The sequence below is a fragment of the Marinomonas foliarum genome (genome assembly GCF_003337275.1).
Taxonomy (GTDB): domain Bacteria; phylum Pseudomonadota; class Gammaproteobacteria; order Pseudomonadales; family Marinomonadaceae; genus Marinomonas; species Marinomonas foliarum.
In genome coordinates this window covers 1-57,671 of sequence record NZ_QPJQ01000030.1, presented here as the reverse complement: position 1 = coordinate 57,671, position 57,671 = coordinate 1, and the positions used below count along the sequence as shown (strand labels likewise).

54 protein-coding genes and 1 riboswitch (1 of these 55 running past the window's edge) are annotated in these 57,671 nt (G+C 44.8%); of the genes, 36 read left to right on the top strand and 18 right to left on the bottom strand.

Translation table 11 applies throughout. The annotated features are described in order from the left end of the window. The 4 genes from cysW to DFP77_RS14660 all read right to left on the bottom strand — a co-directional run. A protein-coding gene (gene cysW, locus DFP77_RS14675) for a sulfate ABC transporter permease subunit CysW (RefSeq protein ID WP_114412964.1) crosses the window boundary here: on the bottom strand, window positions 1–819 show its 5' portion. The gene continues 63 nt to the left of window position 1, outside the view; 819 of the gene's 882 nt are visible here — the first part of the coding sequence; its start codon is at window positions 817–819; its stop codon lies off the left edge, out of view. A 9-nt stretch (window positions 820–828) separates the two neighbouring features. Continuing rightward, window positions 829–1,689: a sulfate/thiosulfate ABC transporter permease CysT gene (gene cysT, locus DFP77_RS14670; protein WP_114412963.1), complete on the bottom strand. Its 861-nt coding sequence runs from the start codon at window positions 1,687–1,689 to the stop codon at window positions 829–831. A gap of 116 nt (window positions 1,690–1,805) precedes the next feature. Then, window positions 1,806–2,819, bottom strand: a complete 1,014-nt coding sequence (gene cysP / locus DFP77_RS14665) for a thiosulfate ABC transporter substrate-binding protein CysP (protein WP_114412962.1) — start codon at window positions 2,817–2,819, stop codon at window positions 1,806–1,808. A gap of 135 nt (window positions 2,820–2,954) precedes the next feature. Continuing rightward, window positions 2,955–3,926, bottom strand: a complete 972-nt coding sequence (locus DFP77_RS14660) for a LysR family transcriptional regulator (RefSeq protein ID WP_220235543.1) — start codon at window positions 3,924–3,926, stop codon at window positions 2,955–2,957. A gap of 85 nt (window positions 3,927–4,011) precedes the next feature. Between DFP77_RS14660 and DFP77_RS14655 the strand changes: the two genes are divergently transcribed. Continuing rightward, complete coding sequence (locus tag DFP77_RS14655) at window positions 4,012–4,767, top strand: SDR family NAD(P)-dependent oxidoreductase (RefSeq protein ID WP_114412959.1); 756 nt, start codon at window positions 4,012–4,014, stop codon at window positions 4,765–4,767. Here the strand turns inward: DFP77_RS14655 and DFP77_RS14650 are convergent, their stop codons facing one another. Continuing rightward, window positions 4,768–5,079, bottom strand: a complete 312-nt coding sequence (locus DFP77_RS14650; protein WP_114412958.1) for a cupin domain-containing protein — start codon at window positions 5,077–5,079, stop codon at window positions 4,768–4,770. 282 nt (window positions 5,080–5,361) lie between these two features. Here DFP77_RS14650 and DFP77_RS14645 point away from each other — a divergent pair, with 282 nt between their 5' ends. Continuing rightward, the gene (locus tag DFP77_RS14645) at window positions 5,362–6,861 is read left to right on the top strand and encodes a methyl-accepting chemotaxis protein (RefSeq protein WP_114412957.1); all 1,500 of its coding nucleotides are present in this window, start codon (window positions 5,362–5,364) and stop codon (window positions 6,859–6,861) included. Between the two features lie 80 nt (window positions 6,862–6,941). Here the strand turns inward: DFP77_RS14645 and nadS are convergent, their stop codons facing one another. Beyond that, window positions 6,942–7,226, bottom strand: a complete 285-nt coding sequence (gene nadS, locus DFP77_RS14640) for a NadS family protein (protein WP_114412956.1) — start codon at window positions 7,224–7,226, stop codon at window positions 6,942–6,944. A 1-nt stretch (window position 7,227) separates the two neighbouring features. After that, window positions 7,228–7,560, bottom strand: a complete 333-nt coding sequence (locus tag DFP77_RS14635) for a type II toxin-antitoxin system RelE/ParE family toxin (RefSeq protein WP_114412955.1) — start codon at window positions 7,558–7,560, stop codon at window positions 7,228–7,230. A gap of 165 nt (window positions 7,561–7,725) precedes the next feature. Between DFP77_RS14635 and DFP77_RS14630 the strand changes: the two genes are divergently transcribed. The 4 genes from DFP77_RS14630 to DFP77_RS14615 all read left to right on the top strand — a co-directional run bounded on the left by DFP77_RS14630 (window position 7,726) and on the right by DFP77_RS14615 (window position 11,233). Beyond that, window positions 7,726–8,793, top strand: coding sequence for an RES domain-containing protein (locus DFP77_RS14630; RefSeq protein WP_181858566.1), 1,068 nt, complete (start codon window positions 7,726–7,728; stop codon window positions 8,791–8,793). Between the two features lie 127 nt (window positions 8,794–8,920). Further along, window positions 8,921–9,151: a Trp family transcriptional regulator gene (locus tag DFP77_RS14625; RefSeq protein WP_110574998.1), complete on the top strand. Its 231-nt coding sequence runs from the start codon at window positions 8,921–8,923 to the stop codon at window positions 9,149–9,151. Further along, on the top strand, window positions 9,148–10,563 hold the full coding sequence (locus DFP77_RS14620; protein ID WP_114412952.1) for an anthranilate synthase component I family protein: 1,416 nt from the start codon (window positions 9,148–9,150) through the stop codon (window positions 10,561–10,563). The genes DFP77_RS14625 and DFP77_RS14620 overlap by 4 nt, the downstream gene beginning before the upstream one ends. Window positions 10,564–10,570: 7 nt before the next feature. Further along, window positions 10,571–11,233: an anthranilate synthase component II gene (locus DFP77_RS14615; protein WP_114412950.1), complete on the top strand. Its 663-nt coding sequence runs from the start codon at window positions 10,571–10,573 to the stop codon at window positions 11,231–11,233. 44 nt (window positions 11,234–11,277) lie between these two features. Here DFP77_RS14615 and DFP77_RS14610 read toward each other — a convergent pair whose 3' ends face one another. Beyond that, entirely contained in the window at window positions 11,278–12,039 is a 762-nt protein-coding gene (locus tag DFP77_RS14610; protein ID WP_181858565.1) for an ElyC/SanA/YdcF family protein, read from the bottom strand. 183 nt (window positions 12,040–12,222) lie between these two features. On the opposite strand from DFP77_RS14610, the gene DFP77_RS14605 reads away from it, so the two are divergent. Further along, complete coding sequence (locus DFP77_RS14605) at window positions 12,223–12,852, top strand: LysE family translocator (RefSeq protein ID WP_114412949.1); 630 nt, start codon at window positions 12,223–12,225, stop codon at window positions 12,850–12,852. Between the two features lie 73 nt (window positions 12,853–12,925). Next, window positions 12,926–13,936, top strand: a complete 1,011-nt coding sequence (locus DFP77_RS14600; protein ID WP_258861177.1) for a phosphotransferase — start codon at window positions 12,926–12,928, stop codon at window positions 13,934–13,936. On the opposite strand, the gene hrpB is transcribed toward DFP77_RS14600, so the two are convergent. Both hrpB and DFP77_RS14590 read right to left on the bottom strand, forming a co-directional pair. Then, complete coding sequence (gene hrpB / locus DFP77_RS14595) at window positions 13,922–16,450, bottom strand: ATP-dependent helicase HrpB (protein ID WP_114412948.1); 2,529 nt, start codon at window positions 16,448–16,450, stop codon at window positions 13,922–13,924. The genes DFP77_RS14600 and hrpB overlap by 15 nt on opposite strands. Before the next feature lie 47 nt (window positions 16,451–16,497). Further along, complete coding sequence (locus DFP77_RS14590) at window positions 16,498–16,794, bottom strand: 2Fe-2S iron-sulfur cluster-binding protein (protein WP_114412947.1); 297 nt, start codon at window positions 16,792–16,794, stop codon at window positions 16,498–16,500. A gap of 122 nt (window positions 16,795–16,916) precedes the next feature. Here DFP77_RS14590 and DFP77_RS14585 point away from each other — a divergent pair, with 122 nt between their 5' ends. The 10 genes from DFP77_RS14585 to DFP77_RS14540 all read left to right on the top strand — a co-directional run bounded on the left by DFP77_RS14585 (window position 16,917) and on the right by DFP77_RS14540 (window position 27,304). Beyond that, complete coding sequence (locus tag DFP77_RS14585) at window positions 16,917–17,651, top strand: response regulator (protein WP_114412946.1); 735 nt, start codon at window positions 16,917–16,919, stop codon at window positions 17,649–17,651. Then, window positions 17,652–20,180: a PAS-domain containing protein gene (locus tag DFP77_RS14580; RefSeq protein WP_114412945.1), complete on the top strand. Its 2,529-nt coding sequence runs from the start codon at window positions 17,652–17,654 to the stop codon at window positions 20,178–20,180. A 154-nt stretch (window positions 20,181–20,334) separates the two neighbouring features. Beyond that, the gene (locus tag DFP77_RS14575) at window positions 20,335–21,366 is read left to right on the top strand and encodes a sugar ABC transporter substrate-binding protein (RefSeq protein ID WP_114412944.1); all 1,032 of its coding nucleotides are present in this window, start codon (window positions 20,335–20,337) and stop codon (window positions 21,364–21,366) included. Between the two features lie 132 nt (window positions 21,367–21,498). Beyond that, window positions 21,499–22,581 (top strand): ABC transporter permease, encoded by a 1,083-nt coding sequence (locus DFP77_RS14570; RefSeq protein WP_114412943.1) that lies wholly within the window; start codon window positions 21,499–21,501, stop codon window positions 22,579–22,581. Beyond that, window positions 22,581–23,378: an ATP-binding cassette domain-containing protein gene (locus DFP77_RS14565; protein WP_114412942.1), complete on the top strand. Its 798-nt coding sequence runs from the start codon at window positions 22,581–22,583 to the stop codon at window positions 23,376–23,378. The genes DFP77_RS14570 and DFP77_RS14565 overlap by 1 nt, the downstream gene beginning before the upstream one ends. Window positions 23,379–23,445: 67 nt before the next feature. Then, window positions 23,446–24,438: a substrate-binding domain-containing protein gene (locus DFP77_RS14560; protein WP_114412941.1), complete on the top strand. Its 993-nt coding sequence runs from the start codon at window positions 23,446–23,448 to the stop codon at window positions 24,436–24,438. Between the two features lie 79 nt (window positions 24,439–24,517). Further along, window positions 24,518–25,405: an AEC family transporter gene (locus DFP77_RS14555; protein ID WP_114412940.1), complete on the top strand. Its 888-nt coding sequence runs from the start codon at window positions 24,518–24,520 to the stop codon at window positions 25,403–25,405. Between the two features lie 21 nt (window positions 25,406–25,426). Beyond that, entirely contained in the window at window positions 25,427–25,993 is a 567-nt protein-coding gene (locus DFP77_RS14550) for a mechanosensitive ion channel domain-containing protein (RefSeq protein ID WP_114412939.1), read from the top strand. A gap of 88 nt (window positions 25,994–26,081) precedes the next feature. Next, on the top strand, window positions 26,082–26,357 hold the full coding sequence (locus DFP77_RS14545) for a hypothetical protein (protein WP_114412938.1): 276 nt from the start codon (window positions 26,082–26,084) through the stop codon (window positions 26,355–26,357). 116 nt (window positions 26,358–26,473) lie between these two features. Then, entirely contained in the window at window positions 26,474–27,304 is an 831-nt protein-coding gene (locus DFP77_RS14540; protein ID WP_114412937.1) for an ion transporter, read from the top strand. A gap of 11 nt (window positions 27,305–27,315) precedes the next feature. On the opposite strand, the gene DFP77_RS14535 is transcribed toward DFP77_RS14540, so the two are convergent. Beyond that, entirely contained in the window at window positions 27,316–28,212 is an 897-nt protein-coding gene (locus DFP77_RS14535; protein ID WP_114412936.1) for an EamA family transporter, read from the bottom strand. A gap of 292 nt (window positions 28,213–28,504) precedes the next feature. On the opposite strand from DFP77_RS14535, the gene DFP77_RS14530 reads away from it, so the two are divergent. From DFP77_RS14530 to DFP77_RS14510, 5 genes are all read left to right on the top strand, one after another. Then, window positions 28,505–29,176, top strand: coding sequence for a response regulator transcription factor (locus DFP77_RS14530; protein WP_114412935.1), 672 nt, complete (start codon window positions 28,505–28,507; stop codon window positions 29,174–29,176). After that, window positions 29,169–30,599, top strand: a complete 1,431-nt coding sequence (locus tag DFP77_RS14525; protein WP_114412934.1) for a sensor histidine kinase — start codon at window positions 29,169–29,171, stop codon at window positions 30,597–30,599. The genes DFP77_RS14530 and DFP77_RS14525 overlap by 8 nt, the downstream gene beginning before the upstream one ends. Beyond that, window positions 30,589–31,692, top strand: a complete 1,104-nt coding sequence (locus DFP77_RS14520) for an ABC transporter substrate-binding protein (RefSeq protein WP_114412933.1) — start codon at window positions 30,589–30,591, stop codon at window positions 31,690–31,692. Before DFP77_RS14525 ends, DFP77_RS14520 begins: the two co-directional genes overlap by 11 nt. Window positions 31,693–31,797: 105 nt before the next feature. Further along, window positions 31,798–32,736 carry a TAXI family TRAP transporter solute-binding subunit gene (locus tag DFP77_RS14515; RefSeq protein WP_114412932.1) on the top strand — a complete coding sequence of 313 codons (939 nt, stop codon included), beginning with the start codon at window positions 31,798–31,800 and terminating at the stop codon, window positions 32,734–32,736. Between the two features lie 10 nt (window positions 32,737–32,746). Further along, complete coding sequence (locus DFP77_RS14510) at window positions 32,747–34,699, top strand: TRAP transporter permease (RefSeq protein ID WP_114412931.1); 1,953 nt, start codon at window positions 32,747–32,749, stop codon at window positions 34,697–34,699. Between the two features lie 92 nt (window positions 34,700–34,791). Here DFP77_RS14510 and DFP77_RS19560 read toward each other — a convergent pair whose 3' ends face one another. From DFP77_RS19560 to DFP77_RS14500, 3 genes are read right to left on the bottom strand one after another with little or no spacing between them, the layout of a single operon-like run. Next, window positions 34,792–34,929, bottom strand: coding sequence for a hypothetical protein (locus DFP77_RS19560; RefSeq protein WP_181858564.1), 138 nt, complete (start codon window positions 34,927–34,929; stop codon window positions 34,792–34,794). Next, the gene (gene cydB / locus DFP77_RS14505) at window positions 34,929–35,942 is read right to left on the bottom strand and encodes a cytochrome d ubiquinol oxidase subunit II (RefSeq protein WP_239543957.1); all 1,014 of its coding nucleotides are present in this window, start codon (window positions 35,940–35,942) and stop codon (window positions 34,929–34,931) included. Before cydB ends, DFP77_RS19560 begins: the two co-directional genes overlap by 1 nt. Continuing rightward, entirely contained in the window at window positions 35,939–37,378 is a 1,440-nt protein-coding gene (locus DFP77_RS14500) for a cytochrome ubiquinol oxidase subunit I (protein WP_114412929.1), read from the bottom strand. Before DFP77_RS14500 ends, cydB begins: the two co-directional genes overlap by 4 nt. A gap of 351 nt (window positions 37,379–37,729) precedes the next feature. Between DFP77_RS14500 and DFP77_RS14495 the strand changes: the two genes are divergently transcribed. Further along, on the top strand, window positions 37,730–39,646 hold the full coding sequence (locus tag DFP77_RS14495; RefSeq protein WP_258861176.1) for a sensor histidine kinase: 1,917 nt from the start codon (window positions 37,730–37,732) through the stop codon (window positions 39,644–39,646). Next, window positions 39,633–40,997, top strand: a complete 1,365-nt coding sequence (locus DFP77_RS14490) for a sigma-54-dependent transcriptional regulator (protein ID WP_114412927.1) — start codon at window positions 39,633–39,635, stop codon at window positions 40,995–40,997. The genes DFP77_RS14495 and DFP77_RS14490 overlap by 14 nt, the downstream gene beginning before the upstream one ends. Window positions 40,998–41,021: 24 nt before the next feature. Here the strand turns inward: DFP77_RS14490 and DFP77_RS14485 are convergent, their stop codons facing one another. Further along, window positions 41,022–41,921 (bottom strand): LysR family transcriptional regulator, encoded by a 900-nt coding sequence (locus DFP77_RS14485; RefSeq protein ID WP_114412926.1) that lies wholly within the window; start codon window positions 41,919–41,921, stop codon window positions 41,022–41,024. Window positions 41,922–42,028: 107 nt separating this feature from the next. Here DFP77_RS14485 and DFP77_RS14480 point away from each other — a divergent pair, with 107 nt between their 5' ends. Beyond that, window positions 42,029–43,432 carry a M20 family metallopeptidase gene (locus tag DFP77_RS14480; protein ID WP_114412925.1) on the top strand — a complete coding sequence of 468 codons (1,404 nt, stop codon included), beginning with the start codon at window positions 42,029–42,031 and terminating at the stop codon, window positions 43,430–43,432. A gap of 119 nt (window positions 43,433–43,551) precedes the next feature. Here DFP77_RS14480 and DFP77_RS14475 read toward each other — a convergent pair whose 3' ends face one another. Further along, a complete protein-coding gene (locus tag DFP77_RS14475; RefSeq protein WP_114412924.1) occupies window positions 43,552–44,847 on the bottom strand; it encodes an MFS transporter in 1,296 nt (431 codons plus the stop codon). 265 nt (window positions 44,848–45,112) lie between these two features. Then, window positions 45,113–46,453, bottom strand: a complete 1,341-nt coding sequence (gene xseA, locus DFP77_RS14470) for an exodeoxyribonuclease VII large subunit (protein WP_114412923.1) — start codon at window positions 46,451–46,453, stop codon at window positions 45,113–45,115. 93 nt (window positions 46,454–46,546) lie between these two features. On the opposite strand from xseA, the gene guaB reads away from it, so the two are divergent. From guaB to thiE, 9 genes are all read left to right on the top strand, one after another. Further along, window positions 46,547–48,013 carry an IMP dehydrogenase gene (guaB, locus tag DFP77_RS14465; protein ID WP_114412922.1) on the top strand — a complete coding sequence of 489 codons (1,467 nt, stop codon included), beginning with the start codon at window positions 46,547–46,549 and terminating at the stop codon, window positions 48,011–48,013. 128 nt (window positions 48,014–48,141) lie between these two features. Then, window positions 48,142–49,719 (top strand): glutamine-hydrolyzing GMP synthase, encoded by a 1,578-nt coding sequence (guaA, locus tag DFP77_RS14460; protein ID WP_114412921.1) that lies wholly within the window; start codon window positions 48,142–48,144, stop codon window positions 49,717–49,719. Between the two features lie 117 nt (window positions 49,720–49,836). After that, a riboswitch (TPP riboswitch) is annotated at window positions 49,837–49,935 on the top strand. A gap of 100 nt (window positions 49,936–50,035) precedes the next feature. Continuing rightward, complete coding sequence (thiD, locus tag DFP77_RS14455; protein ID WP_114412920.1) at window positions 50,036–50,893, top strand: bifunctional hydroxymethylpyrimidine kinase/phosphomethylpyrimidine kinase; 858 nt, start codon at window positions 50,036–50,038, stop codon at window positions 50,891–50,893. After that, complete coding sequence (locus tag DFP77_RS14450; protein WP_258861175.1) at window positions 50,847–51,659, top strand: ABC transporter ATP-binding protein; 813 nt, start codon at window positions 50,847–50,849, stop codon at window positions 51,657–51,659. Before thiD ends, DFP77_RS14450 begins: the two co-directional genes overlap by 47 nt. Then, window positions 51,652–52,452 carry an ABC transporter permease gene (locus DFP77_RS14445; protein ID WP_114412918.1) on the top strand — a complete coding sequence of 267 codons (801 nt, stop codon included), beginning with the start codon at window positions 51,652–51,654 and terminating at the stop codon, window positions 52,450–52,452. The genes DFP77_RS14450 and DFP77_RS14445 overlap by 8 nt, the downstream gene beginning before the upstream one ends. A 21-nt stretch (window positions 52,453–52,473) precedes the next feature. Beyond that, window positions 52,474–53,424 (top strand): ABC transporter substrate-binding protein, encoded by a 951-nt coding sequence (locus DFP77_RS14440; protein WP_114412917.1) that lies wholly within the window; start codon window positions 52,474–52,476, stop codon window positions 53,422–53,424. 34 nt (window positions 53,425–53,458) lie between these two features. Beyond that, the gene (gene tenA, locus DFP77_RS14435) at window positions 53,459–54,121 is read left to right on the top strand and encodes a thiaminase II (protein WP_114412916.1); all 663 of its coding nucleotides are present in this window, start codon (window positions 53,459–53,461) and stop codon (window positions 54,119–54,121) included. Window positions 54,122–54,140: 19 nt separating this feature from the next. Beyond that, on the top strand, window positions 54,141–54,938 hold the full coding sequence (gene thiM / locus DFP77_RS14430; RefSeq protein WP_114412915.1) for a hydroxyethylthiazole kinase: 798 nt from the start codon (window positions 54,141–54,143) through the stop codon (window positions 54,936–54,938). 19 nt (window positions 54,939–54,957) lie between these two features. Then, window positions 54,958–55,572 carry a thiamine phosphate synthase gene (thiE, locus tag DFP77_RS14425; protein WP_114412914.1) on the top strand — a complete coding sequence of 205 codons (615 nt, stop codon included), beginning with the start codon at window positions 54,958–54,960 and terminating at the stop codon, window positions 55,570–55,572. Between the two features lie 136 nt (window positions 55,573–55,708). Here thiE and DFP77_RS14420 read toward each other — a convergent pair whose 3' ends face one another. Beyond that, the gene (locus tag DFP77_RS14420) at window positions 55,709–56,614 is read right to left on the bottom strand and encodes a LysR family transcriptional regulator (RefSeq protein WP_114412913.1); all 906 of its coding nucleotides are present in this window, start codon (window positions 56,612–56,614) and stop codon (window positions 55,709–55,711) included. Between the two features lie 119 nt (window positions 56,615–56,733). Between DFP77_RS14420 and DFP77_RS14415 the strand changes: the two genes are divergently transcribed. After that, window positions 56,734–57,663, top strand: a complete 930-nt coding sequence (locus DFP77_RS14415) for an aldo/keto reductase (protein WP_114412912.1) — start codon at window positions 56,734–56,736, stop codon at window positions 57,661–57,663. Window positions 57,664–57,671 lie beyond the last annotated feature (8 nt).

Genomic DNA, 57,671 nt, shown 5'->3' with positions numbered 1-57,671 from the left:
GATGAAGGCTTTCAACAACAAGGTAAGTAGGGCAATCATTGCCAAAAGCGAGGCGCTGGCGAAGGCTGCCGCTGCTTGGTAATCCTCATATTGTGCTTGTACTAATAATGGCAAGGTATTGGTTTCGCCTCGAATGTTGCCAGACACCACAGACACTGCACCGAACTCTCCCACGGCGCGCGCATTGGTTAGGATAACGCCATAAATCAGCGCCCATTTGATATTTGGTAGAGTCACACGGCGGAACAGCTGCCAGCCAGAAGCGCCCAGAATCACCGCCGCTTCTTCGTCTTCTCGTCCTTGTTGTTGCATCAAGGGGATCAATTCACGTGCCACAAACGGACAAGTTACAAACACGGTTACCATGACAATACCCGGCCAAGCGAACATCAATTGGATGTCTTGATCATACAACCAAGAGCCAATCCAGCCGTTATTGCCGTACAGCAATAAGTACAATAAACCAGCGACCACAGGGGAAACTGCGAAGGGAATGTCCATCAGGGTCATCAAAAGTTTGCGACCTGGGAATTCAAAACGCGTCACAGCCCATGCGAGCATAACGCCGAAGACCAAGTTGATTGGCACTGTTAACGCCGCAACGACTAGAGTTAAACCAATCGCGTGCAAGGTGTCGGCTTCAATCAAACTGTTGAAGTAGTGCGCAGCCCCTTCCATAAACGCCTGCTGGAAAATGGCAATCAGTGGCACAACTAACAAAATCGCGGTCAAAAACAGCGTGAGACCAATGAGTAACCATTTCACCAATGGGCTGTCGCCGACTCTAAGTTGGTTCGATGAGTGTTTAGACGATGACATATAAGCTTCCTAACTGCGTCCGTGAAGACGACGTAAATAACGCGCCTGCCAAATGTTAATGGCGAACAAGAGGATCAGCGACGCCATCAGTACAACCGAGGCAATGGCGCTGGCGGCAGGGAAATCGAACTCTTGTAAGCTAACGAATATCATTAAGGACGTAATCTCGCTGACGTAAGGCATGTTGCCCGCGATAAAGATCACCGCGCCAAATTCGCCTAAGCTACGAGTGAATGACAAGGCAATTCCCGTCATCAATGCTGGCCACAAGGCGGGGAAAATAACCCGACGAAATACAGACCAATCGGACGCGCCTAAGGTCATTCCTGCTTCTTCCTCTTCTGGTGACAGTTCTTCCAATACTGGCTGAACGGTTCTTACCACAAAAGGAATACTGGTAAATGCCATGGCAAGCACAATACCCCAAGGTGTGTAAGCGACTTTTAGCCCTAGGCTTTCGAGGATTTCACCATACCAACCATTTTGCGCATATAAGGTGGCTAAAGTGATACCGGCAACCGCGGTTGGCAAGGCAAAAGGCAAATCCACCAAGGCGTCTAGAATACGGCGTCCGGGGAAGTCGTATCGAACTAACACCCATGCGAGCAATAAACCAAAAAAACCGTTAAAAATCGAAGCAAGTAAAGCTGCCCACAGCGTCACCTTGTAACTGGCAACAACGCGTTCGTCGCTAATCACTTGCCAATATCTGTCCCAGCCCATATCGACCGATTGCATAACCAGCCCGCTCATTGGGAGTAATAGAATCAAGCTGATAAACAGTAGAGACGTGCCCAAACTCAAACTGAGTCCGGGCAAGACGCGTTTATGGCGAGGCCGAGTCTCGGTCGCGCTTAGATGTGTTGCCATGTATTTGCCTATTAGGGTCTTAATGAAAGCAGTTCAATAATAAAGACGCTAGTCGCTTTAGAGACAGAAAAGCCGGAGACGCAAGCGTATCCGGCTAGTTGTTATCTATTTAGATATTAGCGGCGCTGAAGTTGGTCTAGTTTACCACCATTTGCGAATAATTCTTTAGTCGCTTGTGGCCAGCCGCCAGCAATATTTTCGACGGTTAACAAATTCACTTCAGGAAACTTGTCGGCAAATTCTTTTTTCACTACGTCGTTGTGTACGCGGTAGTTGAAACCCGCCAATAGACGCTGAGATTCTTCGCTGTACAAGTAGCTTAGGTATTCATGAGACACTTCTTCTGTGCCGTTTTTCTTCGCATTTTTTTCCACTACAGCGACTGGGAATTCCGCCAAGATAGATGTCTTTGGTACAACCACTTCGTACTTGTCTGCACCGTATTGGTTACGAATATTGTTTACTTCTGATTCGAAGGTGATCAACACATCGCCAATGCCACGCTCAACAAAAGTCGTTGTCGCGCCACGGCCACCAGTATCAAACACAGACACGTTTTTTAGGAAAGTACCTAGGAAATCATCCACTTTCGCTTCGTTGTCTTTACCGAAGGTATTTTGTGCATAACCGTAAGCCGCTAGGAAAGTGTAACGACCGTTGCCAGAGGTTTTAGGGTTTGGGAACACCAATGCCACATCATTACCAGCTAGATCGCCCCAGCTTTTGATATTTTTCGGATTGCCTTTACGAACTAGGAAGGCAATCGTTGAATAATAAGGCGAGCTGGCATTTGGGAATTCATTTTTCCAATCTGCTGGGATCATTTTGCCTTTGTCATGCAAAACTTGAACGTCAGTGACTTGGTTAAAAGTAACGACGTCTGCTGACAAGCCATTCATGATGGCGTTGGCTTGTTTTGAAGAACCCGCATGAGACTGTTTAATCTCAATGGTTTTGCCCGTTTTCTCTAACCAATGTTTTTCAAACGTTGGGTTGTAAGTCGCGAACAACTCACGAGCAATGTCGTAAGACGTGTTCAGAATCGTTTGATCTGCAGCCGACGCTTGAACGGCGCCGCTCAACAACAATGTACCAATAATAGATTTTAAAAAGCGTGGCTTAGATTTCATAGTGACCTCATCTGGGAAGCTTAATATTTCATTAAGTGAGAGGTTACTTAAAAGATTTAGTTATTACAACGGCTATAAATAAACTTTTTTGGAATATGCATAAGGCGTTTTTTGCAAAAGATATTTTTCAATTATTTAATTCTTTAAAAAATGTTTCGTTTCAATGACTGATTGCAGCCAATCCATAAATACAGTTAGGCGTTTGGTTGTTTGTCTACGTGATGAGTAGAGTAAAGACACCGGCATTGGCTCGGCTTCAAATTGAGGTAGGACAGAGATGAGTAGGCCTTTCTTGATGAGGTTTTCTGCGCCAATAGCGGGGAGTTGGGCAATGCCAAGCCCTGCTAAACAAGCATCTAAATAAGCATCTGTGCCATTAACCGCTAGGCTGCTTGGCATGGGTTGTTGTTTTACTGTGTCGCCTTCCATGTATTCAAATTGGGCGTCGAAATTACCGAGCATATGAGAATATCCAATCAGTTTATGATTGGCTAATTCTGCAAGACTCTGTGGAATACCATATTTTTTAAAATAGCTTGGCGATACGCAGTTTACGCTTCGGTACAGCGTTAATGGGCGAGCGATAAGGCTACTATCTTCAAGATCACCCACCCGAATGACGCAATCAATGCCTTCTTTAATCATATCTACTCGATAATCTGCGCTGCTGATCTTTAAGCGTATGTTCGGGTATTTTTCGAGAAAGTCGGCCAAATGCGGAATGACAACCGTAGTGGCAAAGCGGCTTGGCATGTCGACTCTGAGTACACCGCGAACATCATCAGGGTTGCGTTGGAACTGGCTTCCTAGGGCATCTAGTTCGGCGAGCAGTGTTTGGCACTGTGGCAAGTAGGTCTCACCGTCTTGCGTTAAGGTGATGCTGCGCGTACTGCGATGAAAAAGCCGCGTGCCTAATTCACTTTCAAGTCCTTGTATGGCACTGGATATGCTTGATTTTGGTAAGCCAAGAGCGTCTGCTGCCTTGGTGAAGCTACCGAATTGAGCAACCAATGCAAAGCGCTGCATGGCTTCAAACTTGTCCATCTCTTCTACCTTTGTTCGTTTAATACGAACAATGTTATCACTTTTATCATGTATATCGATCACAATAAGTTATCTACTCTGTTCAACGTGCCCAGAGCCGATATGGTTTAAGGCTTAAAAATTCTTACAGAATAGATTGGAGTAAGTGATGAATAAATTAGCAATTATTACTGGTGCTAGCCGTGGTTTAGGAAAAAACAGTGCTTTAGCGTTAGCTGACAAAGGCATAGATGTTATTTTCACTTATCACAATAATCTTCAAGCGGCACAAGATGTGATTGAAGAGATTAAACAAAAAGGCCAAAAAGCTTTTGCTCTTCAATTGGATACACGCGATTTTGATGCCGTTCCTGAGTTCGTTAACCAGCTTCAAAATTTATTGATCAATGAGTTTGCACGAAGCGATTTCGATTATTTGTTAAATAACGCTGGCACAGGTTTGCGTGCAAGTGTTGAAGAAACCACTTATGAAGAGCTAGAAAATATGCTGGCGATCCATGTAAAGGGGCCTTTCTTTTTAACGCAGGCATTATTACCACATATTAAAGACGGCGGTCATATTCTCAATATTTCTTCTGGTTTGGCACGGTTTAGTATGCCAGGTTCAAGTGCCTACGCGATGGCCAAAGGTGCTGTAGAAGTCATGACACGTTATATGGCTAAAGAGTTCGCAAACCGACAAATCCGCGTAAATACCTTGGCACCAGGCGCTATCGCTACAGACTTTGGCGGTGGTAATGTGCGTGACAACCAACAAGTGAATAAAATGGTGGCATCTGTTACCGCCTTGGGGCGGGTTGGAGAGGCGGACGATATTGGTAAAGCCGTTGCCATGTTACTGAGTGAAGACAGCGGCTGGATTACGGGACAGCGTATTGAAGCGTCTGGCGGTATGTTTCTATAACTACACACTGCCTTCTTTTTCAATCACTAAAATGCGCGCCTCACCAACGGGGTGCGCAACATGTTCCGTGCCAATCGCCGCGTAGAAAATATCGCCGACAGACATCAATTGAACAAGCTCTTTTCCATCGACTCGATAGTGCATATTCACCTCGCCGTCTAACACCACAAACACTTCTTCACCATCATTGATGTGCCATTTATAAGGTTGATCCGTCCAATGTAAACGCGTCGTCACGCCATTCATATTGGCAATGTCCAACGCGCTCCAAGCATGATCCGCAGTGAAATCTTTGGCTTTGATAAATGTCATGAACAGACCTCTGTAAAAAAATAAAATGATGAAGGTGCCAAGGTACAATTGACTAGATTGCTCGCCAAGTGAGAAAGAAATAAAACGTCATTTTGACGGTAATACAGGTGTTTTGATCGTATAATGATAAGCCTATGGACTACATCAATTTACGATTTTTTTGATCCAAATTGCCACTTAATACGTAAAATTAAATAAAGTATTTTGTAAAAAAATGCTGATGATTTTTATCACTCAATCACTTCCGTTTCGTTCAATCGAACACCAATAGAAAGGCTAATAATGTCAACCTCCCCAGAAAAAGCGTTTAAAAATGATGTATTTATTTACCGGTTTTTATTACTGCAGATCTTAATCTTGCTAGTGAGCGGTATGGTGGGAGAAGAGTTGCTCTCGTTTACCTTAATCAGTGCGGGTGTGTTATTTATTGCGATACAGGCGTCTTACAGCCTGTTCAAAGGCAGCACTGTATTTTCTGTGCTTGCTGGTATTTTGATGATGCTGTTCTCATCGGCGCTCATCCAGAGTCAGCTGGGCATGATTGAAATGCACTTTCATATTTTCGCGTCCATCGTTGTATTTCTAATCTATCAGGATTGGAAACCCATCATTGCCGCCTTATTAACTACCGCGGTATATCACGTTGGTTTTATGTATCTTCAAATGCAAGGCGCACAGATTGGCGATATGCCCATCATGGCGTTTGAGGGGCACCATACAATGTGGATAATGATCGTGCATTGTATTTTTGCGATCTGTCAGTCCGGTCTGTTGATCTACATGGCGTCGTTGATGAAGGGTGAATCCAGCTCAAACCTAAACATCGCCAATGCGATTGAAAAAGTCTCAAAAGACAACGATCTATCCATACGACTTGCCAATCCTAAGTCGAATGCAGAACAGTCTTTTAATCTGTTATTGGATAAATTGGCGAGCATCTTCACCGATTATCAAAATATTGCTAACAAACTGGTTTCCAGCAGTCAGCAAATTCACACCATTAGCGAAGAAGTGACTGGTCGTGTAGTGCATGGCAATACGTTGGCTAAAAGTGCGTCTGAATTGACCTTTGATGTTTCTCAATCTATGCAATCTATTACTCAGCGCAGCGGCGAATCGGCAAACTTAGTAACGGATTTGGAAAAGGGGATTTTGAGTGACAGCCATCAAACATTGGAAGTGATGGAAGACATGCAACTCTTGTCTAAAAATACATTAACGGCATCGGAATCTCTTAACTCCCTTACTGCTGACGTGGAGTCGATAACGAAGTTGCTCAGTTCAATCAGAAGCATTTCTGAACAGACCAACTTACTGGCGCTAAACGCCGCTATCGAAGCGGCTCGAGCTGGCGAAACGGGGCGCGGTTTTGCCGTCGTTGCTGACGAAGTCAGAACATTGGCACAAAGATCCAGTGAATCTACCGATGAAATCGAAAAAGTGCTCGCTAACTTGAATACCAGTGTGAAACTGACTGTCAGCTCAATGGAATCGAGCAAACAGAGAACATCGATCAGCGTAGAACACGCACAGTCTATCTCGAACGCCCTTGTCGAAAGATCAAAAGCCGTAGGTAATGTCGCAATAGCCAGTAAAACTATTGCGGCAGAATCCATAGAGCAAGAAAAAGTGATCACCTTGATCAACAGCAAAATCAATGAAAATGAACAATCCATTAAAATGCTGTCGAATTTAATGGCTCACCTTCAGCAGAACAGTGAAGAGATCGCATCTATTTCTAAAACTTACGAGGCTAGCGCCTATTTGTTTAAAACCCAGTAATGCCAGAATAGTTGTAAGTGTCATAAATACAAAATAGCACCGCCAGACGGTGTTTTTTTGTGAAAAACGCGAGAGCAACTTTAATGGACTGACAGCTCTTGATAAAAATTTGGATTGTCTTGAATGGTTGCCAGCACTTTGGCCGCCAAACCTGTTGGGTTACGGCGTCGGCTTTCCCAGCTTTTAATCGTATCTATGCTGGTGCCAAGGGCTTTGGCAAATTCCGCCTGAGAGACTTGAAGGCTATCGCGAATAGACTTGACATCAGCGATCTCAAAGCGAGTAATACGAGAGGCTGTTTTACGGCCTTGGTGGATTTCTACCGCTTCTTCTAGAGAAGATTTTAATTCATCAAAAATACTCATGTTAAACCTCGCTCTTCAACAGTTTTGTTAGTTTTTTCAATTCAGCTTTTTCTGCATTGGTAAGCCTATCTTTCGTACTTTTAGGATAAGCCATGATTAAGTAGATAATTTCTTTCGTTGCCAAGAAATATATAACTCTTGCGCTACTGCTTTTGCCTTGATTTCCTATGGCCATTCTGGCTTTGCGGAGACCGCCTGTGTCTTGAATCAAATCGCCTTTTTTAGGCTGCGCGATTAACTCATATTGTAGCTGTCTTAATTCATCGTCAGTAGCGATGGCTTTTATTTGCTTAGTGAATAAATGAGTTTCGATAAACTCAATCGCATGATCCATAGACAACAAATCCTTTTGTTATTGTTTGGTGTACATTGTACTCTTTTTTGTTTGTCCATCAAGTACGAAATTTAAGATAGGATAAACTTGAGATTAAGGTAGTCAGAATGTTACATAATTGAAATTCAGATGCTGATTATAAATTTTTGGAAGGGTTACTTATTTATGGATAATTTGAGTCGCACAAAATCATTGGATGATTTTGTAAAAGAAGTTAAATCTGAGAATAGGTTTTTCCGTTCAGAGAAAACGATTGCTTTCTTAGAGTGGCTTCATAATGCCATTGATTTTTATGATAAAGTTTCGGTTGTACTGCCAAATGATCCATTCTATAGGGCAAGGAAAGGTAGTGAAGAATCCTGCTATATTGCTGAGTATGAGGAAGAGGATGGAAATCTTATTAAGTATGTAAATATTGGGGGAATTTATCCTAGGGGGATGGCAAAAGACTACTTCCCTAAATCTGGGATGATTGGCTCAGGAGGGAGAGCTAATCCAGAAGGAGTCCCATTCTTGTATGTTGCTACGACACCTTATGTTGCTGTTTCTGAAGTTCGTGCATTTTTAGATGAGAATGTGTCAGTAGCACAATTGCATTCAGCCGAGAAGCTTAGAATAGTTGATTTGTCAGATTTAAAGAGGTTCACCTTTGGTCGATACTGGAAAGAAAGTGCGGATGCGATGTCTGATGAAGAAGTCGCTCAATCTGTTTTTGGGGATGTAAGTGACGCATTTTCTAGACCCATTCCTGAAAATAGAAAGACTCTGGATTATCTTGCGACACAAATTATTGCTGAGTTCCTCCATTCCAAAGGCTTTGATGGAATTGGTTATCGCTCTCAATTTGAATCAATCGTATATGAAAAGGAACGTGATGAAGGAAATAGCGAGTTTACCGCCTCGCGAACAGGTGGTTATAACATAGTATTTTTTGATAAAAATAAGTTTTCAGCCAAAAGTTCTGAGATTTATACAATTAAGAAAAAAGTAAACTTTATAGAACGTTCTCCTGAGTCCCGAATAAATTTGAGTGTTAGAAGCTCTGTTGATGTAGTGGCCATACGGCAACAGTTTGGAATGGCTGAGGATATTTTTGCTCACTATCTCGGAGTAGATCTTGGTGAACTGAAAGATTGGGAAAAAGGTGCAAGCCAACCAAGGGGAGCTCATTTTCAAATTTTAAAAATGCTTTCTGCGCATCCCGAGTTAATAATGCCAATTCTTAAAGAATAGATAATAATTCACAAAAATAGCACCACCAGTTGGTGCTTTTTTGTGTCTGTTCCTCTTGCTTCTCTCCTTCATAACTTATACTGTACTAGTACGCGAATACATAACTGTTTATCAAATAGAAGTGCCTATGAAAGATTTGGTCCAGTTTTTAACCGAAGCCGGTGATGATGTGGTGTTGGAAAAGCGCTTAAAAGCCTTGCTAACACCAAAAGAAATCAACGAGATGCAACACAGACTACAAATTTTATCTCTGTTGGAGCAAGGCGTGCCGCAGAGAGACATTGCGAAACAATTGGGTGTGGGTATTGCCACTGTGACCCGTGGTTCCCGAGCATTGAAGGAATTAAAAGAGATATGAGTTCATATAATAAAAAGCCGGAGCGTATCACTCTGCCGCGTAAGCCTAAGTACGTCACTATCAGTTCTGCCTGCGATTTTTTTGATCTGTTCAAGAAGGTCGAGAAGCGTTTTGATAACTGTTTTATGTTGGAATCCCTTGGTGAAGAGAGCTTCATTTCCCGCCATTCGATTATCGGTTTTGATCCTGAAAAATTGATTTGGGCCGAAGGCAAGCAGCTGTTTATCCAAGAACGTGACGGCAGCACGGAATCTTACGAATCCGATAATCCATATTACTTACTGCGCGATATCGTGCCGCAGAACATTTTGTCGCGCGGTTTTGCTGGTGGTTTAACGGGTTATATCGGTTACGACAGCATGAATTACTTTGAGCCAACCTTGGATCTTCAGTCGAGCGAGATGTTTGATGCGTTTCGTTTTGGTTTGTACAAAGATGGCTTGATTCTGGATAAGATGACAGGCGAGGTTTTTTACTTTTATTACGACGATAATTCCACTGGAAATCGTGTGGAATTAGTGAACAGCATGATGGCGGAACCAACGCCAGAAAACGGTCCATTTGTGGTGACGCCAGCGGGCGAGTCCATGAGCAAAACCGATCACGCGGATGCTGTTGCTAAGGTGAAGCAAGACATCATCGAAGGTAAGATTTTCCAGTGCGAAGTGGGCTTCAAAAAATGGTTCGATATGGAAGGCGACACTATCAATTTGTACGAGCAATTGCGTGAAGTGAATCCATCGCCGCAAATGTATTACATCAAGTTTGGTGAGCAAAAAGTTATCGGTGCCAGCCCAGAATTGTTATTCCGTGTGCGCCAAGGCGAAATGGAAACCTTCCCATTAGCAGGCACGGCGAAGCGTGGTAAAGACGCTGCTGAAGATACAGCGTTTGCGCGTGCTTTGTTGAATGATCCGAAAGAAATCGCCGAACACAATATGATTGTCGATCTGCATCGTAACGACATTGGCCGTGTGGCGCGCTTCGGTACAGTGAAAGTTCGTAGCTTGATGGACATTAAACGTTTCAGTCACGTTCAGCACATTTCCAGTGAGATTGTCGGCATTATGGCGGAAGATCACGATATGTTCTCAGCCTTGGCGAGTAACTTCCCCGCAGGAACCTTGACGGGCGCACCAAAAATCGAAGCCATGAAGATCATCGATGATTTGGAAAACGACGGTCGTGGTCCTTACGGCGGTGCGGTGGGTCAGTTCTCTTTCAATGGCGACTGTATGTTTGCGATTCCAATTCGTACTGTGTTTGCCAAGGGCAACAAAGCTTATGTGCAAACCTGTGGCGGCAATGTGTATGACTCCAATGCCGAAGACGAATACGAAGAAATCCAACGTAAATTTGCTGGCACTAAACGCGTGTTAGACAGCTTTGCACCAAAAGCGAATCAGGAGTAAGGGAAGCATGAAAGTTTATATTATCGACAACTACGATTCCTTCACTTACAACCTGTATCAGTTTATTGGTGAAGTGTTAGAAACCGAAAAAAGCCGTGGCGAGATTGACACTTTTGAGGTGATTGTCAAACGTAACGATGAAGTCACGTTGGATGACATTCGTGCCGCTGCGCCAGATCGCATCATCATTTCTCCAGGACCAGGCTCTCCAGACGACAAGGCGTATTTCGGTGTGTGTGCCGACGTCATTCTAGAGTTCGGTAAAACCATTCCACTAATGGGCGTGTGCTTGGGAATGCAGGGAATTTGTCATGTATTTGGCGGCAAAGTAGTGAAAGCGCCATTGCCAATGCATGGTAAAACCAGCCCGATTACGCACAACGGCGAAGGTATTTTCCATGACATTCCAGATCAATTAGAAGTCATGCGTTATCACTCGCTCATCGCCGAAGCAGAAAGCTTCCCTGACGTATTGGAAGTCACCGCCTCGGTAGGTGATTTAAAAGAAGCCGACTTCAACGACATTGCTACGATTCACCAAGGCGGCAAATTTGAACTGATGGGCGTTCGTCATAAAGAATACCCGATCCAAGGCATTCAGTTTCATCCAGAGTCCTTCGCAACCGAAGGCGGAAAAGACCTAATCAGAAACTTCTTGTTTCAGGCTTGATGAGTTAAAAATTTAGTACCTTTGAAGTAATAGAAAAGCAGTGCTCAGAAATGGGTGCTGTTTTTTTGATTTTTAATCCACTGCCAGCCACGCCCAAGCCATTCGTAAAAGGCGCGTTGGCTTTTGTAGGCTCCGGTGGCGTCGATTTGCCAGTCGCTTTTTTCAGATCCTAAATACAGAGCCGGTGCGGGAATAATGTTGATTCCTGCTTTTTCGAAGAAGATAGACGCACGTTTTAGATGTGACGCTTCGGTGACTAGCGCGGCTCGTTTTCCTTCTAAATACGGTTTCATCGTGTTGGCTTCCTCTTCTGTGTCTTTTGCAAGAGGGAAGGCTTTAATTCGGTTGGGTTGTACGCCTAATTCTATGGCGGCTCGGCGCATGACTTCTGCGTGCGGTTCGGTCATTTCATCCGAATAGCCAGACACAAATAATTGCGCGTTTGGGTTGGCCTTTAAAATGCGCAAACCTTCCTCAAGTCTGAACAGTGCGCTGTTGCCTAGAGCCATGATTGTCGGTGTATTGCTTAAATCTTTGTGTCCACTGCCAAGAACGATCACTGCGTCTACCGGTTGCTGAATATCAAACACAGGATAGTCGTGTTCTACCGTTGCAATCAGTGTATTGGCAACTGGGTTCCAGCTGGTTAATCCCAACATTAATATGCCGCAAAAGAGGAAAAATTTAGCGACTTTAGGCCATTTCTTCATCAGTAAAAATGCGAGACACATAGCCACTAAAGTTAGAGGAATTGGCATGAGCATCATGCCTATGATTTTCTTGAGGTAAAAAAGAACAATGCCCATGGAGCTATCTCTTTAATTATGTCGTTTTAGAATACAGAGAGCATAAAGTAGTAGGTAGTCATCTTAAAGTGAAAGTGCTCATAGAATTTAGTTTTTAAGGTTCGTTATTTGAATGGTTTTAAGTATTGATCTTTACTACTGGCTATGGATTGATAGAGGTCTATTTAATAAGGAGAAAGCTCTATGTTGATTGAAGTTTGGCTCGCTTTTGTTGTCGCGTCTATTACCATGTTGGTCATTCCTGGCCCAACGATTTTGGCTGTGATTGCGAATTCAGTAGCCCATGGTCGACGAGCGAATATCCCTTTGGTGGTTGGTGTGGCGCTGGGGGATTCCACCGCGTTATTAGCTTCTTTAGTTGGATTAGGGGCTTTGTTTTCTGTGTCGGCTTTTTGGTTTACTGTGGTGAAGGGTATTGGTGGCTTATATCTTTTGTATTTGGGATTTAAGTTACTTAGGTCAGGCGCATCACCAATGAAGATTCCTTCATCTGACAAGCTCACGTCAAAATGGCGTCTGTTTTTGAATACCTACATTGTGACGGTTTTGAACCCCAAAGGTATTATTTTCTTTGTGGCATTTTTGCCGCAGTTTGTTTCTCCCCAAGGTAATGCAGCAGAACAACTTTTCATTTTAGCAGTGACTTTTGTGATGTTAGCGACCGTGTCTGCTTCTATGTATGCTTTTTTTGCCCTTAGAGCACGTACGCTACTTTCTTCTGAAAAAGCGATGCGCGGCTTTAATCTGGCAGGTGGTTCCTTGATGTCGATTGCTGGTATTTGGGCGTTGTTTGCTCGTCGAGTCTCATCTTAGTCATTGCGATTCCAAAAGGCGTTTTAGCGTACCGTTTTATGGGTAAAATAGTCGCGACTTTTACGTGGATTTTATGAATATGATGACGCCCGAGATCTTTATTAAGCGCCAATGTAAGGCCGACACAGTGGAGCGAACCTCTTTGATTCAGTCATTGTGGAGTGGTTACGGCGAGGTGGTGCGTTATGCGCTAACGGGACAAGAGTCGCCATCGTCTGTGATCGCCAAACATTGTACATTTCCCATGGACGTGAATCACCCTAGAGGCTGGCATTCGGAGCACGCGCATTTGCGTAAAGTTCGCTCATATAAAGTTGAGCAGAATTGGTATCGACAATGGGCGTCCCGCTGTAATCTTTCGGCTCGAGTTGCACAGTGCTACGGTGATTTGTATGACGAAAAGACAGGGCATCGATTAACCTTATTAGAAGATTTAGACGCTGCTGGCTACGCGGATCGATATAACGCTCACAATATCGAGTATTTGATTTCTTGTATTAATTGGCTCACAGCGTTTCATGCGGGCTTTATTCACCCAACACCTTCTTCTGATTGGCCGCAAGGCTTGTGGCACAAGGGAACCTATTGGCACCTTGATACTCGGCAAGAAGAGTGGTCAGTCATGGCTGAGGGCGAATTAAAATCTGCCGCGTCTGAATTGGCAAAATGTTTGGATAACGCACGCTTTAAAACCATCGTGCATGGCGATGCTAAAGTGGCTAATTTTTGTTTTTCTCCACTCGATAATCAGGTGGCGGCTGTGGATTTTCAATATGTGGGTGGTGGTGTTGGAATTCAGGATCTAGCGTACCTTTTAGGGAGTGCGTTATCTGAATCTGAACTGACAGAAAATATAGACTACCTACTGGAGCATTATTTCTCTGAGCTAGGGCGTGAGTTAATGGCGCAAGGAGAATCGCAAGCTTTTGCTCAAGAGGTTGTCGAAGAATGGCAATACTTGTTTCCTATCGCTTGGGCTGACTTCCATCGTTTTATTATGGGCTGGTCTCCGACTCATCCGAAGAACACACCTTTTAGCCAGCAACTAACGGATCAAGCACTAAGACAGTTACGACGATCTTAGTGCTCGGTTTGTTTTCGCAGTGGCTTCTGCACTCATAGGGTCTTCTGGCCAAGGATGTTTCGGATATCTTCCGCGCATTTCTTTGCGTACTTCAGGGTAAGCCTCACGCCAAAAGAAAGCCAAATCTTGGGTCACGGCAAGTGGTCGCTGCCCTGGCGAAAGCAGTTCGATACGGACGATTTGATTGAGTACGGTTGGGCTATTCGTATAGCCAAACATTTCTTGCAGTTTGACCCTTAGGGTTGGCTGTTGCTCACAGTAATCAATAGCATGACTCGCCCCAGATGGCACAGTGATACGCGAGGGGACTTTTTTATTGAGAAATTGCTGTTGGCTCCAATCTAACCGAGATAACAATATATCGTTTAACGGGAGTTTATTCATCGCTTGTTGATTGGTTACTTTACCAAGATATGGCCCGAGCCATTCTTCTAGATCGGCCAATAATGCCTTATCAGAACAGTCTGACCAGAGGTTTTGTTTGTCGTGCATAAAGGCAAATTGTAAGCGCGCTCGAAGTTGCTCGCTGGAATCGTTCCAAGGTAAAACCGAAAGACCTTCTTGGCGAATATGCTGGCAAATCGCTTGGCTGATGTCTGTTTCGGAAGGCTTGCTCAGTTTTTGTTTATCAATACACAGTTTGCCGATCCAACGCTGTGATTCACTTAACAGGCGAGCGTCTTTTTTTGACCAAGCGAGATGGTTTTTTATGATAAATAAATCGGAAAAATCATCTATCAACGTGGAAAGTTGGATCGGATAGGCGAGAAAAATACGATCCTCTTCTTGGCCATGATGTCCGCCGATATCCAGCGCGATAAGCCACTCGCTCTGTGCACAAGGGTCGAGTGACGATAGGCTCGCCATGCGCCCATTAGCCAACTTGTAGCGAGTCTTGTCGTGGTCTTGCCCTGAACGTTGAGCAATACGATCCGCAAACGCTCGAATCAACAAAAAGGCGACTTCCTGTTGATTATTCGCTGACGTTTGTTGAACGCTGATTTGATGACTGCGTCTTTGCCATTGTTGCTGAGCGTTTAAGTAGTTCTGTCTCGGTCGCTTACTCTGCGTCTGATTGTGACCGGCTAACCAGCTCAGTCGATCTGATAAGTCGCTATGATGATTCGCAAAGGGATCGCCTTCCGACAGTATGGTGCAGATGGCGCTGGCTGCATCACTGTCATCATTTTGTTTTCCATCTAAAAGCAATCGAGCGAGTCTGGGTTCGATGCCGAGATTGCTCATTTGCTCACCGAGTTGGCTTAACTCTAAATACGGTTGTGATGTTTGATTTTGTTCAAGAGCTTGCAGATTGGTTAGCAAGTCGATCGATTGTTGCCAGTGGCTGTTTGGTGGCGGTGTAATCCAATCTAATTCAAGACGCTCTTGTACACCCCATTTCGCCAAATCCATCACCAAACTGCTGAGGTCGCTGATTTCTATTTGCGGCTGAGCTTGCGGTGCGAGTTGATGTTGTTGACTTTCGCTCCACCAACGATAACAAATGCCTTCTTCGGTACGGCCTGCTCGGCCCATTCGCTGAGTGGTTTCTGCCTGGGTCGCGCGACGAGTATGTAAGCGTGTCGTTGCTGTGCTGGCATCAAAGCGCGCTTCTCGACTTAAGCCGCTGTCAATCACCACTCGGATACCATCAATAGTTAAACTGGTTTGGGCAATGGCTGTGGCGAGTACAATTTTTCGATTGGGCGCTGTTGTAGGTTCAATTACCGCTTCTTGTTCTTTCAAGCTTAATTCGCCATACAAAGGCAAGATGCTTAAATATGGTTCATGACCTAAACGTTGTTGTAATTGGCTTGCCGCTTGACGAATTTCTTTTTGACCTGGTAGAAAAACGAGTAGGCTGCCAGTTTCTTCATTAAAGGCTTGGCAGGTGAGTCGTACTACTTCATCGGTGACTTGAAAGGTCTTGAGTGCCTTGTTGCTGTAATGAACGGTGATGGGAAAACTGCGGCCTTGGCTGGTTAGAGTCGGGCAGCCGAGTCGTGTTTCAAGCGCCTCGGTATCAAGTGTGGCGGACATGACTAACAGCTTAAGCGGGTCTTCATCGCGATACAGTTGTCGTGCTTGCAAGCATAAAGCAAAAGCTAAATCTGAGTGCAAATTACGTTCGTGGAATTCGTCGAAGATTACTAAAGCAATGTCATCTAAACTGGGATCATCGTGCAGCATACGCGTTAGCACGCCTTCGGTGACTACCAAGACTTGCGTCTGAGCGCTTTCTTTTCCTTCGTGGCGAATACGATAGCCAACGCGTTTTCCAAGCGGCTCTTGCAAGGTATCAGCAAGACGCTTTGCCGCGGCTTTAGCGGCTAAGCGTCTTGGTTCTAACATGATGATCTTGCGACCTTTTAGCCAAGCCTCATTCATTAAAGCCAGCGGCACTACTGTGGTTTTACCTGCACCGGGCGCGGCTTCTAAAATGGCCTCGTGGTGATGCAAAAGCTGGTTTTTTAGCTGGGGAATAAGTTGGTAAATCGGTAGTTCGTTAGACATAAGACCGCTCATTAATACGCTGTGATAATGATAACGTTTTTAAGTGGTTAACGCAGTCTCACTTTGGGTTTACCAATGGCGATATCGGTTTTACAAGTGGCAATGCAAGGTAGAAAGTAGCCGTTGCGTTTCTCTTTATCGTTTAAGCCATGCGGTTGCCGATCCGCGTAATCAATCTCACCGGATAGCAAGGGCGTCAGACAAACACCGCAAACGCCATTGGTACAGGCTTGTTTAATTGGAACGCTTGCGGATTTCAGGGCCGACATGATGGTTTCTTCAGGTTCTGCTTGAATGGATTGCTCAGGATCTAAGAAAGTCAGCTGGATGAGTTTCTGCTGCACGAGAAGCTTTTCCTTTTGTTAATCTGCTATTAACTTTAACATGATATTAATAGTGCAATGATAGAGGCTTCTCTAGCTTGGTGTGCGTCTAATAAAAACGATAATGGATTCCAACCCAGACAATGACAGAACAACATAAAAAGACTTTATTGGTAGTGGATGACGATCAAGATATTCGTCAGTTGCTTTGTGATGCTTTGTCGCAGAAAGGTTACAAAGTACTGGAAGCGGAAAATGGCAGCCAAATGTGGCTTCACCTTGAAGCTGAGCCAGTCGATTTGGTATTGATGGATCTATATTTACGAGAAGAGGATGGTTTAAACCTTGCTCGTGATATTCGTGAACGTTTTGCAATGCCGATCATGATGTTAACCGGAAAAGGCGATGAAACCGATCGAATCTTAGGGCTAGAGTTAGCCGCAGACGATTATATGATGAAGCCGTTTAATTTACGTGAACTGACAGCGCGAATTCATGCCTTGTTACGCCGTTCTTATCAAGCCCCACCAACAGCGGGAAGTACGATCAATCAAGATCACGACTGTTTAAAATTCGGTAGTTGGACTTTGGATCTCACTGCGCGTCTTTTGCATGATCCGGACGGCAAATTAGTAACATTAACTTTAGGTGAGTTTTCTCTTTTAGAGGTATTAGCGCGTCATCCAGATCGTATCTTTTCTCGTGAGCAACTTATAGAGCAAAGCCGAGGCTTAGAAACTGAGGTATTTGATCGAACAGTTGATGTACTGATTCTGCGCCTAAGGCGAAAAATAGAGAGCAATCCAAAAACGCCTGAGTTCATCAAGACTCAACGAGGTCTTGGTTACTTTTTCCAAGGCCCAGTGCGGATTAATTAAATGCGTTTTACCAGTATCCGTCAGAAAGCCTCCTTGTCTATTTTAGCGATTAGCTTGGTGGCGTTTTTTATGGTGGGGATTGGTTGGCAATCCATGCGCGTCAGTGAAGCTTCTTTATCAGAATTTGAGTCAGAAACCCTACCTGAAATCTCTACCTCTTTAACGCTAGCCGAAGGCGTTGCGCAATTGGCCGCGATAGCTCCTTATACCGCAGGTTCTGGGCGTCCTTTTCAGTTACAAACTGAATCCGAGCGCATTCATCGTCGTATTCTTGAGCTGCGCGGAGTTGCTGACAGTTTGACGGATTCTGTCTTTCAACAGGATATCGATAAACGATTGGATGATCTGCAAACCACCCTTGAAGAGCTTGTTGCCTTGGTGCGTGAAGAGTTGTATCTGCGAGAAGACAGCTTGGCGCAACAGTTTCGGATTCGTCAGTTGCCGCTAAATGATGATGCCGCTAGTGTGACTAATCAGCAAGGTTTGGTATGGCTACTGCAATTACTAGAATCGCCGAGTTTGGTGCCAGAAAGCATCTTGGAAAGCTTAAAACTTTCAGAACAAAACGAGCAAGTGGCGAGTATTGCTGATGATTTGCTAATGGCGCATCGTCGTTTGAATCAAATACAAGAGCGCAAAAATTATTTGCTGATTGCAATTCGAGCTAAGTCGGAACAATTGAGTAAGCATGTCAGTGATTTCGTTGGTGGTTTGCAAAAGAAAGTGAGCCGTCAACGTCAGGAGGTATCGACCTTTGTAGCCCGTGGTCAGAACTGGATTATCGGAATCTCTGTGTTTCTTCTATTGGGTTTGACGCGTTTGTATTGGTACAGCCAGCGGATGACCAAAGATTTAGGCGTTGTTACCAACGACATGGAGCAACTGTCTTTGGGGCGTGTAGATTCAAAGCATACAGGCATTCGTCGTAACGATGAAATTGGTACCTTGGCCGATACCTTTGAGGTATTTCGCCGTGATGCTTTAAGGCGTTTGGAAGTCACAGCCGAATTGTCGGAACAAAAACGCTTGCTCGAAACCATTTTCGATAATATGAACGATGGCCTGAGTGTGTTTTCCTCAAAAGGTACCTTGATTGCTTGGAACTCGGGTTATCAGAAATTGTTTGATTTATCGGACGATGACTTGAGTGTCGGCATGTCAATTGATGAAGTGCAAAGCTTGATTAATCAAGGGCAACATAAAAATCTTAATTTAGAAAACCAGCAAGTTCACATGGAAGAAGTGAACGTTTCTCGTCATTTACGTTTTCAAAGCTTCGAACGCCATTTTGACTCAGGAAAAATCATCGAATTTCGTTCTAAGCCAATGCCTGAAGGTGGTTTTGTTACCTTATATACGGATTTAACTGAGCGCAAAAGCGTTGAAAGTCAGTTACGTCAGGCACAAAAAATGGAGATGCTAGGGCAGCTTACAGGTGGCGTTGCCCATGATTTTAATAATCTCTTAGCGGCGATTATGGGCAATTTACAAATGCTCTCTGACTCTCGCCCACAAACCGAGGATCAAGCAAGATACATAGAACGTGCTTTGGTCGTTTCTGAGAAAAGCAGCAACTTGGTACAGCGCTTATTGGCCTTTAGTCGTCGTCAGCAGCTTTTTCCTGTGTCGATTGGGATTGATGATTTAATTGAAGGCATGCTCGATCTAGTTGAGTACAGTGTTGGTTCACATATTGTTGTTGAAAGCGATCTGCAATGCCCAAGTGTGGTGAGCCTGATAGATCCTTCCCAGTTAGAAAATGCGCTATTGAATCTGTCTTTGAACAGCGCGAGTGCCATGCAGGGGGGTGGGCGTTTAGCCTTTTCAACCAAGTTGTGCACTTTACCAGACAGCGACGTGCCAGCCATTCGTATTCGAGTGGAAGACTCGGGTGACGGTATTGATGATGACGTAATTGGCCGCATATTTGAGCCTTTCTTCACGACTAAGCCTGTCGGCAAAGGCAGTGGTTTGGGTTTGAGCATGATTTATGGTTTTGTGAAACAAAGTGGTGGTGAAATCAAAGTCACCTCCGAAAAAGGCAAGTGGACGCGTGTTTGCTTGTTTTTGCCTCAACAAATTACATCGCCTGACTTGATTTTAGATAGTGGCGAAGCGGCTGAAGAGAAAGGCCTCAATCAAGGCGTGATAGTCTTGCCTGAATTGAGCTTGGTGTGGCTGGTAGAAGACGACGAAGAAGTATGTCGAGTCATGCGTGAGCAATTAGAAAAAATGGGCTTTATGGTGCAAACCTTTGAATGCGCTGAAGCGGTGATGAATGCCTTAGATAAAGCCATTGTGCCGGATGCTATTGTGTCGGATGTTAACTTAGCTGGAACCATGAGCGGTGTTGAGCTGGCGCACAGTCTGAATTCTGATTTGTCTGGTTTTACTGGGCCAATATTGCTGATGTCTGGCTTGCCAAAAGACGAATTAAAACAAAAATATCAATTAAAAGACGATGATTTATTTATTTCAAAACCTTTTACTATCAAAGAGTTGAACCAAATATTTCAAATTGAGCGTTGAAATATTACAAATATTACAAAAAAAGATTAAATGATGAAATTATTCATTAGTTTTTTATCTTCATAGTGTTTTATCAAAGCAGAGTCGGGGCTGGATCTGTTTTTGAATGGCATCGCTGCCAATAATAAAAACAAAAATTGGAGTTATAAAAATAATGAAATTCATGCATCGTATTCCGTACAAGAAACTGGCTTGTCTAGTGGCTGCAGGCACACTGTCCACTGTCGCTATGGCAGAAACCCCAATCATAGGTTTGATAACCAAAACCAACACCAACCCATTCTTCGTGAAAATGAAAGAAGGCGCACAGCAAAAAGCCGAAGAGCTTGGTGTTGAATTGCGTACTTTTGCAGGTCGCTACGATGGCGATAATGAAACTCAAGTTCAAGCAGTAGAAAACCTAATCGCCGCTGGCGCGAAAGGCATTCTTATTACACCAAGCGACACCGCAGGTATTGTTCCGACGATTCAAAAAGCACGTGATGCAGGTTTGCTTGTTATCGCGTTAGATACGCCTTTAAGCCCTGCTAGTGCAGCAGACATGACCTTTGCAACGGATAACTTCAAAGCCGGTGAAATGATTGGTATGTGGGCAAAAGCGAAAATGGGTGATAAGGCCAAAGATGCAAAAATTGGTTTGCTAGATTTGAGCACCAGCCAAATTACCGTAGACGTTGCACGTGACCAAGGTTTCTTACAAGGTTTCGGTATCGACCTTAAAGACCCGAAACGCATGGGCGATGAAACAGATCCTCGCATTGTTGGTAATGATGTGACTCAAGGTTCTGAAGAAGGCGGCCGTCGTGCGATGGAAAATCTACTTCAACAAGATCCAGAAATTAACTTGGTTTACACCATTAATGAACCCGCAGCTGCGGGTGCGTATGAAGCATTAAAATCATTCGGACTTGAAAAAGACGTGTTGATTGTTTCTGTTGATGGTGGTTGTCCAGGTGTTCGAAATATCAAAGATGGCGTGATCGGCGCTACCTCTATGCAATTCCCTCTTAAAATGGCCTCAGAAGGCGTCACTGCAATTGTTGAGTTTGCAAAATCTGGCTCACGTCCTTCGGCGTCAAATGGTCTGGATTTCTTTGATACAGGCGTTCAGTTAGTGACAGATGAACCTGTGAAAGGGGTTAATTCTATTAGCTCTAAAACAGGTTTGAGTATGTGCTGGGGCTAATCAATCTCTTGTGATAGATGGGTGTTAAGTTACCCTCATTTGCCGTTAGTCGATCTTCTGGCTAACGGCGTTTTTTCTATCTTAAGTGGTCTTTCTTTTCTGCCTAGTAATGTTTCCTGTCTGGAGTAGTCTATGAGTTCTACCAACACAAAACCGTCCACCGCGACACTTGATCATGATAAGGTCGCGGATCAGGCCAGTACCTATGTTGCTAAATTTGAGCGACATGAAACCCCTTTGCAGCGTTTCAAGAAGTTTCTTCATCATTATCCAATAGCTGCGCCTCTGATAGTGTTGCTGTTGGCTGTTATCAGTTTTAGTGTCATTGTCGGTGACCGTTTTTTGCACCCATTCAATTTGTCATTAGTGCTACAACAAGTGACTATAATTGGCGTCATCGGTGTTGCGCAGACATTGATAATCTTAACGGCAGGCATTGATCTGTCTGTTGGTGCCATCATGGTTCTGACCTCGGTTGTTATGGGGCGGATGGCGGTAAATCATGGTATTGATCCAAGTTTGTCTATTTTGATCGGTATCGGTGTTGGTGCCTTAGCGGGTTTGATTAATGGTTTATTGATAACGCGCCTAAAAATACCGCCTTTTATTGCGACTTTGGGCTCTTGGAATGTGTTCTTTGCACTGAACCTTTGGTATTCAAAAAGTGAAACTATTCGCTCGCAGGACATCAGTAATATTGCGCCATTGTTGCAATGGACAGGCCAAACAATTGATTTTTTTGGCGCAAGATTAACTTACGGCTCCCTGTTAATGTTGGGGATTTTCTTTCTCATTTGGTATGCCCTAAATTGGACTGCATGGGGCCGTCATGTTTACGCCACAGGCGATGATCCAGAAGCCGCGAAGTTAGCAGGCATTCGTACTACACGTATTTTGATGTCTGTCTATGTCTTGGCTGGCGTGGTATGTGCTATTGGTGCCTGGGTACTTATCGGTCGAATTGGTTCGGTCAGTCCACAAGCTGGCACTATGACAAACCTCGACAGTATTACTGCGGTGGTTATTGGTGGCTGTAGTCTATTTGGTGGACGAGGCTCTATATACGGGACGCTTATTGGCGCTCTGGTTGTTGGTGTCTTCCGAAATGGTTTAGCGCTTGCTGGTGTTGATGTGCTATGGCAAGAGTTTACTGTCGGTATTTTGATTATTTCGGCTGTGGGCATTGATCAGTGGATTAGAAGAGGGACAGCATAATGACTGCACAATACGATAAAACTCCAGTGCTACAAACAAAGAATTTGGTCAAACGCTATGGCAGTGTGACAGCCATTGATCATGCTGACTTTGAACTCTACCCAGGTGAAATATTAGCGGTGATTGGTGATAACGGTGCAGGTAAATCCTCATTGATTAAAGCCTTGTCTGGCGCTTTGATTCCAGACGAAGGCGAAATTTTATTAGATGGCAAGCCTGTGAATTTTTCTTCACCAATGGAAGCTCGCGCGTTAGGCATCGAAACCGTTTATCAAAATTTAGCGGTATCACCAGCATTAAACATTGCGGACAATTTATTCTTGGGAAGAGAGCTGCGTAAGCCAGGTATTTTGGGTTCGGTGTTCCGCATGCTTGATAAGAAAGAAATGGAGCGCCGCGCTAAGGATAAAATGACCGAGCTGGGCTTAATGACTATTCAAAATATCAGCCAAGCCGTTGAGTCGCTTTCTGGTGGTCAGCGCCAAGGTGTGGCGGTTGCTCGCTCTGCTTTGTTTGGCAGCAAGGTGGTGATCATGGATGAGCCAACAGCAGCACTTGGGGTCAAAGAGTCTCGCCGAGTATTGAACTTGATCAAAGAGGTTCGTGATCGCGGATTACCAATTATCTTGATTAGCCATAACATGCCGCATGTGTTTGAAGTCGCAGATCGTATTCACATCCATCGTTTGGGTAAGCGCGCAGCGATTGTGACACCTCAGTCTCATACTATGTCTGACGCTGTTGCCATTATGACAGGTGCAATGGAGGTTGGAGAGTCAGAGGAAGAAGCGGCTTAAGTCAAACCGCTATTTTTATCTGCCGTTAGGTAGGGCAAAATAGCGGCCTTTCATCAGGGGAAATATTATGAGCCTATTTAAACAGTCAATGTCGCGTTTCATAAAAGCTCGACAGTTTTGGAAGGGCTATCGCCCAATGCCAAGCCTATTGGCTGTTGCTATTTTTGCTGTATCGCTTTCCCCATTGGCCTCTCAATCCTCAGAGCCACAATCTTCAGAGCTTCAACCCCTTAAATCGATTGGTATTAGCGTAGCTGATTTGGGGAACCCTTATTTCGTTCAGCTGGTGGAGACTGTATCAGCAAAAGCGGAAGAGTTAGCGGGTGAGCCTGTTAAGATGCTAATTCGTTCAGATGCTTACGATTGGCAGCGACAAATTGGTCAAATCAATGATTTTATCGAGCAGAAAGTCGACTTGATCGTCCTAACCGCCGCGGATGAATACAAGGTTGCCGCCGTTGTCGCTAAAGCACAACGAGCCGGTATTAAAGTGATTGCAGTAGACGTAAATGCTCAAGGCGCAGATGCCACTATTACCACTGACAATGTCCAAGCTGGTGTCATTGCCTGTGAAAAACTGGCCGAAAAAATCGGTTACCAAGGTAACTTCGTCATTATTAATGGTGTCTTAGTATCGTCTGTTATAGAACGAGTTGCAGGTTGTAAATCAGCCTTAAATAAGTACCCAAATATTACCCTGTTGAGTGACAGAATGAATGGCACTGGCAGTGTCGAGGGCGGAATGGAGGCCATGACCTATCTAATGGAAGAGTATGATCATATCGATGCGGTATTTACCATTAACGATCCAACAGCATTTGGTGCTTTACGGGCATCGCAACAGGCCAAACGCAGTGAGTTTGTGTTAGCGTCGATTGACGGTGCGCCTTTTGCTACTGATATTATTAAACAACAGGATAACCCTTGGGTTGCGACCGCTGTTCAGCGCCCCATACCTATGGCGGAAAAAGCCATCGAGATCGGCATGGATTTGTTAAAAGGCAAAGACGTGGCTCAGCGTTTTATTTTGATCCCTTCTGTACTGGTTGAGAAACCTTGATCCTTATTGAGACTGAATTGCCACTTGGTCTTTTTTGGCAAGAGCGTTAAGCTAACGGCCTTCGTTATAGAGGCTATTAATGGACACTTCTACGCTATTTACTCAAATATTTAACACTGTTTTTCCCCTAGCAAGTATTGTACTCGTTGGTTTTTTTTATGCGCGAGTTCGTCCTACTGATATGACGGTGGCGAATCGTTTAAACATCAGCATTTTTTGCCCTGCTCTTATTTTTTCCGTGATGGCCTCAAAAGAGTTCCATATCGCTTTATACGTAGACTTAATTATTGCGGCTACAGTGGTTGTATTGGGCTCAGGCTTACTGGTTTGGCCGTTGTGCAAGTGGTTAAAAATTTCGCCTAAAACTTTAGTTCCTCCTATGATGTTTAATAATAGTGGAAATTTGGGTATTCCACTGATCGTATTGGCGTTTGGTGAGTCCGCGTTACCTATTGCCGTGGTGTTATTTCTTACTGAAAACTTGCTGCATTTTACGGTGGGTATGTATTTGTTAAACCCAAAGTCCAATCTTCTTAATGTAGTAAAAATGCCAATGATCATCGCCACAATACTGGGATTAATTTGGAGTTTACAAGGCTGGACTGTGATGCCAGCAGTGAAAGTGTCTGTGGATATGATGGGGCAAATTGCAATTCCACTGATGCTATTTGCGCTTGGTGTGCGTATGACCAATGTGGACTTTAGTGAGTGGAAACTGGGCGTGATAAGTGGTTTCTTATGTCCATTAAGTGGTCTGATTATTGCTGTTATTTGGTATTACGTCGTTGGTATGTCACCGGAGAATTTTGCTTATTTGTTGATCTTCGCCTGTTTACCGCCAGCCGTGTTGAATTACATGGTGGCAGAGCTATATCAACAAGAGCCTCATAAAGTGGCGTCGATTGTGTTAATCAGTAATTTGATGAGTGTGGGGATTGTTCCCTGTGTGTTGTTTTATGTTCTATAAATAAGTCCTAGGAGAAAAGATATGTTAGTACAGATAGGCCTAATCGCTTTATTGGTAGTGGCGTATATCATTGTTTCTCGTATCTTGAAGTCCAGTGTGACACTTCTGGGACAGAAAAAATACGCCAATGAAGTCCGTATTACTTATGTGTCGAAAATGCTTAATTTGGGCTTTACGGCTATTTTTGTTTTATTAGTTTGTATTGTGCTGGGCATTGGTTACGGCCAACTGGCTATATTTTTCTCATCGGTATTTGCTGTTGTGGGTGTGGCTTTATTTGCTCAATGGTCTATTTTGAGCAACATCACCGCAAGTTTGATTATCTTCTTTGGCTTCCCTTATCGGGTCGGCGATTGGGTTAAAGTCGTCGATAAAGACGATGAGATTCTTGGACAAATTATAGAAATTTCGACTTTTCACGTGATTATTCAGCGTTTGTCTAATGATGTAGTCACGTATCCTAATAGTTTGATTCTACAAAAAGCCGTCGTGCGGTTTGATAATCGAGAGACTGCCTTAGCCATGAGTCAATTTCAAACCCCAACTACATCAGCAAATAAAGTAGAAGGTAAGGGCAATTCTGCTTAGTTTAGAACAAAAAATGATCAGTTTTTTTAAGATTTGGGATATTTGTGTCATACTAAGACGCTTTCATCGATAAGAAGAGAAGCCTCTAGTGAAATCTGATCCTGAGTCCTTATTAAAAAACAATGATGAGCTCATTCATTCGGATGCGCTGAAAGTGAAATCCCACGCCCAACGTCCCCAAGAGGATTGGGTCCTACATACCTTGATGATCGAAGGCTACGACGTTCCTTTTCGTTTCAAACGTCAGGGTAAATATCGTACTTTGCGCGGTGCTCGCGTTAACCTCACTTATTATCCTGCTCAAGAAATGGTCGCAGGTATTCCTGTAGAGATCATGAAAGTCGTGCGAGTAAAACGTACATAACTTGCAAGTCTGGCCTCTAAATCTACTTCTGCTTTTCTTATGCCGGATATGAACTTAATATGGCGTAGCCTGTCTTTGATTCGGGCCGTTAAGATTGCATATTAGGTGTAGGGAAAATGGAAATAGATCATTCTGGAAGTTTGTTTGCCATGATGAAGCGCATTGAGCGGAGTGCGTGGTTTCAGGGCTTTATTATTAGTATTATTGTGGTCGCGGCACTCACCGTTGGTGCCAAAACCTATGCTTTACCGTACGGCATTGAAAAAGCCATCAATTACTTAGACAATTTCATCACCGTCTTTTTCTTAGTCGAACTTAGTCTGCGCTTCATTGCTTGTGATGATAAACGTCATTTCTTTAAAGATCCTTGGAATATTTTCGACACTATTATTGTAGCTGGTAGTTTGATGCCAATTTCCGAGACCGAGATGATTCTTGTAGCACGCTTGCTACGAGTGTTTCGTGTTTTGCGTCTGGTTTCAATTATTCCTGATCTGCGATTCTTGATTAACGCCTTGCTCAAGGCTATTCCCAAAATGGGTTATATCGCCTTGTTGATGTTTATTATTTTTTACATCTTTGCGGCGGTTGGTTCCATCTTTTTCCATCATGTAAACGAGGAGCTTTGGGGCGATATCGCGATTTCTATGCTGACGCTCTTTCGTGTTGCGACGTTCGAGGATTGGACGGATGTCATGTACGAAACTATGGACGTGTACCCGTTTAGTTGGATCTTTTACATCATCTTTATTTTCTTAACCGCATTTGTGTTTTTAAACATGATGGTAGGTGTTGTGTTAGATGTAATGACACGCGAAACGGCAGAAGAAGAGCACGAAAATCAAGAAAATCATCACCAAGCCTTAGTGACTCAAATTTCAGAGTTGCAAGCTCAAGTGGCGCGCCTAGCTGATAAAATCGACGCGCAACAAGATAAAAAAGAATAGCTCCTCGCGTTTTAAACGGCTTGCTGGTTAACTTTTCTTAGCCAGCGGCCACCAAATGTGTTCAGCATCAAGCCAAGTAACACGATGAAAATCCCCATCCATTGCATCGCGCTAACTGTTTCAGATAGAAATATTTCTGCTGATGTTAAGCCCACAACCGGAACGCCTAAGGTCAATGGTGCTACAGTTGCTGCAGGGTAGCGTGACAATAAATAGCTCCACATCCCATACCCAGCTAAGGTAGCAAAGAGTGACAGGTAAGCAAGTGAAGCAATAGATTTAAAACTTAACTCAGTTATATTGCTCCACATGACAGCGCCACCATCAATGAAGTACGCACAAATAAAGAAAGGGATTGGCGGAATCCAACTCGACCAAACGATTAGATTTAGATTGGCATCGTAGCCTTTGCGGCTGATAATTTTAGTGAAAATATTACCTAATGCCCAGCTAGATCCCGCTGCCAAGGTTAAGCCGAATCCCAGTGCTGTCATGGTGGTATCTTCATTGTCTAAGCCGATGATCGCCAAGCCTCCAATCGCAATGCCAATTGCGAGTACTTGATATGGTCGTATTGCTTCTTTTAACAATAAAATAGCGAATAGCAAGGTGAAAATCGCCTGAGATTGCAGCACCAAAGAAGCAAGTCCTGCTGGCATGCCAAATGACATGGCGCTGAATAAAAAGGCAAACTGCCCAAAGTTTAATGACAAGGCATAACCAATACACCAAAGCAGCGGCGTGTTCGGTCGAGAGAAAAAGAAGCAACCAATCATACCAATAACGAGAAAACGTAATCCGCCTAACATCATTGGCGTGAGTTCATCTAAGCCCCAGCGCATCACAATAAAGTTAAAGCCCCACGCTACAATAATAAAAAGCGCCAAAAACATATCTTTGCGAATCATGTCTAGTCCTTAACCATATTATGAAGGGGCGTAAAGCAGTCAGTTACTTTACGTGTTTTCGATAAGTTTGCACATGGACAGATAAAGGAAGAATGGAGGACAAAGATCAAGAGAATCCTTTATTGTTGAGGAATACACGGTATTCATTTTTCAGCAAATCCATTAATAGAAGTGATAGCCCATTCATTCATATTGGAATATAGGCTAAATTGATAAATTCCCTAGTCAAGAGGGAGCATCACATACTCAATCAGCCTTATAACAATAAAAGAGTCACAAGAGCATCAGCATCATGCGTATTTTAGTAGTAGAAGATGACCGTATTTTAGGCGAAGCCATTAGCCAAAGAATCAGTCGAATGGGGCATGGTCTTGATCTTGCCCAGACAGGGTTGCAAGCTAATCATATGTTAGCTGTGCAAGAATATGACCTGATGCTGTTGGATTTGAATTTACCTGATATAACAGGCCACCAAATCTTACAGATCTTGCGAAAAAAGCATTCTAACACGCCTGTTATTGTGTTGACCGCCCGTGATGAAATGAAAGATCGCATAGAACTTCTAGACCTAGGGGCGGATGATTATATGACCAAGCCAGTTGATTTTGGCGAGCTGGAAGCACGTTGTCGGGCCTTACTTCGTCGTAGCCAAGGGCAAGCCCATAATACAATTGAGTACGGTAATGTCAGTTTAGACCTACAGTCCTGTTCGGTGATGGTGGATGGTCACTTAATCGAGTTAAAGCAACGGGAATTTCGATTGTTAGAAGTGCTGATGAGCCACACTGGTCGCGTGTTAAGTAAAGAAGCTTTGATCGAGCACATCTACAATTTTAATGAAAACCCAAATCCCAGTGTGATTGAGATTTACATGACAAGGTTAAGAAAGTCGCTACAGAACAGCGATCTTCAAATCCGAACCATTCGTGGCCTAGGTTACTTATTGGAAAAATACCATGGCTAAAGCGACTACCTCAATTCGTCGACAATTGATTCTTATGGTAGCCACGGTACTAATTTTCATCAACGTGTTGGCTCTGTGGAGTGCTCACGTTTATGCGAACCGAACAGCGAAAGAGTCGTATGACCGTTTGCTATATGGGTCTGCTTTGCAGATGGCTGAAAATATTAATATCTTAGACGCTAGGGTTTATATTGATTTGCCAGTCTCAGCCTTTGAGACGTTGGCCTTGTCTACCTCAGACCGCGCGTTTTATTCCATTATGAATGGACAGTATCAGGTGCTGACAGGTTACAAAGATCTTCCTAATATCCCGTTTACCCAGTTGCTTCAGCAATCCAGCGAGAAAGAAAAATTTATTCCTATTTATTATGAAGCTATGTATCGCGATGAGATGGTTCGTTTTGTTGCGTTAGGGAAACGCCTGTTAGAGGGAGATAGTGTTAACGATGTTTTTATTATTGTTGGCCAAACATTAGATGCTCGGCGCGCAGCGGCGACGGAAATCAGCCAAATGGCACTGCAATTTGTTACTTTGTTTTTCTTTATCACGTTACTTTTATTGCTTTTCGTTATTTGGCGAGTATTGCAACCATTGCAAACGATCAAGCAAGCCATTACAGAGCGCTCGTCTCAAGAGCTGTCTCCTTTAGATGCAAATGTTCCCAGTGAGATAGCTCCTTTACTAAAAAGTATTAATTATTTTATGGCTCAGCTGGATAGTACGTTAAATCGACTAAAACGTTTTACAGCAGAAGCGGCTCATCAGATCCGAACGCCTTTGGCTGGCCTAAATTCACAGGCGCAAAACGCAATAGATGAAACCGATGAAATGTTACGACAAAAGCAGCTACAGCATATTTTAGAAAGTAGTAACCTATTGACCAATACGGTCAATCAGCTTCTTAGCCGCGCTACGTTGACACATCGTTATCAGAGTCATCCTTTTAGCCCTGTGTCTTTGGACTATGTGATCAAAGAGACTTGTCGTGATCTGGTGGTTTGGGCTTTAGAGCGGGAAGTGGAGATTGAATACGTTGGAGATATAAAGGCAACAATTAACGGAGATGAGTTTGCTCTCAAGCAAATGCTGCAAAATATCATCGAAAATGCCATTAAATACAGCCCAAAAGGCGGTGTGGTTGAAGTTGAGTTAATGATTGTTTTTGAGCAATCCGTACCCTTAATTGTGCTACAAATTCGAGACCAAGGAGTGGGTGTATCGGATCAGGATAAGGAGCATATTTTCGAGTACTTTTATCGTAGTCCTGACAATTTCGCATCAGGTTCTGGGATCGGTTTATCTATTGCTAAAGACGTGGCGGAACACCATGACGCTAGATTTCACTTAAAAGACAATCAGCCAACCGGATTAATTGTAGAAGTCATTTTCCCCCAACGAAAAGGACTGTCGTATGAAAGTTAGTTATCTGTTAGGGCTTGGTTTAATTTTGGTTAGTCGTATGGTGTTTGCTGATGCAGTGCGACAAGATTCTTATATCGCTTTCCCGAGTTTGAATAAACAACCCAATCATCAAGAGGATGTGCTCGCTATTTATGGTGCTGTAAATCATCAGGCAATTGAGCCATTGTTTAGGGCATACCAAGAAAAGTATCCGAATGTAGCCATTCATTACACGGAGTCGAATACTCGTCATTTATATGAGCAATTTATATCTCTGCCTAACGTTAGACCGGATGTTATGCTTAGCCCAGCGATGGATCTTCAGTTTAAGTTGGCAAACGATGGTTACGCATTGGCTTATAACTCGCCAGAGCTTGTTAATGTTCCCAAGGGGGCACATTGGCGAAATGAGTTATTTGGTTTTACTTACGAACCAATCGTGACAGCTATAAACAGCGATATTCTGGCAGGAGACGTGTTGCCTCAAAGTCGTGAGCAGTTATTGAATTTGATCCGGAATAAAAATTATCTGTTAGACGATAAAATGGGCTTATTTAATATTGAGCAATCTGGATTGGGTTACTTAACATGGGCCTATGACGGTCAGCAATCCCGTAGTTATGGTCGGTTATTGGAAGCGTTTGGGAGACATCAAGCTCGGCTTTATACGGATACTTCCTCTATGCTAAATGCGCTTTTAAAAGGCCAGATATTCATCGCTTATAATCTTGTTGGTGCCTATTCCTATCAGTGGTCGCAAAAGTATGCATGGATTAAAACTATCATGCCGACAGATTATACGACGATCATAATGCGCACCGCATTTATTCCTCGTGATGCTCAACAGCCGACATTGGCAAAGCGATTCATTGATCTCTTATTGTCTCCAGAAGGGCAGCATGTACTTGCTAATCAATCAGGTATTACGCCAATAAGTACAAAGGTTAAAGGTCCATATAGTCGAGACGAATTGAGTAAATTACCACATGGGATTTTTCGTCCAATTCCTCTTGGCTTAGAACTGCTTATTCAAACAGACGATGCCAAAAAACAACTTATTTATCATGAATGGGACAATGCTATGTTTGCTGAGCCTAACAATCTTTCTCAATAGCTTTTATTTTTTATGAAGTATTCAAGACCCATGAAAGGTTCATGAAAGGTTTCCTCGCTAGAGTGTTCTAAGCAATAACAAAACAAAAATAAGTTGGAGAATATTATGTTTAAAAAACTGCTTATAGCGAGTGCCTTGTGTGCGACTTTAGTCAATAATCCTGTTCAAGCAGCAGAACGTGTATCCATTGGAACAGGTGGAACTGGCGGCTTGTTCTATGTGATTGGTGCAGGGATTTCTGAAACCCTTAACAAGCATATGGACAACACTACTGCACGCGCAGAAGTAACAGGTGCATCTGTTGAAAACAACCATCGTGTTGCTGCGGGCCAAATGACAATGGGTTTATCTTCTTCTTCAACTTTGTTTGAAGCAAAAAATGGCCAAGGCCCATTTAAAGTTAGCGGACCTTTGGACGTGGCTGGTATTGCCTATTTATATCCAGCAGTGTTGCAGGTCGCAACGATTTCAGGAAAAGGAGTCGACTCCTTTGAAGGCTTAAAAGGCAAGCGTGTCAGCATGGGGCCTCCAGGAAGTAATGCCGCTGTTTTAGCAACACGTTTGTTACAAGAGTATGGTGTCTTTGACGATATTACACCACGTTTCCTGTCTTATAATGAAGGTGTAAAAGCGCTGGTAAATGGTCAAGTTGATGCCACAGTGGTTCTAGCTGGTGCACCGACTTCTTCTTTGATTGATCTTGATTCACAAACCGACATGAAATTGTTGTCAGCTGATATTGATAAACTCGATAGTTTGATCCAAAAATACCCTTTCTATCAAGCTTACTCTCTGCCTGCTGAAACCTACCCAGATCAAACCAAACAGATTTTGATGATTAATGATCCTGCTATTTTGTTCACCAGCGGTAAAGAAGATCAGAGCAAAATTTATAACATCACCAAAGCAATTTTTTCTCATTTAGATGAGCTTGGTCAAATTCACCCACAAGCAAAAGCAATTTCGTTAGAAACCGCAAAACGCACTCCTGTTACATTGCACCCAGGTGCGAAAAAATATTATGACGAAGTAAGCGAAAACTAGGAGAGCTATTATGTTGAAATCAGATTCCAGCAATGGCTTTCAAAGTTTGCTCCTTGAATCAAAATTCGCTGGTGGCAAGGAACGTCTAGCAGTCTCTTTATTGTTTAGTGTGATCGCCGCTGGAATCGCCAGTCTTGTGCTGTATGGTGCGTATTATGGCGGCATTACCGCGTTGCTATTGAGGTCTACGTTTTTCTCCCTAGTTGCGGCTGCTGCCATGCTGTTTTACGCGCTAAGGTACAAGAATATCATGGGCCGTGGCGTGTTTTATCTATTGGCCCTATTGGCTTTAATTCCGGGGCCTTACTTGTGGCATTACTACATTGATATTGTCATGCGCGGCGCTATGTCGGTTGAGCAAGATAGGTTGATCTTTATTGCTCTGATTGCGGTGGTGTTTGTCTTTGTTCGTATTGCTGTAGGTAGGGCATTGATTATTTTGATGGCCCTTGCTTTTCTTTATGCGTATTTTGGCTATTTGATCCCTGGTAAATATGGTCATGGTGGTTATGATCTAAGCCGTCTGACGTCAACTCTGATGTTATCGACTGAAGGGGTTTATGGTGTACCAATGGGGGTCGCCGTTGAGTATATTTTCCTCTTCGGTTTGTTTGGTGCCATTTTAACTAAAATTGGTACGGGTGAAGTTTTTGTTGATTTGGCCCGTGGTTTGACTGGACGTGTGCAAGGTGGCCCTGGCTTATCTGCGGCTTTGTCTAGCGCATTGCTTGGCTCCCTTAACGGCAGCGCTGTGGCCAACGTAGTGACTACAGGCACTTTTACTATTCCGTTGATGAAACGCGTAGGCTACAGTGCAAAACTGGCTGGAGCGATCGAAGCCGCTGCGTCTTCGGCGGGGCAAATTATGCCACCGGTCATGGGGGCTGCTGCTTTCTTGATGGCAGAAATGATTGGGATTCCTTATGCGGAAGTTGCAATGGCCGCTTTGGTTCCTGCACTTTTGTATATTTTAGCGCTGATGATTTCAGTGCGGCTAGAAGCTGGACGCCTTAATTTAGAAAGGGATACCGAAGCTGGCTTACAATTGTTATTAAATACACTGAGAACAAAGAGCTATCTTTTGCTTCCGCTGGTGGTTTTAATCGGTCTGATGATTTCAGGTAAATCACCAACCCAAGCGGCCGTTATGGGGATTTTGGCTGGTTTGCTTGTTTGTCCTTGGAAAAAAGCCACTCGTATAAATGTGGTCGATTTGATAGCGGCTTGTAAGGAAACCTTGTCTTCGACGCTACCGATAGTGGCGGCTGTTGCAGCCGCTGGCGTTATTATCGGGATACTGAATTTGACCGGTATGGGCCTGATGTTGTCTGGTTTGATCATTGAGCTGGGCGACGGCAATTTGTGGGCCGTCTTATTACTCACCGCATTGGCGTCTTTTGTTTTGGGTATGGGATTACCAACATCAGCTGCGTATTTGTTGCTCGCGGTATTGGTTGCACCTGCGATGACACAACTTGGTATGGAAACTTTGTCAGCACACATGTTCATTTTCTACTTTGGTTTAGTGTCTGCTATTACCCCACCTGTCGCATTAGCGGCTTATGCGGCGGCGACAATTTCTGGTGCCGAACCTAATGAAACGGCAGTTGAATCCATGCGATTAGGTTTTGTTAAACTCTTGGTCCCGTTCTTGTTTGTGACTATGCCGGGTATTTTATTGATTGGGACAACGGCGAGTGTTATCGCGGCGATCTCATTTGCGGCCTTGGCCACCGCATCGATGAGCATTGGTTTTTCTGGCTGGTTGCGTGAGAACTTATCTTGGGTAACTCGTTTGCTATATGTTGTTGCTGCGGTACTTATTGCTTGGCCTGCGGCTGCTACGGATACTTCCTTGTTTGTGGTCAGTGCACGTGTATTGGGTGTGATAGTGTTTGCAGTTTTGCTAGTGAAAGCAAGTATCGGCGCGAAAGCCGATACGTTTAAAGCGGCTAAAGTGTAACGATTATTGTCGTAACCTCTTACTGAATAATGCTAAAAAGCCTCGCACTTAAAGTTGTAAAGTGCGAGGCTTTTTTATGCGAATAGCAGTGCTCAAGGCAATCCCGTCATTAGCAGTTTAATACCATAAGATGCGGTTAATATGGCAATAAAGCCGATGCCGTACAGCAGCAAAAACCATTGCCACGATTTGAGTTTGGCGGCTTTTTCTTTCAGGCTTTTGAGTGACATTAGTAACCCTCCTGATAATCTTCCACCTTACCGGCAAAGACGCGATAACCCCATAAAGTGTAGGCACAAATCAAGGGCACGAAGATGCATATACCTGGCAGTAAGAAAAGCAAGCTGCTGTCTGGCGATGCTGCTTCCATAAAGGTTAACTGTCTTGGTATTAAGTAAGGGAATAAACCAACGACAAGCCCAGCAAAACCCAGTAAGAAGAGTGTTGCTGCATACCAAAAAGGTCGACCTTCGTGGTGAACGGTTCCTGTGGCGTGGCTGTTTAAATCTTTCCAAGCCAACACCGCGACCACCAAGGTGATGATAGGCAGTGGCGATAGCCACAAGAAATTCAAGCCAGAGAACCAGCGCTGTCGAATGCCCACTTGGCTAGCCACTGTCCACAAGCTCACAATGACCATAGCCAAAATAGTGATAATCAAGAGTTGTTTGCCCAATGTCGCTGCATGCTCTTGAATACGGCCACGGCTTTTCATAAACAGATAACAAGCGGCTAATAGTGCATAGCCAGCCATTACGGAAAAGCCAGTCAATATAGAAAACGGCGTTAACCAATGCAGGCTAGATAAACTGTCGACACCGACTGGCACGCCTTGAACGATTGAGCCTAGCAACATGCCTTGGCAAAATGCCGCAATAGCAGACCCTGCGCTGAAGGCAAAATCCCAATAAGGTCGAGAGGTATCGGACTTAAACCGGTATTCGAACGCCACACCGCGAAAGATCAAAGCAAACAGCATGAGCATGATGGGTAGATAAAATATTGAGGCAATGTCCGCATAAGCCGCTGGAAAGGCGGCAAACAAGACGACTCCACCAAAGACTAACCAAGTCTCGTTGCCATCCCAAACGTGTGAGATAGAACGCATTAAATGATCACGCTCGCCTTCTTGGTTAAACCAAGGGTAGAGAATGCCAATCCCTAGGTCGAAGCCATCGAGTAGCACGTACATAAAGATGGCAAAGCCTAAGACGAGGAAGTAGAAAAAAGCCAAATCCATCATTTATCTCCTTGTGCTTGTGAAGTTTGATCGTTTGCTTGCTGTTCTTTCGTTGTTAGCGACTTTACCCAAGCCAATGCATAGCCCGGCGCTTTCATACCAATCAATTGTTGTTCTAGCGCTTCCATGGAAGGCGGCCCTTTTTTAATCAACTTACGCATAAAGTAGAGATAAACACCGATCAGTAAGCTGTAAATGATGACAAACATGGTCAAGGTAAAGAGCACACGCTCCGGAGGAAGTGGTGATACGATCTCTGACGTTCTAACGAGGTTATAGACAATCCAAGGCTGACGGCCAATTTCCACCACATACCAACCTGCCAGCACCGCAATGACTCCCATCGGCGTAAAGAGTGTCACCAGAGATAAGAAGGCTTTGTTTTCATACAAGCGGCCTTTTCGACGTAACAAGAGCGCTAGCGCCGCGATGCCCATCATACCAAAGCCAATGCCAACCATGACGCGGAAAGACCAAAACACTAGTGGTACGTTCGGTCTATCTTCAGGTGGAACGGCTTTTAAGCCTTGTACTGCACCATCCCAAGAGTGAGTCAAAATCAAGCTACCAAGATTAGGAATACCAACCTGATAATCGTTTGATTCGGTTTCCATATTGGGCATAGCGAATAGCAGTAGAGGAACGTTTGCTTCTTCCGCAGGCCAAATACCTTCCATGGCCGCCAATTTAGTGGGCTGATGCTCTCTTACGTTCAAGCCATGCATATCACCTATCCATGCTTGCAGTGGCGTTAGCACCAAGGCAAACCACATGCACATAGACAGGCCTTTTTTTGCAAAAGGAATGTTTTTCTTTTTCAGCAAATAATAAGCACTGATACCTGCTACCACGAAAGTCGCAGTGATTAACGAAGCAACCACCATGTGAGTGAAGCGGTAAGGCATAGATGGATTGAAGATGACTTCCATCCAGCTCTCGACTTCGAATTTACCGTTGACGATTTTGTGCCCTGTTGGAGTTTGCATCCAAGAGTTCGCTACAATGATCCAAAACGCTGAAATCCAAGTACCTACCATTACGGTGAGAGTAGCGAAGTAATGCAGTTTTCGTCCAACGCGTTGCCAACCGAACAGCATAACGCCAAGAAAGCCAGCTTCCATGAAGAAAGCAGTGAGCACTTCATAGGCCATCAGTGGCCCAATCACAGCCCCAGTCATTTCGGAAAATTTGGAGAAATTAGTACCAAATTCATAGGACAAGACAATGCCAGACACCACGCCCATGCCGAATGTAATGGCAAAGGGTTTGATCCAGAACTTGGCGAGCTGCAAGTAGTAAGGGTTGTGTGTTTTGAGCCATAAGCCTTCCCAAATGGCAATTAGCGTCGCCAAACCAATGGTGATGCTGGGGAAAATAATGTGAAAGCTCACAGTAAAGGCGAACTGTATGCGAGATAAGATGGCGACATCGAGGTCCATAATGGCTCCCTTGGGAATCGATAAGCGTTAAGAGATATATAGATAAGGTTAGGCGTTTCTCTTAACTCTTAGCGTACGCATTTGCTGCAAAGCCAGAGGTAATAGGGCTAAGCCAACAATGCTAAAAAGCGCGATGATTTCGGTCATTAAAAATCCAGTATTCATGATGCTTGTCCTGTTATTTGAAAATGATTTGATTTAAATCAAGCTTGCCTTACCTACAGCAAGGGACAGGCCAATTATTAGTTAAATTTATACTATTGATTTTAAAGGAAAAATTTTCGTCTTTGCATGAAGTGTAAAAAAGGTTTACGATTTTCTCACTTTTAGGTGTAAACGAGGTTTACGATTTTGACACTTTCCCTGATGTTTGAAGCGGCCATGCTGGTGACCAGTGTGTGCGGCGTCTTGGTCGCGGTCTGGTTATTGTGGCGAGCCAGAAAACAAAGTGACCTACAAGCCTTGGCAGGTTTTGCCATTATGATGGCGATTTGGTGCTTTGGGCATGTGGTCTTGTTCCAAGGCTACGAGCAAATTGGCATTCATATCATTCTCGCCAACCCACTGATGCCGGCCTTCTTTTTACACTTTGCCATTCGTTTTGTGAACTCTGTTCCCGTTAAAGAGCCGATGCTTGAGCATTTATATCGTGCGGTGCCTTGGTTTTATCTCACTAGTTTCGCAGTGGTGTTACAGAGTTGGTGGATAGGCGCGGGCGATGCTATCAGTACCTTGGATACACGTTCCTTTTTTATTTTTACCGAGGCCGGGGTGTGGAATCTCGCTTATACCGTGTTGATCGGCATCTTGGCTCATGGTGTTTTGCTGTTTGGTTGGTATCGTCATTCTGGCAACAAGAAACGATCGATTCTCGCCATGTTTGGCGTTGGTGCGTGGGGCTTGTTGTTGGCGACCAGCTTTGTGTTTCCTTCTTTCGGCATTAGCTGGTTCCCTTACCCCATGTTACTGCTGCCGACGTATCTACTACTGCTGGTTTATGCAGTAGTTCGTTATCAGATTTTATCGGTTAATGCGTTCGCTAATCGGGCCTTGCTTTGGGTCGCCATGATGTTGGTGATTCTCTGTGTGATCGCGGTAATTAGTGTGGTGTCTGGCCGTATCGGTTTGCAGGCGCTGGCCAATGTACCCAGTTGGCAACTCTGGTTGTATTCCTTGCTGATCTTGGTGGTAGCTGCGCTGATATATCAGCCCTTGAGTCGCTTAATTTCTCGGCTGATTTATCCCGGAGCCTCATTAAATGAAGCGGTATTAGATACTTGGTCAACGCAATTGAAAGAGGCTCAGTATTGGACAGAATTGACAAGTGTTGGTGAGCAGTTACTTTCGCGACAAATAAGACAAAATGTAGCGATTCAATTGCAACACGGCGATCACTCGGTAGATGAGCAGAATAATGCATTGGCCATACAAGTGTTTCGATCGGAGTCTGATTGGCACTTTGTATTAATCGGTTGGGAAGATGCCAGCCCAGGTATGCGTTTGACGGCGGAAGTGTTTGCGTCTTTATTCACGACCAGTTGTGGTTTGCTTGAACGTTCGTTGGCCCTGGCGGTAGCCGAACGAAAACGCATGGACGAACAGCATCTGGTCGAGCTGGGGAGTTTATCTGCAGCGATGGCCCATGAGCTGCGCAATCCTCTGAATATTATCTCCATGGCGGCTTATGACGCACCAGCCGAAACGCGCCAGCATATTCAAACTCAGCTAAAACGTGCGGATCGTTTGGTGAGCGATATGTTGGTCTATTCCGGTAGTTTGTCATTGCAAATTGTTGCCACACCATTGCGATCATTAATTGCTAGCGTACTGGCGCAAGCCCAGCTAGAAGGTGTGGCGTTTGAGCTAGATATCGATGAATCGATTGAGCTGGATGCTGACCCCCAACGACTACAGCAGGTGTTTATTAATCTCATTGATAACGCCGTGTCTTTTTTGCGTAATAGGCCAGATGGCAAGTTATTTATTGAAGCCAAAGAACAAGGCCAGCAGATCGTTATTCAAGTGCATAACAACGGGCCTGCAATCGACACAAGCATGCAAGGCGAAGCTTTATTTCAGCCATTTGTGACTAAGCGAGCAGGCGGTAGCGGCCTAGGTTTAGCCATTGTGCGCCGTATTGTTGATGCCCATGGCGGGAAGATTCAGCATCGTTCTAATTCGACATGGCCTGTGACCTTCAAGCTTATTTTACCTCGCCATTTTTCTGGCACTGCTATTTCAAACAGAGAATTCCATGACTCAAAATAAAATATTACTGGTCGATGACGAACCTGCTTTTCGTGAACTGGCGAGCCGCTGGTTGGCTAATCAAGATTATCACGTGAAAACGGCGGGCAGCCTAGACGAAGCGCGGAATGCTTTGGCGTCGTTTGATGCGGACCTGATTCTCTTGGATCTTTCCATGCCGCCGAGTTTTGATCCACAAGTCACCTTGGATGCTATGGACGAATTCGCTGGCCGCCCAGTGATTATTATCACAGGTCACGCAGATCGAGACTTAGCATTAAAAGCCATTGAACTTGGAGCATGGGACTTCATTGCCAAGCCGATTGACCCAGATATGTTAGCGGTAGTAGTACGTCGAGCGATTATCAAAACCACTTTAGAACGAGAGCTGACTCAGCTAAAAAAAGTCAGTCATTCTTCCCAAGGGGCGTCGGCGTATATTGGTCATTCAATCAGTTCGCAAAAGGTCAGGGCGCTGGTGGAACGAATCGCTCCGACAGATGTGCGGGTCTTAGTGACTGGGCCATCAGGTACGGGCAAAGAAGTGATTTCCCGCACCTTGCATGACTTGAGTCATCGCGCGTCCAAGCCGTTTGTTTCTGTGCATTGCGGTGCTATCCCTGCTGATCTATTGGAAAGTGAGTTGTTTGGTTATGTGAAAGGCGCGTTTACTGGGGCAGAAAAAGACAAAGTTGGTTTGTTGAGTTTGGCCGATGGTGGCACTTTATTCTTGGATGAAATTGGTGAAATGCCGCTGGCCATGCAGGTTAAGCTGCTGCGAGTGCTGCAAGAAGGCACTTTCTTTCCTGTGGGCGGTCGAGAGCAGAAATACATCGACATTCGGGTGATTTCCGCAACCAATGCAGATTTACTTGAAAAGGTTCGAGAAGGCAGTTTTCGAGAAGATCTGTATTACCGCATTAAAGGCGTCAATATTGAAACCCAAGCGTTGTCGGAGCGACTCGAAGATGTTCCAGTATTGCTGCAGTCATTTCTACAGCGTTTGCAAAGTCAGCAAATTAAACCGTTACAGCTCAGTCCTGAGGCGATGCAATGGTTTCGAGATCAGTCATGGCCAGGTAACGTCCGTGAATTGAAAAACGCCCTAGAAAGTGTTGCGTCTATTTGCCCACAAGGGCAAATTACCGTGGAAGACATTCAGCTGCTTTATCCTAGTGGCGAAGCCGTTCGTAAAACCACTGCGAACTCGCCGATAAGTGATGCTTCGTTAGACGAGCAAGTTCGAGATCTTGAGATTCGGCTGATTAACCAAGCCTTAAAAAAAAGCCAAGGCAACCGCACCCAAGCTGCTAAGCAATTAGGGATTTCCCGACAAGGGTTGATTAAGAAAATCGAGCGCTATGGGCTGTAGGCGAATATTGGTACCAATGAAGCATCAGCCTTGCTTTTTAAGCGACTCGGTAAGGTGACTTAAAAAATACCTTACGATAACGGGTAATTTCCTTCTCGACATGATTTGTACTTGAAGGCTGCGTTGAGCCAATGAAGGATCGCGGATCGGAAGAATAACCAGTCCATCATTCTGAGCACGTCTAGCAACCGTCAATTCACCACATAATGCAATGGCATTGTCACTCTCGCAAACAAAAGTATATATGGCTCCTACAGAGCTGCTAGACAACGCTGGGATGACTTGCACACCTTCAATATGACAAGCTATTTCGAACAAGTAACTCAGTGTTGTTCCTGGTTCAGATGTTGCGATGGGATACTCGGTTAAATCCCTTATGCTGATTTCTTGCTGACTAGCTAAAGGATGCTTTTTTGAGAGCAAAGCCACAACTGGAGAAGGGACTTGCAGAGAGACCTCAACACCTTGCTCAGGTTGTAAGTTAAAAGTAAATGCGGCATCTACACTGCCGTCTCTCACCAGTTGTGTGGCTCTACTTGAGTCGACGACCTGCAAAGAAAATCGAGCGCTAGGATACTCCAAACGAAATTGTGTAATGATATGGGGAAGAAAGTCCCAAGCCATACCTTCTGGGCAGGCCAGTGCGATAGATTGCTGCTGGATATTGCTTATGCCCTTCATTTCCGACATCACATTTTTAAATTCCAATGTATTGCGTAGTGCATAGGTATATAAAATATCGCCAGCTGGCGTGAGTGCCATCCCTCGTGCTTTACGCTCGAATAAAGTCAGCTGAAGCTTTTCTTCTAATTGGGCTATTTGTCGGCTGATTGCAGAGACGGCAACGTGCATTTCTTCTGAAGCAGCAGAGAGTGATCCTGTTTTAGCAACCGCATGAAAATATTTTAACGAGATGTCATTCATAAGCTTTCTATTTTATGGAAGGTTTTGTTGTGTATTTGATAATTGTTGTAAAGCTTATTACAACTTAAGCTAAATACCATAGCAAATTCTTGTATTTTGGAGAGGTAATGTCTCAAGTAGTTAGTCAAGATAGTCGTGAAGTAGCCTTACAGCAAGCGGTTGCAACCATTATGAACGGCCAGTTTATCGAAACGTTGACGCGTCGAGTAGCGTTTGCATCAGAAAGTCAAAACCCAGGTGCCAGTGCTGAACTGATGAAATACTTAACAGACGAAATTCAGCCAACGTTAGAGAAATTAGGTTTTGAGTGCGAAATCTTTCCAAACCCCATCGCGTCTTGTCCGCCACTACTAATCGCTAAACGTATCGAAGATGAGTCTCTACCTACGCTGTTAACGTATGGTCATGGTGATGTTACTAATGGACAGATAGAATTATGGCAGGCAGGTACTCATCCTTGGGAATTATCGCAGATCGGAGAAAAGATCTTTGGGCGTGGTACAGCGGATAACAAAGGTCAGCATACGATTAACCTGTTGGCGCTCGAATCGGTATTGGATGCTCGTCACGGTAAGTTGGGCTACAACGTTAAAATACTATTTGAGATGAGTGAAGAGGTTGGCTCTAAAGGTTTAGAGCTCTTTTGTCGTGAGCAAAAAGAATCGTTAAAAGCGGATCTGTTTTTAGCATCTGATGGTCCGAGATTGAACGCACAAACACCGACTATTTTTCTGGGATCTCGCGGTGTTTGTCAGTTCCGATTGCGTTGTGAAACCGGTAATGGGGCACGTCATTCGGGTAATTGGGGCGGTGTTATTACCAATCCTGTGACACGTTTGCAGCACGCACTTGCTAGCTTGACGACAGCGAGTGGACGAATCACTGCTGAGTGTTTACGAGCACCGTTACCAAGTGGTTTGACTGCTGAGATGATGCAAGCGCTAACCGTTGGTGGTTATGCTGGCGACCCAACATTGAATGATCAATGGGGGGAAAAAGAGCTTACCGCGGGCGAACGATTATTCGGTTGCAATACACTAGAAGTCATCGCTATTGGCGCTGGCGATATCAACAAACCTATTGGCGCGATTCCTGATGTTGCCGAAGCGGTGTGCCATTTGCGTATAGTACCGGGCACGGATTGGCAAAACCTTGTCTCTAATCTGACCTCTTTTTTAGAAGAGCAAGGTTTAGGAGATGTGAAAGTTGTTTACGAAGGTGGCTATAACGCAACTCGCTTAGATCCGACTCACCCTTGGGTTGGTTTTGTTAAGAGCTCGATGGAGGCATCGCTGGAACAGAACGTAACGGTTTTACCTAATTTAGGCGGTACGATTCCAAACCATTGTTTTGCTGATGTATTAGAGCTACCGACTGTGTGGATGCCACATTCTTATCCATCTTGTAAGCAGCATGCACCTGATGAGCATTTACTGGAAAGTGTTGTTAAGCAAGGGTTAGCAGCCGCGGCAGGTTTATTCTGGGATCTGGGTGAGCAGTGGCCTAAGTAAACGTCTTTGTGTATTTAAAACGGTGGTCCAATGAGGCCACCGTTTTTTTTGTGGCAAAGCTTATGGCAAAAAAAACGCCACATTAAAGTGGCGTTAGCAAAGTAAAAGGGGGCGTTTTTCTAATTGATTTTGAAATGTCTACGTATGCCAAATAAAGCGAGTAGGCTAACGAAGCTCGTGAATAATAAGTAATAGCTTGGTGCAAGCTGGTCACCTGATGCACTGATAGACCAGACAAGTAAGAAGGGCGTGAAGCTACCAAAAAGTGTCGTGCTGATGTTGTAGCTCAACGCCATGCCTGTAGCTCTGACTCGTGTTGGAAACATTTCCGACATCAAAGCTGGTAGGCCACCAAAATACATAGACTTCAGCACACTCAACCAAAATAGAACGCTGGCAAGCATGATCAAGGTTGGTTGAGTCGACAATATGAAAAAAGCTGGCCAAACGGTTAGAAAGAAAAGAACACCTGCACCAATCATAAGACGAGTACGCCCAATACGGTCGGACAGAATGCCAACGAAAGGTGTGAGGAACATGAGCACGGTGTAGCTGATCAGTGTGCCACCGTAACCAATAGAATTACTTAAACCAAGGTATTTTGTGGCATAGGTCGGCATGAAAATGATCGAGTAAGTTACTGATGTAGACAGTATCATGGCGCCTATATTGAATAGAATGCCCAGCTTGTTATTGGCGAACAATTCTATCAGCGGGATTTTTTCTTCTTTTGACTCTGTAAACTCCGTTGTTTCTTCAATATGTCTGCGAATGTATAAACCGACGGGTCCAATTAATAGGCCGAAGAAGAAAGGAATACGCCAGCCCCAGCTTTCAAGTTGGCCTGTAGTTAAAGTTGTTGTTAGCAACAAGCCAAACCCTGCACCTAATAAGCCGCTAAGCCCTTGGCTTGCGAACATAAAGCTAGAAATAAAGCCTTTACGTTCTGGGTAATGCTCAACCAGCATTGCTGTTGCGCTACCAAACTCCCCGCCTGCAGAGAAGCCTTGTAGAAGTCGAGCAAGCAAAATACCGAGAGGAGCTAATAATCCAATTGTTTCATAGGTAGGCATAACTGCAATGAGAAAGGTCCCTGCCATCATTAACCAAATTGTTAGCAACATGGCTGCTTTACGTCCCACTTTGTCCGCATAGCCGCCGATAACAATGGCGCCAATTGGGCGAATAAGATACGACATAGCGAAAGCGAAAAGCGCTAGCATCAAGGATAGCGTTTCGTTATCTGTTGGGAAAAAGAGCTTCGAGATGGTACTTGCAAAAAATGCGTAGACAATTAGATCAAACCATTCCAACGCATTACCGATAGACGACGCGACAATGAGTTTTAGTAACTTTTTATCTGCGGGTTTCTTAGTGGAGGCTTCAACGCTCCCCACATTGTAGGTGTCTGACATTAATATGGCTCCATAGCTTTTATATTGTTTATAAGTCTTTAATCGATACTAGGGAATGATAAGGTTTTGCACAATTATTCATTTATTAAAACTTCTTTGCTTATATTCGAAAGTATAAAGAGCCATTTTGGGGCGTAACTGCGCGTAATGTGATTTTTAAGGCTGCTTTTGTGTGTTGATGCTCAATATTCATTAGAAGGATAGGAGGGAGTGTTGATGAAAGGATCGGGCTCATGTTTAAAGAATGAGCCCGGTAAGTAGAAGGTTAGAGGTCTGTTACGTCACACGAAATGACCCCATCTTGAACTCGGACGGAAATTGCATCGCCTTTTTCAACTTCATGAATAGAGCGAATAACTTGCTTGTCTTTTGATGCAATGGCATAGCCTCTAGCCAAAGTATTAAGCGGGCTGACGAGGTTGAGTTTGTCTATAAGACGAGCAAAGGCGGTTTGCTTGTTGGCTAGTGTGTTGCTTAATGCGCGAGCAAGGCGGGCATCTATGTCTTTGAGCTTTTGTCTGTCCTGATCGATACGGCGAGTCGGGCTGTTTCTTTCCAGTCGATGAGCGAGGTTGGCGGTTTGGTTTTGTTGCTCCAGCACCTTGCGTTGCATGCTTTGTTGTAAGCGATGCTTAAGCTGGTCTAGCTGAGTTTGCTGTTGCTCGATTCGCTCCTTTGGATGGCGAATACGCTTGGTCATAAAGTCGAGCTGTTGTTGGCTTTGTTCGAGAATGCGTGACATGCGTCGAACCAGTTGCTTTTCTTGCTGCTCGATTTGTCTAATCAATTGATTGCGGTCAGGGCTTAAAAGCTCCGCAGCGGCGGTTGGGGTAGCGGCTCGAACATCGGCCACAAAATCCGCAATGGTGAAGTCAGTTTCATGACCTACGGCAGAAACAATAGGAGTTTGGGCTGCAAAAATAGCGCGAGCCAAGGTTTCGTCGTTAAAACTCCATAAATCTTCCAATGAACCGCCACCGCGACCGAGAATAATGGCGTCAAAGTGGCCGCTGCCATCGGCTCGCTGTAATTGTCTTAGAATGTTTTTGGCGGCATCTTGGCCTTGTACTAAAGAGGGCAGGATGGTTAGCTCAGTTAACGGAAAACGACGACGAAAGGCGATGATCATATCGCGCACAGCGGCACCGACTGGTGAGGTAATGATAGCAACACGTTCTGGTTGGGTCGGCAGTGGTTTTTTATGCTCTGGTGCGAAAAGGCCTTCGGTTTGTAAGTTGTTTTTTAAGCGTTCAAACGCCTGTTGTAATGCACCTTCACCTGCCGACTCCATGCTTTCGACACTGAGTTGGCAGTCGCCTCTTGGACCATAGAAAGTGACGCGAGCACGCAAGCGAACCATGTCACCATCTTTAGGTTTGAATCGTACGGCTGCGTTTTTACCTTTGAACATGGCGCAGCGGATTTGTGCACGGTCATCTTTGAGTGAAAAGTACCAATGTCCAGAGCCTGGCTTGGCGAGGTTGGATATCTCACCTTCGACTAAAATCCACGGCAAACTGGCTTCAAGTAGTTGTTGTATCTGTCTATTTAGCTGCGATACGGTAAAAGCCGTTTCTTGTGACGCAGAAGTTGTAAAATTTTTCATCAATCTCTCGTGGTTTTGATTTACCGAATGCAACTAAAGGAGTAGAATTACTTGCCATCTTAACACCCTTGTTGGCATTGGAAACTCCCCATTATGTTACGAATCGTGCAAGAAGCTTTAACGTTTGACGACGTACTGCTTATCCCCGGCTATTCCGAAGTTCTTCCTAAGGATGTTAGCCTCAAAACGAAAATCACTAAAGACATTGAGCTAAATATTCCGCTTACGTCTTCAGCGATGGATACCGTTACTGAACATCGCATGGCGATTGCTCTGGCTCAAGAAGGTGGCATTGGCATTGTGCACAAAAACTTGACCATTGAAGAGCAAGCTCGCGAAGTTCGCCGAGTGAAAAAGTTCGAAAGTGGTATCGTTCGTGATCTTGTTACTATCAACCCAGAAGCCAGCGTTCAAGAGCTAATGGATTTGACGGCTGCGAACAGCATCTCAAGTGTTCCAGTTGTTCAGGGTTCCGACCTAGTTGGTATCGTGACAAGCCGTGATGTGCGCTTTGTTAAAGACTTTGATAAAAGAGTCTCTGACATCATGACACCAAAAGATCGCCTAGTGACGGCGCTTGAAGGTGCTTCATCTGGTTCTATCCGCAAGTTACTTCATGAAAACCGCATTGAGAAAGTGTTGATCGTGAATGAGCAATTTGAATTACGCGGCATGGTTACAGTAACCGACTTTAATAAAGCCACGACTTTCCCGCATGCTTGTAAAGACGAACAAGGTCGTTTGCGTGTTGGTGCTGCTGTTGGTACTGGCGCAGATACTGGTGAACGAGTGAAAGCTTTGTCTGATGCAGGCGTGGATATCATTGTTGTTGATACGGCGCACGGTCATTCTAAAGGCGTTATCGATCGCGTTCGTTGGGTAAAAGAAAACTTCCCACACATTCAAGTGATTGGTGGAAACATTGCGACAGCAGAAGCCGCAATTGCTCTAGCTGACGCAGGCGCTGATGGCGTGAAAGTGGGCATTGGCCCAGGTTCTATTTGTACTACTCGTATCGTTGCTGGTGTGGGTGTTCCACAAATCAGTGCCGTAGCGAATGTGGCTGAAGCTATGAATCCTCGTGGTATTCCGGTTATCGCTGATGGCGGCGTACGTTTTTCTGGTGATATCAGTAAAGCAATCGCGGCGGGCGCTAGCGTTATCATGGTTGGTGGACTATTGGCGGGTACTGATGAAGCGCCAGGTGAAGTGGTTCTGTTCCAAGGGCGTTCATACAAAGCGTACCGTGGTATGGGCTCGTTAGGTGCGATGTCTCAGTCTCAAGGCTCAAGTGATCGCTACTTCCAAGATTCCAGCAGTGTTGAGAAGTTAGTACCGGAAGGCATTGAAGGTCGTGTAGCATCAAAAGGCCCAATGGCAGCGGTTATTCATCAGTTGATGGGCGGTGTGCGTTCTTCTATGGGCTACACTGGATCGGCTGATATTGAAACAATGCGTACCAAGACTCAGTTCTCTAAAATTACGGGTGCTGGTATGCGTGAGAGTCATGTTCATGATGTGACGATTACAAAAGAAGCACCAAATTATCACGTGGGCTAATTGCTCTATAATTTGGTGATGAGATGGGGCGTTTAAAACGCCCCATCTTTATTTATTGCTCTTACTATTTTATTGATTACTTCTACGAAAGAGTTATCTCTTAAGTAGAGTGAAAGGAATGGCTAATAATGTCGCAAGATATCCACGCTCATAAAATTCTTATTCTTGATTTCGGTTCTCAGTACACGCAACTGATTGCACGTCGTGTTCGTGAAATCGGTGTTTACTGTGAAGTTCGCGCTTTTGATATGGAAGATCAAGAAGTCATCGACTTTGATCCAAAAGGTATCATCCTTGCTGGTGGTCCTGAATCCGTTCCAGAGCCTGGTTCTCCTCGCGCTCCAGAAGCAGTATTTACATTGGGTGTGCCGGTATTTGGTATTTGTTACGGCATGCAAACCATGGCAGAGCAATTGGGCGGTAAAGTTCAAGGTTCTGAAATTCGTGAGTTTGGTTACGCGCAAATTCGTAAGCACGAAGGTCCTGCACTGTTTGATGAAATTCAAGATCACATTGCAAACAACGGTGTTGCCTTGCTTGATGTTTGGATGAGCCATGGCGATAAAGTGATTGAAATGCCTGAAGACTTCACTTTGATGGCATCCACGGATAGCTGCCCAATCGCAGCGATGGCGAACGAAGCTAAGAAATTCTACGGTGTACAGTTCCACCCAGAAGTAACGCATACGTTGCAAGGTGGTCGCATTCTATCTCGTTTCATCGTAGATATTTGTGGTTGCGACACTTTATGGACGCCTGCCAACATCGCACAAGATGCAATTGAACGCATGCAAGAGCAAGTGGGTGACAGCAAAGTATTGTTGGCCTTGTCTGGTGGTGTGGATTCTTCAGTGGTAGCGGCATTGCTTCATAAAGCGATTGGCGACCAATTGACGTGTGTCTTTGTCGACAATGGCTTGCTTCGTCTAAATGAAGGCGATCAAGTAATGAAAATGTTTGCTGACAACATGGGCGTTAAAGTCATCCGTGTTGATGCGGAAGACTTGTTCCTTGGCAAGCTTGCTGGTGAAGCGGATCCTGAGAAAAAACGTAAGATCATTGGTAATACCTTTATCGAGATCTTCGACGAAGAATCATCTAAATTGGATGGCATCGACTTCCTAGCGCAAGGCACGATTTACCCTGACGTAATCGAATCCGCAGCGGGTAAAACTGGTGGCGCGCACGTGATCAAGTCCCACCACAACGTAGGTGGCTTGCCAGAAGATATGAAAATGGCCTTGGTTGAACCACTTCGTGAGTTGTTCAAAGACGAAGTGCGTAAACTGGGATTAGAACTTGGCCTACCGTACGACATGGTTTACCGTCACCCGTTCCCAGGGCCAGGCCTTGGTGTGCGTATCCTAGGTGAAGTTAAAAAAGAGTACGCCGACATCCTTCGTCGTGCGGACGCTATCTTTATCGAAGAGCTACGCAACGCTGGCTGGTACGAAAAAACAAGCCAAGCGTTCGCGGTATTTCTTCCAGTTAAATCTGTTGGCGTAGTAGGCGACGGCCGCCGTTACGAATACGTGGTAGCACTTCGTGCAGTTGAAACCATCGACTTCATGACAGCTCGTTGGGCGCATCTGCCATACGAACTGCTAGAGAAAGTGTCTGGTCGTATCATCAACGAAATCGAACACATTTCTCGCGTGACTTATGACGTATCGTCCAAGCCACCTGCTACTATCGAGTGGGAATAATCCTCCTGAGTTAATAGTTTAATCAAACGGCTCTCTTTATAGTAAGAGGGCCGTTTTTGTATGTGTTGGCTGTTTAAAAAAGAATACCTTTCACCTGAATGTCCTGTTATCCTTTCTGTGAAATAGTCGGGGGGCCAATGCATTGGCTGAGATCGAAAGAGACCCGCAGAACCTGATTCAGTTAGCACTGGCGTAGGGAACTATTTGCACTTTGTCTCTAGCCGAGCAATAGCGGCTATCTTTATGTGAGTTAGGTCTTCGACCCTTTCTCTAGTATGCCAAAGTCAGTTCCTATACGTCTTTAATAGGAGCGATAATGGCATCATCTACACAGCAACATCCCCAACAAGCCGCGTCAAAAAATATCCCTGTTGTGCTTACCATCGCAGGGTCGGACAGTGGTGGTGGTGCGGGTATTCAAGCGGATATTAAGGCTATGTCTGCTACGGGTAGCTTTGCCTGTTCGGTTATTACCGCCATAACCTCGCAAAATACACTAGGTGTTTCCGCCATTTTTCCTATCCCGCTGGATCATGTCGCGAGTCAATTAGATGCTGTTTTTACTGATCTCAATGTTGCCGCCGTGAAAATAGGCATGCTGGCTGATGTCAGTATCATCAAGGTCGTGGCCGCTAAGCTGCGCCAATATCAGCCGCAACATGTCGTGATTGATCCGGTGATGGTGGCGACGAGCGGCGATTTATTGCTAAAACACTCGGCGATCTCCGCGTTAAAAGAGACGTTACTTCCCCTTGCTGACATTGTTACACCCAACTTGCCTGAAGCCGCAGCGTTAACCAATCGCGCCGTACCTCAATCCGAAGTCGAAATGAATGACATGATGGCGGACTTGCGTGCATTGGGGGCAAAAGCGGTCTTGTTGAAAGGAGGTCATTTAGAAACGGACGAAAACAGTAACGACCTTTTGATCACACAAGACGGCTTTGAGTTATTAAGCGCTAAACGCTTGTTCACAAAAAATACCCATGGAACAGGGTGCACGCTTTCTTCTGCGATTGCTTCTTACCTTGCTCAGGGCAATAGCCTGCAGCAATCCGTTCAGTTAGGTAAACAGTATATTACCGGCGCGATTGCCCACGCGGATGAGTTAGATATTGGTCAAGGCCATGGCCCAGTTCATCACTTCTTTGCAGGCCATCAAGATGTGCGTTAATAGCATCGGCATAAAAATTCGCCATGGGAATCTGCAATTCAGAGGTAGCTCGGCATCGACTTTAGCCGGTGTGAACATGACTATTCCGGCGAAGCAGTGGACGGTGCTGCTAGGTCGCAGTGGCAGTGGTAAAACGACGATATTGCGTTATCTTGCTGGTCTACTAGACGATCAAGTGGAATGGCAAGGTGAGATTGAGGTTAGTGGCAATGACGTATCTGCTGAGAACATAGTATTACATGACCATATTGCGTATATGGCACAGCAAGATTTGCTCCTTCCTTGGTTAAATGTGTTGGATAACGTGTGTTTAAGCTCACGCTTTTCCAGTGTCGCTCCTAACAAAGAGCAGGATAAGCAGCGTGCGCTGAGTTTGCTTGAGCAAGTCGGCCTTGCAGATAATGCCTATATGACTCCCGCCCAGCTGTCTGGAGGAATGCGTCAACGCGTGGCGCTTGCTCGTACTTTAATGCAAGACAAACCACTGGTGTTGATGGACGAGCCTTTCTCAGCCCTTGATGCGGTTACTCGGCACAAGTTACAGACCTTGTCCGTCTCCTTGTTAAAAGGCAAGACCCTTGTATTGATCACTCATGATCCGCAAGAGGCTGTGCGCTTGGCCGACCAGTTGTATGTTCTTCAAGGTACGCCCGCCCAAGCCCAGCAGTTGGATGTTCCTGAGTCGTCGCCCCCTCGAAAACTCGATGCTGAATGCGCTGCTTTGCAACAAGCTATTTTGGATCAGTTGGAGAAAGACTATGAGTGATATGGCTCAGTACCATTCTGTGTCGACACGCCTTAGTAAGAAAGAGCGTATTACGTATTCGGCGCTACGGTTGGTGATCAGCACGGCAGTGATTCTTGGTCTTTGGCAAATTGTGGTGGTGGCTTTTCAGATGCCAAGCTTTATTTTGCCGTCGCCAATCGCGGTGCTCGATCGTTTAGGAACCCGCTATGATGTGCTGCTCAAGCATACTTGGGTTACCGCGCAAGAAATTTTGCTCGGTCTCGGTTTAGGGTTAACCATGGGCTTATTGTTTGCCTTGATGATGTTGATGTTTCAGCCGCTTAAGCGTTGGCTGCTCCCCATACTCATTGCTAGCCAAGCCATTCCTGTGTTTGCTATCGCGCCCGTGATGATGCTCTGGTTAGGCTATGGCATCGCCTCAAAAGTGGTCATAGCGGCCATTATTATCTTCTTTCCGGTGACTACCTGTTGTTATGACGGCTTGCGCAACACACCTATCGGCTATTTAGATCTTGCGAAAACCATGGGTGCCTCGAAATGGCAATTGTTGCGACACATTCAATTTCCTGCAGCCTTGCCTACGCTGGCCTCAGGCATTCGTGTTGCCGTTGTTATTGCGCCGATCGGCGCGGTGGTTGGCGAATGGGTAGGGTCAAGTGAAGGATTGGGCTATCTGATGCTGCAAGCGAATGCGAGGATGATTATTGATGAGATGTTTGCCGCTTTATTTATTCTCGCGGTGCTCTCGATCACTCTGTACTTCACCACCGACATAGTATTGAAAAAAGCCATCCCTTGGGAAAATAAATAGAATCATTAAAGGAAAAAATCGATGAATAAAAATACATTGCTGAGTGCTATCGCTCTGTTCGCGGTGCTAGTTTCGAACAACGTTATGGCAGCAGAAAAGAACCTAACATTAATGCTCGATTGGTTTGTTAATCCAGGTCATGGCCCGATCATTATTGCTAAAGAGCGCGGCTACTTTGAGCAGGCAGGTCTGCAGGTGAAGATCGAAGAGCCTGCTGACCCAAGTACGCCAGCTAAATTAGTTGCTGCTGGTAAAGTGGATTTGGCCGTGTCATACCAACCAAATTTAACAATGGATGTGTCTGCTGGTTTACCTTTGATCCGTGCTTCAACATTGGTCGCGACACCGTTGAATACTTTGTTGGTGCTTGATAATGGTAAGAACGACTCCCTTGCTAATCTAAAAGGTAAGAAAATCGGCATCTCTATTTCGGGTAACGAAGAAGCCACCCTTAGCACCATGCTTGGGCAAGAAGGCGTTAAATTTTCTGATGTAAACATTATTAATGTGGGTTGGGCGCTCTCGTCCTCACTTGCCTCAGGCAAAGTGGATGCGATTTGGGGTGGTTTTCGTAACTTTGAAATCAATCAGCTCGCGCTAGAAGGTTACAAAGCCAAAGCCTTTTACCCAGAAGAGCACGGTGTGCCTTCTTATGACGAGTTGATCTTTGTCGCCAACGCCAACACCTACCATAAAGAAGACATAGAAGCCTTTAATAAGGCCATTCAACAAGCAACAACCTACATCGTCAACCATCCAAGTGAGGCGTGGGAGCAGTTTGTTGCTTACGCCCCAGATACGCTTAATAACGAGTTAAATAAGCGCGCTTGGAATGATTCCTTGAGCCGCTTTGCGCTACGCCCAGCCGCGGTAGATTTTAAACGCTATGACGATTACGCCCAGTTCTTGTATGACCATCAAATCATTAATACGTTGCCGAAAGCGAAAGATTACGTACCGACTTTTGACTAATACCTAAAGCACCTTACTTTAAGAGATTTGTAATATGAAATACCAAGATTTGATCGCCGCCTGTCAGGAAGATTGGACCGCCTACACAGAACACGCGTTTGTGCAGCAGTTAGCAAAAGGCACTCTTGAGCAACCGTGCTTTTTGCATTATCTAAAGCAAGATTTCTTGTTTCTCAAGCAATATGCCCGTGCGTATGCCTTGGCAATTTACAAAGCGCGTACGTTAGAAGATATGCGCCGTGCCTTGCCGACTGTGTATAACCTGTTAGATTCAGAAACCGCTCATCATGTGGAATATTGCGCACAATGGGGATTAACAGAAGCGGATCTTGAAAACGAAGCGGAAGATTTTGGTACGGTGGCCTACACCCGTTATGTATTGGATGCGGGTATGACTGGCGATTTAGTCGATCTTTATGCGGCGTTAGCGCCATGTTCTGTTGGTTACGGTGTGATTGGTAAACAGCTACTTGAAGATGAAAGTACCGTCATTGAGGGTAACCCTTATGCGAGCTGGATTGAGCTTTATAGTGGTGACGACTACCAGTCGAGTGTTATGACAGGGATGGAGCACTTTAATAAGCTATTGGCCGAGATTGATATAAACAGTCAGCGTGGACAGAATTTAGTTGATGTATTTAAGACGGCTACCCGCATGGAAATCGCCTTTTGGCAACAAGGCTTAAACGCTAAGTAAGATTGACAGGAGTATGAAGATGTTAGTTGAACAAATCACTCAAGCACTTACTGCCGTAAGAGAGCAAAAGCCTTTAGTAGTAAGCATTACCAACTATGTGGTGATGAACAATACGGCTAATGCACTGTTGGCCATTGGCGCGTCTCCCATTATGGCGCATTCTAAGCAAGAAATGGCAGAGATGATGGCGTTTGCTGGGGCATTGGTGATCAACATCGGTACGCTAGATAGCGCTTGGATTCCACGTATGACGTTTGCTGTCGAACAAGCCAATGCGAATGGCAAAGTGGTCGTACTTGACCCCGTCGGTTGCGGAGCCAGCATATTGCGGACTGACACCTCTCGCGAAATAGCGCGCTTGGCCGATCAACTGATTATCCGAGGCAACGCATCGGAAATCATCGCACTGGCCAACGAACAAGCAAAAAGCAAAGGCGTGGATGCACTAGATAGCAGCGATACCGCACTGAGCGCGGCGCATTTCTTGGTGAAGGAGTATGGCGCCCGTGTCGTTATTTCCGGAGGGACCGATTACATAGTGACAAGTGAGCAAACGGTTAAGCTCAACAATGGCCATGCCATGATGCCTTGTGTGACCGGAATGGGTTGTACATTGAGCGCTCTGACGGCGGCCTTTGCGGCGGTGGGCGAAGAAACCGGTGTGGCGGCTGCAGCTGTGCTTGGTGTTGTCGGAGAAATCGCGGCCGAACAGTCGCGGGGGCCGGGCAGTCTGCAACTAACCATTCTCGATGAATTATACCTGTTAGATGAAGCGACACTAGCCAAGCGCCTGAAGTTGCAAGTTATTAATTCATAAGAGGCTCAAGAGGAGGACGATGAACGCCTATCGCTTATATTTGGTAACTGATGATCAACAAGACCTCGCCACCTTGACGGAAGTCGTTTCTAAGGCGGTAGCTGGTGGTGTGACCATGGTTCAAGTTCGCGAAAAGCATGGCGATGTGCGTGCTTTTATTGAACGAGCTTTGGCCGTTAAAGATATTCTTAAAGGCTCAGGCGTTCCTTTAATTATTAATGATCGAGTAGATGTCGCGCTCGCAGTGGATGCCGATGGCGTTCATCTCGGCCAATCGGACATGCCAGCTAAGATCGCTCGTCAGTTAATCGGCCCTGATAAAATATTAGGTCTATCAATTGAAACGCAAGAACAACTCGCTGAGGCCGATGCTTTGCCGATTGATTACATTGGTTTAAGTGCCATCTTCGCCACACCAACAAAAACCAACACCAAGCATCATTGGGGAATAGATGGATTGAAGTCGGCACTCAAGGTAACGTCTTTACCTATTGTTGCAATTGGAGGGATCCATGAAGGGAATATCCCTGAACTTTGTTCCACCGGTGTGCATGGTTTAGCGCTGGTCTCTGCAATTTGCAGCGCTGATGATCCTAAAGCCGCCGCAGCCCATTTGCTTGAGTTGATGGGATAAGGTTTCACTTGTCGACTGTGGTAGGGGAGGATATTCCTATACTATATCGTTATCAAAACAGCTCTCTTTATCGTAAAGAGGGCTGTTTTTGTTTGTGTTTACTGTCTAAAAAAATCTGGGCACTGTTGAAGTCAAACTAATCAAGATAAGGCGTTAATACTTCCTCAATCCAAGATATAAAAATGCGTACTCGACGAGACAAGTTTTGTCTGTGTGCTACGACAATAGAAACAGGTAAGGGTTCTGATTGTAGGCTTGGTAGTACTTCAACAAGAGATCCGTCGCTTAAAAATGGTTTCAGGCTGGATAGGCCGGCTTGTATCAATCCAAGTCCAGCTATGCCCGCGCCATGGTAAGTCTGAACGTTGTTGACACGCAGTGAGCCGGGGAGGTCTAGGGATTGATAGCTTTGACCATCATAATATTCCCATCCGAATGGACGATTACCTAATGTTGGTGTGTAGTGAACAATGCGATGGCCTTGGCTTATTAAGTCCTCCAGTGTGTGCGGGACTCCGTATTGTTTAAGATACTCAGGGCTTGCTGCATTCACCATTTTTAGATCGCCAAGGTGCCTAGCAACCAGTGTATCGTCGAGAACACCTCCGACCCTAAGTACACAATCCATTCCTTCTTTTATTAAATCCACCCTGCGGTCTGTACTGGAAATTTCGAGTTCAATACCAGGGTACTTTTCCATGAATTTAGGTAATTCAGGAATAATGTTCGCGCGCGCGAATTCTGTTGGTAAATCTGCACGTATTCGACCTTCAAGCAGAGCATCATCCTTTGCAAACATAAGATTGAGTTCTTCTGCATCAGCGAGTAAAGCGCAAGCTCGTAGATAAAAATTTCGCCCGTTTTCTGTGAGTTGAACTTTTCTAGTTGAGCGGTGTAGAAGACGCGTTCCAACCTGAGCTTCTAATTGGCGTACGACATTAGAGGCTCGACCTTTTTGGATGCCAAGGCTTTCTGCGGCGCCTGTGAAACTGCCCATTTCTGAGATACGAATAAATATAGCTAGATTATCAAGGTTTTGCATTGTTTCTCTTTTTGATAACAATGGGTTTTTATTAGGGTGCTTTATCGTAAAAATATCACAAGGTAAAGTGGAATCCTAGAGAGTCAGGCGAGCTGGTTCCACTTATTTGGGAGAATGACATGCGCTATAACCAACTGGGTAATACTGGGTTATTTGTGTCGGAAATATGCCTTGGAACTATGACATTTGGTCCGGTTGGTCAGCAAGGTCTATATCACGATATTGCTGGAATGGATCAGGCGACAGCAGACAGTATTGTGGATTGTTGCTTTTCCGCTGGTGTTAATTTTTTTGATACGGCGGATGTGTACACAAATGGCCACTCCGAGAAAATGTTAGGCCAAGCTTTAAAAAATCTGAACGTGCCTCGTAAAGATGTGGTCATTGCAACTAAGGTCTTTAATCCTTCGGGCAATGGTCCGAATGATAGAGGCGCTTCTCGAGGCCATATTTTGGATTCGGTGGAGGCAAGTTTGGAACGTTTGCAGACGGATTACATCGATCTATATCAAATTCACGCTAACGATCCTGTTACGCCCATTGAAGAAACACTTCGTACACTTGATGACCTTATTTCGCGAGGAGTGATTCGTTATATCGGTTTGTCTAATTGGGCGGCTTGGCGGATCGCGAAAGCACAGGGCATTGCTGAGCGAGAAGGCTTTGCGCGATTTGAAACGGTGCAAGGCTATTTTTCTTTGGCTGGGAGAGATTTAGAGCGTGAGATGGCTCCCATGTTAATGGAAGAAAAGATGGGATTACTGGCCTGGTCTCCTTTGGCTGGCGGACTGCTATCAGGAAAATTTTCACCAGACTCAAAAGGTGAAGGTCGACGTGCCAATTTTGACTTCCCTCCTGTGGATAGGGACAAAGTTTGGGCATGTGTTGATGCTATGCGCCCGATTGCTGCAAAACATGGTGCTTCTATTGCTGCCGTGGCGCTTGCTTATGTATTGAGTAAGGGAACATACGAACAAGTAAGACAATTTTTAGCTGACTTTCAGCTTGTGACAGTATTTCCTCAGAAGCGACATTTAATCACCACTTAACCCACTTG

Bases quoted from the DNA above. Each gene is read 5' to 3' on its own strand.
- cysT (WP_114412963.1), bottom strand. From the start codon at position 1,689: ATGGCAACACATCTAAGCGCGACCGAGACTCGGCCTCGCCATAAACGC.
- cysP (WP_114412962.1), bottom strand. From the start codon at position 2,819: ATGAAATCTAAGCCACGCTTTTTAAAATCTATTATTGGTACATTGTTG.
- DFP77_RS14655 (WP_114412959.1), top strand. From the start codon at position 4,012: ATGAATAAATTAGCAATTATTACTGGTGCTAGCCGTGGTTTAGGAAAA.
- DFP77_RS14650 (WP_114412958.1), bottom strand. From the start codon at position 5,079: ATGACATTTATCAAAGCCAAAGATTTCACTGCGGATCATGCTTGGAGC.
- DFP77_RS14645 (WP_114412957.1), top strand. From the start codon at position 5,362: ATGTCAACCTCCCCAGAAAAAGCGTTTAAAAATGATGTATTTATTTAC.
- nadS (WP_114412956.1), bottom strand. From the start codon at position 7,226: ATGAGTATTTTTGATGAATTAAAATCTTCTCTAGAAGAAGCGGTAGAA.
- DFP77_RS14635 (WP_114412955.1), bottom strand. From the start codon at position 7,560: ATGGATCATGCGATTGAGTTTATCGAAACTCATTTATTCACTAAGCAA.
- DFP77_RS14630 (WP_181858566.1), top strand. From the start codon at position 7,726: ATGGATAATTTGAGTCGCACAAAATCATTGGATGATTTTGTAAAAGAA.
- DFP77_RS14625 (WP_110574998.1), top strand. From the start codon at position 8,921: ATGAAAGATTTGGTCCAGTTTTTAACCGAAGCCGGTGATGATGTGGTG.
- DFP77_RS14620 (WP_114412952.1), top strand. From the start codon at position 9,148: ATGAGTTCATATAATAAAAAGCCGGAGCGTATCACTCTGCCGCGTAAG.
- DFP77_RS14615 (WP_114412950.1), top strand. From the start codon at position 10,571: ATGAAAGTTTATATTATCGACAACTACGATTCCTTCACTTACAACCTG.
- DFP77_RS14610 (WP_181858565.1), bottom strand. From the start codon at position 12,039: ATGGGCATTGTTCTTTTTTACCTCAAGAAAATCATAGGCATGATGCTC.
- DFP77_RS14605 (WP_114412949.1), top strand. From the start codon at position 12,223: ATGTTGATTGAAGTTTGGCTCGCTTTTGTTGTCGCGTCTATTACCATG.
- DFP77_RS14600 (WP_258861177.1), top strand. From the start codon at position 12,926: ATGAATATGATGACGCCCGAGATCTTTATTAAGCGCCAATGTAAGGCC.
- hrpB (WP_114412948.1), bottom strand. From the start codon at position 16,450: ATGTCTAACGAACTACCGATTTACCAACTTATTCCCCAGCTAAAAAAC.
- DFP77_RS14585 (WP_114412946.1), top strand. From the start codon at position 16,917: ATGACAGAACAACATAAAAAGACTTTATTGGTAGTGGATGACGATCAA.
- DFP77_RS14580 (WP_114412945.1), top strand. From the start codon at position 17,652: ATGCGTTTTACCAGTATCCGTCAGAAAGCCTCCTTGTCTATTTTAGCG.
- DFP77_RS14575 (WP_114412944.1), top strand. From the start codon at position 20,335: ATGAAATTCATGCATCGTATTCCGTACAAGAAACTGGCTTGTCTAGTG.
- DFP77_RS14570 (WP_114412943.1), top strand. From the start codon at position 21,499: ATGAGTTCTACCAACACAAAACCGTCCACCGCGACACTTGATCATGAT.
- DFP77_RS14565 (WP_114412942.1), top strand. From the start codon at position 22,581: ATGACTGCACAATACGATAAAACTCCAGTGCTACAAACAAAGAATTTG.
- DFP77_RS14560 (WP_114412941.1), top strand. From the start codon at position 23,446: ATGAGCCTATTTAAACAGTCAATGTCGCGTTTCATAAAAGCTCGACAG.
- DFP77_RS14555 (WP_114412940.1), top strand. From the start codon at position 24,518: ATGGACACTTCTACGCTATTTACTCAAATATTTAACACTGTTTTTCCC.
- DFP77_RS14550 (WP_114412939.1), top strand. From the start codon at position 25,427: ATGTTAGTACAGATAGGCCTAATCGCTTTATTGGTAGTGGCGTATATC.
- DFP77_RS14540 (WP_114412937.1), top strand. From the start codon at position 26,474: ATGGAAATAGATCATTCTGGAAGTTTGTTTGCCATGATGAAGCGCATT.
- DFP77_RS14535 (WP_114412936.1), bottom strand. From the start codon at position 28,212: ATGATTCGCAAAGATATGTTTTTGGCGCTTTTTATTATTGTAGCGTGG.
- DFP77_RS14530 (WP_114412935.1), top strand. From the start codon at position 28,505: ATGCGTATTTTAGTAGTAGAAGATGACCGTATTTTAGGCGAAGCCATT.
- DFP77_RS14525 (WP_114412934.1), top strand. From the start codon at position 29,169: ATGGCTAAAGCGACTACCTCAATTCGTCGACAATTGATTCTTATGGTA.
- DFP77_RS14520 (WP_114412933.1), top strand. From the start codon at position 30,589: ATGAAAGTTAGTTATCTGTTAGGGCTTGGTTTAATTTTGGTTAGTCGT.
- DFP77_RS14515 (WP_114412932.1), top strand. From the start codon at position 31,798: ATGTTTAAAAAACTGCTTATAGCGAGTGCCTTGTGTGCGACTTTAGTC.
- DFP77_RS14510 (WP_114412931.1), top strand. From the start codon at position 32,747: ATGTTGAAATCAGATTCCAGCAATGGCTTTCAAAGTTTGCTCCTTGAA.
- DFP77_RS19560 (WP_181858564.1), bottom strand. From the start codon at position 34,929: ATGTCACTCAAAAGCCTGAAAGAAAAAGCCGCCAAACTCAAATCGTGG.
- cydB (WP_239543957.1), bottom strand. From the start codon at position 35,942: ATGATGGATTTGGCTTTTTTCTACTTCCTCGTCTTAGGCTTTGCCATC.
- DFP77_RS14500 (WP_114412929.1), bottom strand. From the start codon at position 37,378: ATGGACCTCGATGTCGCCATCTTATCTCGCATACAGTTCGCCTTTACT.
- DFP77_RS14490 (WP_114412927.1), top strand. From the start codon at position 39,633: ATGACTCAAAATAAAATATTACTGGTCGATGACGAACCTGCTTTTCGT.
- DFP77_RS14485 (WP_114412926.1), bottom strand. From the start codon at position 41,921: ATGAATGACATCTCGTTAAAATATTTTCATGCGGTTGCTAAAACAGGA.
- DFP77_RS14480 (WP_114412925.1), top strand. From the start codon at position 42,029: ATGTCTCAAGTAGTTAGTCAAGATAGTCGTGAAGTAGCCTTACAGCAA.
- DFP77_RS14475 (WP_114412924.1), bottom strand. From the start codon at position 44,847: ATGTCAGACACCTACAATGTGGGGAGCGTTGAAGCCTCCACTAAGAAA.
- xseA (WP_114412923.1), bottom strand. From the start codon at position 46,453: ATGAAAAATTTTACAACTTCTGCGTCACAAGAAACGGCTTTTACCGTA.
- guaB (WP_114412922.1), top strand. From the start codon at position 46,547: ATGTTACGAATCGTGCAAGAAGCTTTAACGTTTGACGACGTACTGCTT.
- guaA (WP_114412921.1), top strand. From the start codon at position 48,142: ATGTCGCAAGATATCCACGCTCATAAAATTCTTATTCTTGATTTCGGT.
- thiD (WP_114412920.1), top strand. From the start codon at position 50,036: ATGGCATCATCTACACAGCAACATCCCCAACAAGCCGCGTCAAAAAAT.
- DFP77_RS14450 (WP_258861175.1), top strand. From the start codon at position 50,847: ATGGCCCAGTTCATCACTTCTTTGCAGGCCATCAAGATGTGCGTTAAT.
- DFP77_RS14445 (WP_114412918.1), top strand. From the start codon at position 51,652: ATGAGTGATATGGCTCAGTACCATTCTGTGTCGACACGCCTTAGTAAG.
- DFP77_RS14440 (WP_114412917.1), top strand. From the start codon at position 52,474: ATGAATAAAAATACATTGCTGAGTGCTATCGCTCTGTTCGCGGTGCTA.
- tenA (WP_114412916.1), top strand. From the start codon at position 53,459: ATGAAATACCAAGATTTGATCGCCGCCTGTCAGGAAGATTGGACCGCC.
- thiM (WP_114412915.1), top strand. From the start codon at position 54,141: ATGTTAGTTGAACAAATCACTCAAGCACTTACTGCCGTAAGAGAGCAA.
- thiE (WP_114412914.1), top strand. From the start codon at position 54,958: ATGAACGCCTATCGCTTATATTTGGTAACTGATGATCAACAAGACCTC.
- DFP77_RS14420 (WP_114412913.1), bottom strand. From the start codon at position 56,614: ATGCAAAACCTTGATAATCTAGCTATATTTATTCGTATCTCAGAAATG.
- DFP77_RS14415 (WP_114412912.1), top strand. From the start codon at position 56,734: ATGCGCTATAACCAACTGGGTAATACTGGGTTATTTGTGTCGGAAATA.